This window comes from Geodermatophilus sp. TF02-6 (assembly GCF_003319115.1).
Taxonomy (GTDB): domain Bacteria; phylum Actinomycetota; class Actinomycetes; order Mycobacteriales; family Geodermatophilaceae; genus Geodermatophilus.
In genome coordinates this window covers 112,260-162,886 of the sequence record NZ_QOHF01000010.1, presented here as the reverse complement: position 1 = coordinate 162,886, position 50,627 = coordinate 112,260, and the positions used below count along the sequence as shown (strand labels likewise).

50 protein-coding genes, 3 pseudogenes and 1 riboswitch (1 of these 54 only partly in view) are annotated in these 50,627 nt (G+C 74.8%); of the genes and pseudogenes, 21 read left to right on the top strand and 32 right to left on the bottom strand.

The genetic code is table 11. The annotated features are described in order from the left end of the window. Positions 1 to 170 precede the first annotated feature (170 nt). Positions 171 to 1,313 (top strand): hypothetical protein, encoded by a 1,143-nt coding sequence (locus tag DQ238_RS22795; RefSeq protein ID WP_158550771.1) that lies wholly within the window; start codon positions 171 to 173, stop codon positions 1,311 to 1,313. Positions 1,314 to 1,320: 7 nt separating this feature from the next. Here DQ238_RS22795 and DQ238_RS11400 read toward each other — a convergent pair whose 3' ends face one another. From DQ238_RS11400 to DQ238_RS24390, 6 genes and pseudogenes are all read right to left on the bottom strand, one after another. Further along, positions 1,321 to 1,671: a hypothetical protein gene (locus DQ238_RS11400; protein ID WP_113781380.1), complete on the bottom strand. Its 351-nt coding sequence runs from the start codon at positions 1,669 to 1,671 to the stop codon at positions 1,321 to 1,323. Between the two features lie 196 nt (positions 1,672 to 1,867). After that, the gene (locus tag DQ238_RS23225; protein ID WP_233495889.1) at positions 1,868 to 2,062 is read right to left on the bottom strand and encodes a hypothetical protein; all 195 of its coding nucleotides are present in this window, start codon (positions 2,060 to 2,062) and stop codon (positions 1,868 to 1,870) included. 9 nt (positions 2,063 to 2,071) lie between these two features. After that, a pseudogene (locus tag DQ238_RS24400) lies at positions 2,072 to 2,149 on the bottom strand (hypothetical protein); the annotation flags it as partial. Positions 2,150 to 2,478: 329 nt separating this feature from the next. Continuing rightward, positions 2,479 to 4,038, bottom strand: a complete 1,560-nt coding sequence (locus tag DQ238_RS11390) for an HNH endonuclease signature motif containing protein (RefSeq protein WP_147263054.1) — start codon at positions 4,036 to 4,038, stop codon at positions 2,479 to 2,481. Between the two features lie 335 nt (positions 4,039 to 4,373). Then, entirely contained in the window at positions 4,374 to 4,793 is a 420-nt protein-coding gene (locus tag DQ238_RS24395) for a DNA/RNA helicase domain-containing protein (RefSeq protein WP_370447516.1), read from the bottom strand. Further along, positions 4,787 to 5,318: pseudogene (locus tag DQ238_RS24390) on the bottom strand (DNA/RNA helicase domain-containing protein); the annotation flags it as partial. The pseudogene DQ238_RS24390 and the gene DQ238_RS24395, both read right to left, overlap by 7 nt. Positions 5,319 to 5,463: 145 nt before the next feature. Between DQ238_RS24390 and DQ238_RS23210 the strand changes: the two are divergent. Beyond that, positions 5,464 to 5,631: a hypothetical protein gene (locus DQ238_RS23210; RefSeq protein ID WP_199506292.1), complete on the top strand. Its 168-nt coding sequence runs from the start codon at positions 5,464 to 5,466 to the stop codon at positions 5,629 to 5,631. A gap of 119 nt (positions 5,632 to 5,750) precedes the next feature. Here DQ238_RS23210 and DQ238_RS11380 read toward each other — a convergent pair whose 3' ends face one another. Both DQ238_RS11380 and DQ238_RS11375 read right to left on the bottom strand, forming a co-directional pair. Then, the gene (locus DQ238_RS11380; RefSeq protein ID WP_113781378.1) at positions 5,751 to 6,269 is read right to left on the bottom strand and encodes an HAD domain-containing protein; all 519 of its coding nucleotides are present in this window, start codon (positions 6,267 to 6,269) and stop codon (positions 5,751 to 5,753) included. A 46-nt stretch (positions 6,270 to 6,315) separates the two neighbouring features. Beyond that, entirely contained in the window at positions 6,316 to 7,356 is a 1,041-nt protein-coding gene (locus tag DQ238_RS11375; RefSeq protein ID WP_113781377.1) for an NAD(P)-dependent alcohol dehydrogenase, read from the bottom strand. 411 nt (positions 7,357 to 7,767) lie between these two features. On the opposite strand from DQ238_RS11375, the gene DQ238_RS11370 reads away from it, so the two are divergent. The 6 genes from DQ238_RS11370 to DQ238_RS11345 all read left to right on the top strand — a co-directional run bounded on the left by DQ238_RS11370 (position 7,768) and on the right by DQ238_RS11345 (position 17,703). Further along, positions 7,768 to 9,291 carry a DUF3375 domain-containing protein gene (locus tag DQ238_RS11370; RefSeq protein ID WP_113781376.1) on the top strand — a complete coding sequence of 508 codons (1,524 nt, stop codon included), beginning with the start codon at positions 7,768 to 7,770 and terminating at the stop codon, positions 9,289 to 9,291. Next, the gene (locus tag DQ238_RS11365; protein WP_233495888.1) at positions 9,288 to 9,962 is read left to right on the top strand and encodes a DUF4194 domain-containing protein; all 675 of its coding nucleotides are present in this window, start codon (positions 9,288 to 9,290) and stop codon (positions 9,960 to 9,962) included. Before DQ238_RS11370 ends, DQ238_RS11365 begins: the two co-directional genes overlap by 4 nt. Continuing rightward, on the top strand, positions 9,959 to 13,384 hold the full coding sequence (locus DQ238_RS11360; RefSeq protein ID WP_233495887.1) for an ATP-binding protein: 3,426 nt from the start codon (positions 9,959 to 9,961) through the stop codon (positions 13,382 to 13,384). The genes DQ238_RS11365 and DQ238_RS11360 overlap by 4 nt, the downstream gene beginning before the upstream one ends. Before the next feature lies 1 nt (position 13,385). After that, a complete protein-coding gene (locus DQ238_RS11355) occupies positions 13,386 to 14,615 on the top strand; it encodes a Wadjet anti-phage system protein JetD domain-containing protein (RefSeq protein WP_113781375.1) in 1,230 nt (409 codons plus the stop codon). A gap of 333 nt (positions 14,616 to 14,948) precedes the next feature. Further along, positions 14,949 to 16,634 carry a CocE/NonD family hydrolase gene (locus DQ238_RS11350; protein WP_113781374.1) on the top strand — a complete coding sequence of 562 codons (1,686 nt, stop codon included), beginning with the start codon at positions 14,949 to 14,951 and terminating at the stop codon, positions 16,632 to 16,634. Positions 16,635 to 17,112: 478 nt separating this feature from the next. Further along, positions 17,113 to 17,703, top strand: coding sequence for a DUF222 domain-containing protein (locus tag DQ238_RS11345; protein WP_370447515.1), 591 nt, complete (start codon positions 17,113 to 17,115; stop codon positions 17,701 to 17,703). Positions 17,704 to 18,009: 306 nt separating this feature from the next. Here DQ238_RS11345 and DQ238_RS11340 read toward each other — a convergent pair whose 3' ends face one another. The 3 genes from DQ238_RS11340 to DQ238_RS11330 form a co-directional block, all read right to left on the bottom strand. Further along, positions 18,010 to 18,327: a type II toxin-antitoxin system PemK/MazF family toxin gene (locus tag DQ238_RS11340; RefSeq protein ID WP_113781373.1), complete on the bottom strand. Its 318-nt coding sequence runs from the start codon at positions 18,325 to 18,327 to the stop codon at positions 18,010 to 18,012. Next, positions 18,327 to 18,566, bottom strand: a complete 240-nt coding sequence (locus DQ238_RS11335; protein WP_113781372.1) for a ribbon-helix-helix domain-containing protein — start codon at positions 18,564 to 18,566, stop codon at positions 18,327 to 18,329. The genes DQ238_RS11340 and DQ238_RS11335 overlap by 1 nt, the downstream gene beginning before the upstream one ends. Positions 18,567 to 18,676: 110 nt before the next feature. After that, positions 18,677 to 20,443, bottom strand: coding sequence for a DUF6398 domain-containing protein (locus DQ238_RS11330; RefSeq protein ID WP_113781371.1), 1,767 nt, complete (start codon positions 20,441 to 20,443; stop codon positions 18,677 to 18,679). Positions 20,444 to 20,517: 74 nt separating this feature from the next. On the opposite strand from DQ238_RS11330, the gene DQ238_RS11325 reads away from it, so the two are divergent. From DQ238_RS11325 to DQ238_RS11310, 5 genes are all read left to right on the top strand, one after another. After that, positions 20,518 to 20,850, top strand: a complete 333-nt coding sequence (locus DQ238_RS11325) for a ribbon-helix-helix protein, CopG family (protein ID WP_233495886.1) — start codon at positions 20,518 to 20,520, stop codon at positions 20,848 to 20,850. A 93-nt stretch (positions 20,851 to 20,943) separates the two neighbouring features. Then, positions 20,944 to 21,075 carry a hypothetical protein gene (locus tag DQ238_RS24075; protein ID WP_255418043.1) on the top strand — a complete coding sequence of 44 codons (132 nt, stop codon included), beginning with the start codon at positions 20,944 to 20,946 and terminating at the stop codon, positions 21,073 to 21,075. Positions 21,076 to 21,367: 292 nt separating this feature from the next. Then, positions 21,368 to 21,919, top strand: coding sequence for an antitoxin Xre/MbcA/ParS toxin-binding domain-containing protein (locus tag DQ238_RS11320; RefSeq protein ID WP_113781370.1), 552 nt, complete (start codon positions 21,368 to 21,370; stop codon positions 21,917 to 21,919). After that, positions 21,919 to 22,566 (top strand): RES domain-containing protein, encoded by a 648-nt coding sequence (locus DQ238_RS11315; RefSeq protein WP_113781369.1) that lies wholly within the window; start codon positions 21,919 to 21,921, stop codon positions 22,564 to 22,566. Before DQ238_RS11320 ends, DQ238_RS11315 begins: the two co-directional genes overlap by 1 nt. Positions 22,567 to 22,744: 178 nt before the next feature. Continuing rightward, a complete protein-coding gene (locus DQ238_RS11310) occupies positions 22,745 to 26,068 on the top strand; it encodes a TM0106 family RecB-like putative nuclease (RefSeq protein ID WP_113781368.1) in 3,324 nt (1,107 codons plus the stop codon). 23 nt (positions 26,069 to 26,091) lie between these two features. On the opposite strand, the pseudogene DQ238_RS24385 reads toward DQ238_RS11310, so the two are convergent. The 10 genes and pseudogenes from DQ238_RS24385 to DQ238_RS11265 form a co-directional block, all read right to left on the bottom strand. Further along, positions 26,092 to 26,301: pseudogene (locus tag DQ238_RS24385) on the bottom strand (nuclear transport factor 2 family protein); the annotation flags it as partial. Positions 26,302 to 26,323: 22 nt separating this feature from the next. Continuing rightward, on the bottom strand, positions 26,324 to 26,647 hold the full coding sequence (locus DQ238_RS11305; protein ID WP_199506283.1) for a metalloregulator ArsR/SmtB family transcription factor: 324 nt from the start codon (positions 26,645 to 26,647) through the stop codon (positions 26,324 to 26,326). Positions 26,648 to 26,880: 233 nt separating this feature from the next. Next, on the bottom strand, positions 26,881 to 27,198 hold the full coding sequence (locus DQ238_RS11300; protein WP_113781366.1) for a hypothetical protein: 318 nt from the start codon (positions 27,196 to 27,198) through the stop codon (positions 26,881 to 26,883). A 446-nt stretch (positions 27,199 to 27,644) separates the two neighbouring features. Then, the gene (locus DQ238_RS11295) at positions 27,645 to 28,325 is read right to left on the bottom strand and encodes a hypothetical protein (protein ID WP_233495885.1); all 681 of its coding nucleotides are present in this window, start codon (positions 28,323 to 28,325) and stop codon (positions 27,645 to 27,647) included. A gap of 158 nt (positions 28,326 to 28,483) precedes the next feature. Next, positions 28,484 to 29,608 (bottom strand): hypothetical protein, encoded by a 1,125-nt coding sequence (locus DQ238_RS11290; RefSeq protein ID WP_199506282.1) that lies wholly within the window; start codon positions 29,606 to 29,608, stop codon positions 28,484 to 28,486. Positions 29,609 to 29,663: 55 nt separating this feature from the next. Continuing rightward, complete coding sequence (locus tag DQ238_RS11285) at positions 29,664 to 29,888, bottom strand: hypothetical protein (RefSeq protein ID WP_113781365.1); 225 nt, start codon at positions 29,886 to 29,888, stop codon at positions 29,664 to 29,666. A 21-nt stretch (positions 29,889 to 29,909) separates the two neighbouring features. Next, the gene (locus DQ238_RS11280; RefSeq protein WP_113781364.1) at positions 29,910 to 30,194 is read right to left on the bottom strand and encodes a hypothetical protein; all 285 of its coding nucleotides are present in this window, start codon (positions 30,192 to 30,194) and stop codon (positions 29,910 to 29,912) included. 232 nt (positions 30,195 to 30,426) lie between these two features. Beyond that, positions 30,427 to 31,770, bottom strand: a complete 1,344-nt coding sequence (locus DQ238_RS11275) for an MFS transporter (protein ID WP_113781363.1) — start codon at positions 31,768 to 31,770, stop codon at positions 30,427 to 30,429. Positions 31,771 to 32,025: 255 nt separating this feature from the next. Next, complete coding sequence (locus DQ238_RS11270; RefSeq protein ID WP_113781362.1) at positions 32,026 to 32,403, bottom strand: type II toxin-antitoxin system death-on-curing family toxin; 378 nt, start codon at positions 32,401 to 32,403, stop codon at positions 32,026 to 32,028. Further along, entirely contained in the window at positions 32,400 to 32,597 is a 198-nt protein-coding gene (locus DQ238_RS11265; RefSeq protein WP_113781406.1) for a ribbon-helix-helix protein, CopG family, read from the bottom strand. The genes DQ238_RS11270 and DQ238_RS11265 overlap by 4 nt, the downstream gene beginning before the upstream one ends. Before the next feature lie 264 nt (positions 32,598 to 32,861). Between DQ238_RS11265 and DQ238_RS11260 the strand changes: the two genes are divergently transcribed. Continuing rightward, a complete protein-coding gene (locus DQ238_RS11260; RefSeq protein ID WP_158550770.1) occupies positions 32,862 to 33,536 on the top strand; it encodes a uracil-DNA glycosylase family protein in 675 nt (224 codons plus the stop codon). On the opposite strand, the gene DQ238_RS11255 is transcribed toward DQ238_RS11260, so the two are convergent. The 4 genes from DQ238_RS11255 to DQ238_RS11240 all read right to left on the bottom strand — a co-directional run bounded on the left by DQ238_RS11255 (position 33,528) and on the right by DQ238_RS11240 (position 38,408). Then, positions 33,528 to 34,448 (bottom strand): carbohydrate kinase family protein, encoded by a 921-nt coding sequence (locus tag DQ238_RS11255; RefSeq protein WP_113781360.1) that lies wholly within the window; start codon positions 34,446 to 34,448, stop codon positions 33,528 to 33,530. The two genes, DQ238_RS11260 and DQ238_RS11255, sit on opposite strands and share 9 nt — an antisense overlap. Continuing rightward, positions 34,445 to 36,781 (bottom strand): penicillin acylase family protein, encoded by a 2,337-nt coding sequence (locus tag DQ238_RS11250; protein WP_199506280.1) that lies wholly within the window; start codon positions 36,779 to 36,781, stop codon positions 34,445 to 34,447. Before DQ238_RS11250 ends, DQ238_RS11255 begins: the two co-directional genes overlap by 4 nt. 11 nt (positions 36,782 to 36,792) lie before the next feature. Further along, complete coding sequence (locus tag DQ238_RS11245; protein WP_113781359.1) at positions 36,793 to 37,701, bottom strand: polysaccharide deacetylase; 909 nt, start codon at positions 37,699 to 37,701, stop codon at positions 36,793 to 36,795. 218 nt (positions 37,702 to 37,919) lie between these two features. Then, positions 37,920 to 38,408, bottom strand: coding sequence for a C40 family peptidase (locus DQ238_RS11240; protein ID WP_113781358.1), 489 nt, complete (start codon positions 38,406 to 38,408; stop codon positions 37,920 to 37,922). 12 nt (positions 38,409 to 38,420) lie between these two features. After that, positions 38,421 to 38,559, bottom strand: a riboswitch (cyclic di-AMP (ydaO/yuaA leader). Between the two features lie 347 nt (positions 38,560 to 38,906). On the opposite strand from DQ238_RS11240, the gene DQ238_RS23205 reads away from it, so the two are divergent. Continuing rightward, on the top strand, positions 38,907 to 39,077 hold the full coding sequence (locus tag DQ238_RS23205; protein ID WP_199506279.1) for a hypothetical protein: 171 nt from the start codon (positions 38,907 to 38,909) through the stop codon (positions 39,075 to 39,077). Positions 39,078 to 39,185: 108 nt separating this feature from the next. Here DQ238_RS23205 and DQ238_RS11235 read toward each other — a convergent pair whose 3' ends face one another. After that, positions 39,186 to 39,728: an SMP-30/gluconolactonase/LRE family protein gene (locus DQ238_RS11235; protein ID WP_255418044.1), complete on the bottom strand. Its 543-nt coding sequence runs from the start codon at positions 39,726 to 39,728 to the stop codon at positions 39,186 to 39,188. Between the two features lie 41 nt (positions 39,729 to 39,769). Here DQ238_RS11235 and DQ238_RS11230 point away from each other — a divergent pair, with 41 nt between their 5' ends. Further along, positions 39,770 to 40,738: a TIGR03557 family F420-dependent LLM class oxidoreductase gene (locus DQ238_RS11230; protein WP_113781357.1), complete on the top strand. Its 969-nt coding sequence runs from the start codon at positions 39,770 to 39,772 to the stop codon at positions 40,736 to 40,738. Between the two features lie 29 nt (positions 40,739 to 40,767). On the opposite strand, the gene DQ238_RS11225 is transcribed toward DQ238_RS11230, so the two are convergent. Then, entirely contained in the window at positions 40,768 to 41,514 is a 747-nt protein-coding gene (locus tag DQ238_RS11225) for a DUF1345 domain-containing protein (protein ID WP_158550769.1), read from the bottom strand. A 49-nt stretch (positions 41,515 to 41,563) separates the two neighbouring features. After that, positions 41,564 to 42,406 carry an SDR family oxidoreductase gene (locus DQ238_RS11220; RefSeq protein WP_113781355.1) on the bottom strand — a complete coding sequence of 281 codons (843 nt, stop codon included), beginning with the start codon at positions 42,404 to 42,406 and terminating at the stop codon, positions 41,564 to 41,566. Positions 42,407 to 42,663: 257 nt separating this feature from the next. Here DQ238_RS11220 and DQ238_RS11215 point away from each other — a divergent pair, with 257 nt between their 5' ends. Then, complete coding sequence (locus DQ238_RS11215; RefSeq protein WP_113781354.1) at positions 42,664 to 43,779, top strand: FUSC family protein; 1,116 nt, start codon at positions 42,664 to 42,666, stop codon at positions 43,777 to 43,779. A 39-nt stretch (positions 43,780 to 43,818) separates the two neighbouring features. Here the strand turns inward: DQ238_RS11215 and DQ238_RS11210 are convergent, their stop codons facing one another. Continuing rightward, positions 43,819 to 44,202, bottom strand: a complete 384-nt coding sequence (locus DQ238_RS11210) for an STAS domain-containing protein (RefSeq protein ID WP_113781353.1) — start codon at positions 44,200 to 44,202, stop codon at positions 43,819 to 43,821. Between the two features lie 445 nt (positions 44,203 to 44,647). Here DQ238_RS11210 and DQ238_RS24070 point away from each other — a divergent pair, with 445 nt between their 5' ends. The 3 genes from DQ238_RS24070 to DQ238_RS11190 all read left to right on the top strand — a co-directional run bounded on the left by DQ238_RS24070 (position 44,648) and on the right by DQ238_RS11190 (position 46,468). Then, on the top strand, positions 44,648 to 44,773 hold the full coding sequence (locus DQ238_RS24070; RefSeq protein ID WP_255418042.1) for a hypothetical protein: 126 nt from the start codon (positions 44,648 to 44,650) through the stop codon (positions 44,771 to 44,773). Positions 44,774 to 44,955: 182 nt separating this feature from the next. Further along, a complete protein-coding gene (locus DQ238_RS11200; protein WP_305037566.1) occupies positions 44,956 to 45,852 on the top strand; it encodes an SDR family oxidoreductase in 897 nt (298 codons plus the stop codon). A 334-nt stretch (positions 45,853 to 46,186) separates the two neighbouring features. Continuing rightward, positions 46,187 to 46,468 carry an aquaporin gene (locus DQ238_RS11190; protein WP_113781352.1) on the top strand — a complete coding sequence of 94 codons (282 nt, stop codon included), beginning with the start codon at positions 46,187 to 46,189 and terminating at the stop codon, positions 46,466 to 46,468. A gap of 110 nt (positions 46,469 to 46,578) precedes the next feature. On the opposite strand, the gene DQ238_RS11185 is transcribed toward DQ238_RS11190, so the two are convergent. Then, positions 46,579 to 47,742: an RtcB family protein gene (locus tag DQ238_RS11185; protein WP_113781351.1), complete on the bottom strand. Its 1,164-nt coding sequence runs from the start codon at positions 47,740 to 47,742 to the stop codon at positions 46,579 to 46,581. 220 nt (positions 47,743 to 47,962) lie between these two features. Between DQ238_RS11185 and DQ238_RS11180 the strand changes: the two genes are divergently transcribed. After that, positions 47,963 to 48,268, top strand: a complete 306-nt coding sequence (locus tag DQ238_RS11180; RefSeq protein ID WP_199506278.1) for a muconolactone Delta-isomerase family protein — start codon at positions 47,963 to 47,965, stop codon at positions 48,266 to 48,268. Positions 48,269 to 48,344: 76 nt separating this feature from the next. Here DQ238_RS11180 and DQ238_RS24240 read toward each other — a convergent pair whose 3' ends face one another. Further along, positions 48,345 to 49,874, bottom strand: coding sequence for a serine/threonine-protein kinase (locus tag DQ238_RS24240; RefSeq protein ID WP_305037565.1), 1,530 nt, complete (start codon positions 49,872 to 49,874; stop codon positions 48,345 to 48,347). 166 nt (positions 49,875 to 50,040) lie between these two features. Further along, a protein-coding gene (locus DQ238_RS11170) for a hypothetical protein (RefSeq protein ID WP_147263053.1) crosses the window boundary here: on the bottom strand, positions 50,041 to 50,627 show its 3' portion. Its footprint extends 1,087 nt past the window's final position; 587 of the gene's 1,674 nt are visible here — the last part of the coding sequence; its start codon lies beyond the right edge, outside the window — the gene reads right to left on this strand; its stop codon occupies positions 50,041 to 50,043.

The following is a 50,627-nucleotide window of genomic DNA, read 5'->3' as shown; positions in this document are numbered from 1 at the left end:
CCGACCAATCCTGCAGGTCTGTGCACGACACAGCATCATTGTCTCGGCAGCACCGCATCCTGAACAGCAGCACGCCGGAGCACGATCACCGCGTTGCCACGCCAAGGCTGTAGCCCTGTAGTACTAGGGTGGACGCGACCGCGGATCCACGCTCGGCGGAGGCAGTGCGCATGGTGGCGGAGGACCTCGTCGAGCGGGCCGGCGAACTGAAACGGCAGTTGGTGGAGTTCTCGCAGCAGCCGCGCTACGACCAGGCGTTCCAGGCGTTCCTGGCCCAGACCGGCGGCGACGCCGAGGTGTGGGACGAGGACCGGTTCGTCCTGCTGTGGGACTCCTTCCTGCTGGAGCACCGTCTGCGGAACGGCCGCACCGTCGTCGAGCAGTTCGTCGACGCGCGCCCCGACCTGTCGCCGCAGGAGCGGCAGATGCTGCTCGGCTGGCGCGACGTGGTGTCGGGGGTCTTCGAGGTGCAGCGCCGCGACGGGCCCGCGCTGATCCTGGTCAACCTCGTCGACGACCTGACCTACCGGGCACGGTCCACGAGCGGACGGTCGGTCTTGCGCCGGATGCCCAAACGGTCGTTCCTGCTCACCCGCCTGGTGGCGGTCGGCGACGAGTGGGCGTTCAGCGGGCCGACGAGCGTGCTGCGGCCGGCCGAGCGGGACGTCGCCGCGCGGCTGGCGATCCAGATGTCGTTGCGCTCACCCGAGGCGGCGTTCCGCAACCCGGAGAAGCTGGCCCGGGCGTGGGAGCTGCAGCGGGCGGAGCGGCAGACGTTCATCCGCTTCTTCGGCACCGACCTCGTGGTCGTGCCGGGAGAGCAGGCGCAGCGGCGGCTCGACGAGTTCTACGCGTTCCGCCAGGAGGAGATCCTGCGGGAGAAGCCGGAGGCGGCGCGCCGGGCGAGCGGGACCCCCGCCCCGGTGATCGAGCTGCCGCCGGAGTTGGTCGAGTCCGAGACCGTGGCGTTCATCTACGACGAGGACGACGGGCTGGACTTCCTCGCCGAGTTCGGCCTGGTAGCTGAAGCCTATGCCGATCCCGAGCTGGTGCGGCGCCGCCGGTACCGGGAGCAGGTGCTGTCCTACCTGCACGACGACAGCGTCGCGCCGATGGTGCTGCGCCGCCTGGCCGACCGGGACCCGGACAAGGCCAGCGCGCTGTTCCGCCGGCTGCTGAAGCGACCGCGGTTCGACTGGGCCCGCGACGGGGAGGAGCTGCTGCGCTCGGTCAAGCCGGACCACTTCGCGCGGCCGCCCCTGCCCAGCGTCACCCCGGTCGGTGAGCGGCTGGCCGCCTACGCCCGCCGGTGACCAGCGATCAGGCCGGCCAGTTCCACTCCGGGCGTGGCCGGGCCGGGAACGGCGGCAGGCCGAGGTGGTGACGGTAGGCCGCGTGGATCCAGGCGGTCACGGTGTCCGGCGGGAACGCGAGGTCGGCGAGGCTCACCTCACCGGTCTCCCGCGGTCCTCGGCAGGTCGCGATCAGGCCCCGGGCGGGGTCGGTGTAGTCGAAGCCGGTGACCGTGACGGGGACGCCGAGCAGCGTCGCGGCGGCGGGCAGCTGGGTCTCCTCTTGCAGGACGGTGAGAAAGGCGACGTACTCCTCGTCGTCGCCGTAGGCGTCGACGACGACGGCCTCCACGACGCGGTCGAGGTCACTGGGCTCCACGTGGTCTCCTTCCCGGGGTGGGTGCAGGCTCGTGGGATGGCACGGCCTGGGCCGGTGGCCTACCAGCGTCCCAGTGCACGACCTCGTCGAAGGGGCGGCGGTCCGGCTCCTGCACCGGGCGCAGGGGCCGGTCGGCCGGATAGCCGAAGCCGATGAGACAGGCGCAGGAGTAGCCGTCGGGGGAGCCCAGCACCCGCTACGCCTGCTCCTGATCGGCGACCGCCGAGTGCCCGGAGCCGATGCCGAGATCAGCCGCGGGGACCATCATGAGCGCGGTCGCCTGATCGAAGTCGTAGGCGATCCGCTGGCGGGTCCGCTCGTCCGCCGGGTTCTCGGCCACCAGGGCGATCGTCGCCGCCGAGTGGGCGACGTGCGCGCCGCCCTGCCACACCTCGGCCAGCTCGACGAGCTGCGCGCGGTCGGGGACGGTGACGAAGTGCCACGGCCGCCAGTTCGACGACGACGGTGACCGCCGTCCCGCCTCGAGAACGCGTTAGAGGGCCCCGCGGGGGATCGGCGCGTCGGTGTACCGGCGCACGTTGCGGCGTGCCCGGACGGCGTCCCACGTCTCCATGCCGCAGTCCTGCTCCCTCAGCTCGGCGCACGGCGCACTCCCGCCGACGGGATCGACTCCGGGTGGCGGGGACGGCGTCGACCGGCGGACCTCACCGTCCACGGCCACGGTGGCGCCGTGCGAGGACAGGACAGCGAGTCGTCGACAGGTGGACACGGCACCCCCTCGACAGGCCGACGGGGTGCTCACTCCGGATAGTGCCCGTGGCACGCCGCAGGCGGCGGACGAACCTCTCACCTGCGCAGCGGGTCGGGTGGTGCGAGATCGTCGAGCCAGGGCGGGTCGGGTTCGGGGTCGTGGCACCAGCCAGGCGGTCGGGTGGACCGGCAGACCCCCGATGGCGTGCGGACGATGAACCGGCCGTCGGGGAGCAGCGTGAAGGACCAGCCGCGGGCGAACGTCTTGATCCGGTGGTGTCGCCGGCAGAGACAGCAGAGGTTCCAGCAGGCGGTGGGACCGCCAGCGGCAAATGCCTTCCCGTGGTCGATGTCGCAGCGGCCGGGAGGGCGGCGGCAACCGGGCATGTGGCAGTGCCGGTCACGGACCGTGACGAGGCGTCGCTGCCCGGCGGGCGGCCGGTAGCAGCGGGACGGCGGGGGAGGCCGCAGGCCGGGCCCGTCGCCCGTCCCGCCGGCTGTGCCCGTCCCGCCGGCCGCCCCAGCGTCCCGACCCGTGCTGTCGGTGGGGCGGCTGCTCCTCTGTCGGCCGTGGCGGCGGACGCGGCGACCCCGTCCGGCGGCGCGGCGGAGCTCGGCGCGGGTGGCCACGGCGATGGTCTCGCCGGTGGCCGGGTCGTCGACCGCGACGTGGATGGATCCGCCCGCCGGTGCCGACCCGAGGTTCAGCATGTCGAGCGAGGCGAGCAGTTCGCGGCACTGGGCTGCCGAGATGACCTGGCCGTCCATCTCCGCCGGTGCGGCGCCGACCGGCGCGTCGGGTCGCAGCGAGGGCAGTGCGACGTGGAGGAGCAGTTGCGCGGTCACGGGTGGGCGACTGGTGTCCCACGACCGCAGGATCAGATCCAGCGCCGCGGCCGAGCGCAGCAGGCCCATCGGCCGGTCGTCGCCGTCAGCGCGCATCCACCGCGCGTACTGGTCGACTGCGTCGCGAGCGGCGTACACGGCCGGCAGCGGCCCCTCGATCACCAGGCGACCGAGATCGTCGGCGGTGCGTTCCACGTGCACGTCGGCCTTGCGCTCGGCCTCCTTGCGGCGGCGCTCCTTGGCCTCGGCGTCCACCCGGTACAGGTGGTAGCGGGCCCGGTCGCGCAGCCGGGACGGCGGACAGTCCTCGGCGCCGTCCAGCACCCGCGCCTGAACTCCGGCGGCGACGGCGTCGTCGGCGTCGCCGAGCAGGTCGAGCAGGAGGCGCGCCTTGCGCACCGTCAGCCGCCCCGCGTACAGCGCCGACCAGGTGGCGGCCAGCTTGGTGGTGAGCAGCAGCGACTCGACCGCCAGCCGGGAGGCCTCGGCCTCGGAGCAGTGGCGGATTAGCGCGAGCTCGGTCACGAAGTCGTCGGACACGTCGGCGAGCGCGGCCGGGCGCATCGCCCACGAGTCCGGCCCCGGCCCACCCCGGGTGCCGAAGGCGGTGTCGCGCTCGGCGCGGCGCCGGCGGGCCAGCTCTGCGATGGTGGCGGCCTGCCGGGCGTGCTCGCGGGCCATGTGCGCGTCGGCCGACCAGATGTCGCAGACCAGCTCCAGCTCACCCAGCTGCGGCGAGACCACCTCCGAGGGCAGGACGGGGACCGGCTCGCCCTCCTCCGGTGACCGCGGCACCCCTCCGTCCTCCATGGCTGCACGGTAACCACGGGGTCTGACAGTTCCGGCAGGTCAGCGGGGTCTCCCTCGTCCGGCTCACCCACGGTCGCGAGGACGGGGTCGGCGAATGCGTCCACCACGGCGATCGCGTCGTCCGTGAACTCCTGCTGGAGGCCGCGCTCGGCCTGCCCGTGACGGATCAGGTCGGCGCCGCCCACCGCCAGCACCTCGTCGAGGTCGTCCGCAGACAGCTTGCGCAGCACGTCGTCCCGACCGGGGGGATGTCGTGAACGCGGACGTCCTGACTCGAAGCCGGTCGGCCGACGGGTCAGGGACGACCGCTGCGGGGCTCGCCTACATCCTCACTGTCAGCCGACGAGCCGTTCGAGGAACCGCTGGGTCTCCGGGTCGGTGGAGTGCAGGTAGATGCCGCTCACTCCGCGGGTCAGCAGCACCTTGTAGACGTTGCGCACCAGCAGGTCGAAGTCGGCGTCGCTGACCCGCGTGGTGCTGCAGAAGTCGGGGTCATGGTTCGCGCTGCGGACGGCGACCCACCGGTCGGTCCGCCACACCAGATCCGGGCCGAGCAGGACGCCGTTCCAGTCATACTCGAAGCCCTGGGCGGTGTAGACGCAGCCGACCTGGTCGAAGCCGCGCTCGTCGCTGGCCCACAGTGCGGCCAGTGGGGCGCCGCCGACGGACCGGTCGCCCTCGAGGTTCCACGGCCGCGCCCAGTCGCCGATGCGGACGTCGGGGACGAGCGAGCCGTCGGGCCGGGGTCGCTCCAGGTCCAGCAGTAGCCGGCGGCCATCCGCACGTTCTGGTGCGCGGCCAGCTTCTCGGCGAGCGCCGCCTCGACGGCCGAGGGCGACGGCGCCGTCCAGACCTCGGACCGCTCATTGCTGGTCCAGCGTTGCGGCCCGCCCGGGGCCAGCCCGAGGAGCCGCTCGACCCAGTCGACGTACTCGGCGCTGCCCCCGCTGCGGTACTGGGTGGCGAGGTCGACCTGGTGGACGTCGAGGCCGCGCTCGCGCGTGCTTCTCAGTGTCCTCGATCGTGCCCATCTCGCCGGGGCGGACGACCTGGTTCTGGTCGAGCAGGAAGACGGGCACCCGGTCGGCATCGATGAGCTCGTTGACCTGCCGCTTGCTGGTGCGCAGCTCGGTGCGGGTCCAGCGGTTCGCCGACCGACGGCGCGTACACGATGCTGTACGACGCTGCGCGCAAGAGCCTGGCCGCGCTCCTCCAGGCTCAGGGTCTGCGGGCGACGAGCCGCGGCGGCCATCTCGCCGTGCAGATCGCCATCGACGCATTGTTTCCCGACCCACCGCCGCGAGCCGCGTTCCAGCCCTTGGTCGGCTTCGCCGCACCCGCAACCGGGTCGAGTACGACGCGGTCTCTCCGGTCGACGCGGACGACGTACGGGTTGACCACGCCGTGGCGACTCGCTTGTAAGCCATGGCGGCATCGCTGGTGTCGGAACTGCCGGAGTTCCTCACCTGGCGCACCTGCGGCCGCGAGGACGCCGGTCGGTACGGATACGGCCCGTGGCTGTCGGCGGTCCTGACCGCCTGGGCGGCTGCTTCAGCCGACCGGACGGAGGCAGACCTCGTCGATCGGCTGTGACCGGCCTCGACGGGTCAGGTGACGACTCGTCATCGGTGTGACTGCTCGGCTGTCGTCGTCACTGCGGCAGAGCACCCCGGCGTCGCAGCTCCCGCACGCGGTGCCCGGTGGCATGAACCTCAGAGCCACGCCTCGATCGCGTTCAACTGCTCGTGCGTGAGGCCTACGAACAGGTCCGGGGCGACCACCAGCACGTGCGGGTTGGCGGCGAGCCAGTCCCCGGTCTCGGCGGCCTGCTCGGCCAGGTCGTCGTCGATCCAGACGATGCGCCGGTCCGGTTCGGCCTCGGCGACCGCACGGGCCAGAGCCAGCTTCCACCAGCCCGACAGGCCGCTGAACGACCCGGCGAACCCGGTCGGTGCCGAGTCCGCCCGCGCGTGCACCCTCAGCCCGCGCGGCAGCCCCATCGGCTCGGCCAGCAACCGGTCGGCGTCCCCCGCCCAGGTGGTGAGCCACTGGATCTCCACCCGCCCCGACTCCTGCAGCTCGCGCAGCCGGGCGGTGATCGTCGGGTCCCAGGAGAGCACGTAGCCCTTGAACACCCCCCGCCGCCAGCCCTCGGGCAGGTCGCCGCGGACCGCGTTGAGCACGCCGTCGACGTCCAGCAGCAGGATCGGGACGTCCCTTGTCGAGGCCATGCCCGATCCTCCAGCCGGCAGCGGTCGGGCGCTCGGTACCGGCGGATCAGTCCCCGGGGACGACGACGGCGCGGCCGCGGATCGTGCCCTCGTGCAGCTTGCGGTAGGCCGCCGGCGCCTCGTCGAGCGAGTACCGCTCGACCTCGACGTGCACCTGGCCGGCCCGCGCCAGGTCGAGCACCTCCATCAGCTCCGTGCGCGTCCCCCAGTACGGCGCCCGCACCGACGCGCCCATCGGCGTGGAGAAGAAGCCCGTGGGCATCAGCCCGCCGCTGATCCCGACGATCTGCACGACGCCGTCCATGGCCACCGTCTTCCGCGCGATGTCCAGGGTGGGCGGCGCACCGACGAAGTCGAAGACCGCCTGCGCGCCGTCCCCGTCGGTCAGCGACCGGATGGCCTCGACGGCCGACGAGTCGGAGGGCAGGACGGCGTGCGCTCCCACCTCCGAGGCCAGCTTGAGCTTCTCCTCGTTGACGTCGAGCGCGACGACGGTGGCGCCCGTGATCGCGCGCAGGATCTGGATGCCGACGTGCCCGAGGCCGCCCGCGCCGATCACCACGGCGGTGCTCCCCGCGGGCAGCGCGTCGAGGCTGGAGACGATCGCGTGGTACGGCGTCAGCCCGGCGTCGGTGAGGGAGACGTTGGCCACCGGGTCCAGGTCGCCGAGCGGGACCACGTGCCGGACGTCGTCCACGATCACGTACTCGGCCAGCGCGCCCGGGGCGCCGAGGCCGGGCGGGCGGATCCCCAGCTCCGCCGCCCGCGGGCAGTAGTTCTCCGCACCCCGCGCGCAGGCGTGGCACAGCCCGCAGCCCCACGGGCCGTAGACGGCCACGGAGTCGCCCACCGCGACGCCGGTGACGCCGTCCCCGAGCGCGTCGACGACCCCGGCGCCCTCGTGGCCGAGGGTCAGCGGCAGCCCGTAGACGTACTGCTCCTCGGTCAGGCTCATGACGAACGCGTCGGAGTGGCACAGCCCGGCGGCGGTCACGCGCAGCCGGATCTGCCCCGGACCGGGCTCCGGGGTCTCGACCTCCACCACCTCGGGCTCGCTCCCGATGGTCCGGTACTGCACTGCGCGCATGCGGGTCCCCTTCGTCCGGAGGCGTCGGCAGGTCGACGTCCCCCTGAACGTAGGTGGCCGCCCCGGTGCGCACGGCAGGCCATCAGGACCTGCGTCCAGGGTCCGAGGTCACCGCCGGCGTCTTCGAGGAGGGTGTGCGACCGGGCTCGACCTCCTACCCCGGACCCAAAGCGTCCGGCTCGCCGACAGGGCGCTCGGACGACGAGTCGGCAACGTCCGCAGCTCGCTGGGGTCCGTCGGTGAGGGCGGCGAGTCCGGGAGCGACTCCGCCGAGATCGACGCACGTCTCCGTGGCACGACTGTCCCGACGGTGCCACGCCGGCCGCACACCAGGCGCGGAGTTGTCCGACCCGGCTGCTTGACTCGTCTGACCAGTGCGGGAACGGCATGCGGGAGGACGGCGGCAGACCCATGGACCTGGTGCAGACCCACGACGAGATCGACGAGCTGCGCCGGCGGCACCCCGCCTGGCAGCTGCTGCGCGCCGGCACCGCGCCGCTGGCGCTGGCGTTCCTCGGCCAGGTCTTCGTCGAGGAGAACACCCGCTCGGTGTCCCGCACCGACCTGGTCACCCGGCTCGACGACCTGCTCTCCGCCCTGGACCGGCCGGCCGGGGTCGGGGACGACCCGGACCGCGAGGCCAGGTACGCCCGCTCGGCGGCGGCCTACCTGGACGAGTGGTCGGATCCGGCCACCGGGTGGCTGCGCAAGTACTACCCGCCCGGTGCCGACGAGCCTGCCTACGACGCCACCCCCGCGGTCGAGACGGCGCTGTCCTGGCTGCGCTCCCTGCAGCCGGCGCCCTTCGTGGGCACCGAGTCCCGGCTGAACACGGTCGTCGAGCTGCTGCGGCAGATGGCGTTCGGCGCCGAGGCCGATCCGCAGGTCCGCCTGGACGAGCTGCACCGCCGTCGGCGGGAGCTGCAGGAGGAGATCGACCGGGTGAGCGCCGGGCAGGTCGACGTCCTCGATCCGGTCGCCCAACGCGAGCGCTACCACCAGTTCGCCACCACCGCCCGCGAGCTCCTGGCCGACTTCCGCCAGGTCGAGGAGAACTTCCGGGCCCTGGACCGGGCGCTGCGGGAGAAGATCGCCACCTGGACCGGCGGCAAGGGGGAACTGCTCGAGGAGGTGCTGGGCGACCGGCGCGGCATCGCCGACTCCGACCAGGGCCGGTCCTTCCACGCGTTCTACGACTTCCTGCTGTCCACCCCGCGACAGGAGGAGTTCGCCGACCTGCTCGCGCGGGTGCAGGGTCTGCCCGCCCTCACCGCGGCCGCGGTCCCCGACCCGCGGTTGCGGCACGTCCACCACGACTGGCTGGACGCCGCCGAACGGACCCAGAGCACCGTCCGGCAGCTCTCCGACCAGCTCCGCCGCTTCCTCGACGACCAGGTCTGGCTGGAGAACCGCCGGGTGATGGAGATCCTGCGCGGCATCGAGGCCAGCGCCCTCGCCATCCGCGGCACCCAGGGCCGGGCTCCGGGCACGAGCATCCCCGCGGCCGAGATCGACGTCGTGCTGCCCACCGAACGGCCGCTGTACCGGCCCCGGCGCCGACTCACCCTGGACAGCGACGGCATCGGCGAGGCCACGGAGCGGGCCGATCCGTCCGCCCTCTACGAGCAGGTCTACCTCGACCCGGCCCGGCTGGCGGCCGCCGTCGCCGACGGCCTCGCCCGCCGCCCGGTGGCCGCGCTGCCGGACATCCTGCGCGACCACCCCCTGCAGCAGGGGCTGGCCGAGCTGGTCGGCTACCTCGCGCTGCGCGACGGCGTGGACACGGTCGTCGACGACGACCGGCGCGACGAGGTGGCCTGGATCGGCGACGACGACGTCGCCCGCGCCGCCACGCTCCCGCACGTCGTGTACACCCGCGCCGGCGTCCCGCCGCCGCAGCCCGCCGCACCGCCCATCGACGAGGAGGGGCCGTGACCAGCTCCATGACCACCCGCCCGCGACACTCCGAGCTGGACCTGCCGCTGGTGCTCACCTCGCTGCTGCGCGGGGTCGTCGAGCAGGACAGCTCCCCCCAGGTGTGGCGCCACCTGCTCGGGCTGACCAGCCAGGTGCGCGACCACGTCGCCGTGCTCGGCCTCGACCTCGTCCTGGACGAGGTCGAGGGATACGCCTTCCTGCGCGCGCTGCCCGACGACCAGCTCGCCGAACTGCGTACCGGGAAGCCCGCGCTGCCCCGGCTGGTCCGCCGGCACGCGCTCACCTACCCGGTCAGCCTGCTGCTGGCCCTGCTGCGCAAGCGGATGGCCGAGTTCGACGCCAGCAGCGGCGACGTCCGTCTCGTCCTCAGCCGGGAGCAGATCATCGAGATGGTCACCGTGTTCCTGGCCGCCACCAGCAACGAGGCGCGCACCGTCGACCAGGTGGACGTCGCCATCGCCAGGGCGGTCGAGCTCGGTTTCCTGCGCCGGGTGCCCGGTGAGGCCGGGCGGTTCGAGGTGCGCCGCATCCTCAAGGCGTTCGTCGACGGTCAGTGGCTCGCCGACTTCGACGCCCGGCTGCGGGCCTACGCCTACGGCCCCGAGGGTCCGCCCGACGACGCGAGTGGCACCGTCGTCGGTGAACCCGAGCAGGAGGACCACCGGTGAGCACCCTGTTCCCCGCCGTCGACCTCGCCGCGGCGTCGTCGCCCGCCGGTGCCGCGCGACCGCCCCGGGTGGGCAACCGCCTGCACCGCCTGGAGCTGCTCAACTGGGGCACCTTCGACCAGCGCGTCTGGGCCTTCGCCCCCGGCGGCGCGGACAGCCTGCTCACCGGCGACATCGGCTCCGGCAAGTCCACCGTGGTCGACGCGCTGACCACGCTGCTGATCGCTCCCCAGCGGATCGCCTTCAACCGTGCCGCCGGAGCGGAGACCCGCGAGCGCGACCTGCGTTCCTACGTGCTCGGCCACTACAAGTCCGAGCGCAGCGAGACCACCGGCGCCTCCGCCCCGGTCGGGTTGCGCCGCGGCCCGACGTTCAGCGTGCTGCTCGCGGTGTTCGGCAACGAGGGCTACGGCGGGGTGGTGAGCCTCGCCGTCGTGCTCTGGCTCGCCGCCGGCCAGGCCGGGCAGCCCGACCGCTTCTACGTCACCTCCGAGCGAGACCTCACCGTCGCCCAGGACCTCACCGCCTTCGGTGGCGACCCCGCAGCACTGCGCAAGCGGCTGGTCGCCGGCAGCGCCACGGTGCACGACGGATATCCGCAGTACAGCCAGCGCTTCCGCCGGCTGCTGGGCATCGAGTCCGCCCAGGCGCTGGAGCTGTTCCACCAGACCGTGTCGATGAAGGCGGTCGGCGACCTGACCGGGTTCGTCCGGCAGCACATGCTCGAACCCTTCGACGCCCAGCGCTGGGTGGACCAGCTCGTCGACCACTTCGAGTCGCTGACCCGCGCCCACGACGCCGTGGTCGCCGCCCGCACCCAGCTCGAGCAGCTGGACCCCCTGCTGACCCTGGCCACCTCGTACGAGGGGCTCGCCGAGCGCATCGCCGCCCTGGCGGCGCAGCGGGTGGCGCTGCCGGCCTTCGTCGCCCAGCGGACCGTCGCGCTGCTGGAGGAGACGGCCGCCGCCTGCGCCCAGCGGCTCGGCGTCCTGGTCGCGGAGCAGCGGGAGGCCGACGCGGAGATCGGGCGCCGCCAGGCCGAGCTCGACGCCCTCGGCCGGGAGATGGACGGCCACGGTGGGGCGCGGCTGCGGGAGATCGCGCAGCGCATCGAACTGCTCGAGCCCGAACGCGACCGGCGGCGCCAGCGCAGCGCCGACCACGCGGCCGCCCTCGAGCTGCTCGGCCTGCCCCCGGTGGACTCGCCGGCCGCGTTCGCCGCCCGGCAGGCCCAGGTGGCCGCGGCGGCCGAGGAGCTGGCCGGTGCCCGCAGCGGCACGCGCGACCGGCGCGACCGCCTCGCGGTCGACTCCGACGCGCTGCGCACCCGGGAGCAGGAGGTCAACGCCGAGCTGCGGGCACTGCGCTCAGGAGGCAGCAACATCCCGGTCGCCGCAGCAGGGCTGCGGGCACGGCTGGCCGACGGCGTCGGTCTCTCCGACGCCGATCTCCCCTTCGCCGGTGAGCTCGTCCAGGTGCGCCCCGAGCACGCCGACTGGGAGGGGGCCGCCGAGCGGGTGCTGCGCGGGTTCGGCCTGTCGCTGCTGGTACCCGAACGCCACTACTCCGCCGTCTCCGACTGGGTCGACCGGCAGCACCTGCGCGGCCGGCTCGTCTACTACCGGGTCCCGGCAATCGTGCCGCCGCCCCGCCTGCCCCGCTCCGAGAACCCGCTGTCCGACGTGCTCGAGGTGCAGGACGGGCCGTTCGCCGCGTGGCTGCGCGCCGAGGTCCAGGCGCGGGCCGACCTGGCACGGGTGGAGACCACCGCGGCCTTCCGCCGGGCCGAGCGGGCGGTCACCCGGGCCGGGCAGGTCAAGGGCGGCGGCGGACGGCACGAGAAGGACGACCGCTTCCGCATCGACGACCGCCGGAACTACGTGCTCGGTTGGTCGACCGAGGCCAAGATCGACGCCCTGCTGGAGGAGGCCGCCGAACTCGGTCGGCAGCGGCGGGCCCTCGCCGAGCGCGACACGGCCATCACCGCGGAGGAGGAGCGCGCGGCGGCCCGGGCCGCGGCCATCGAGCGGCTGTCCACCGTGAGCACGTTCGACGAGCTGGACTGGCCCGGGCTGGTGCGGCAGATCGACGAGCTGGCCCGCGAGGCCGAGCGCCTCGAGGCCGCCTCGGGCGAGCTGTCCCAGCTGCGCCGGCGCGCGGCCGAGGTGGTCGAGCAGCAGCGAGCCGCCCAGCAGCGCCGCGACGGGCTGGTGGAGCTGACCGGCACGCTCAAGGGCGAACGACGACGCGCGGAGCAGGAGGCCGCCGCCCGGCGCGAGCTGCTCACGGCCGGCCCCGAGCCGGAACCGGCCGCCGTCGCCGCCCTCGCCGACGCGGTCGCCGCGGCACCGCCCGCCGACGTCGCCGGCTGGGACCGCTGGCGCGAGCAGCACCGGCAGCGGCTGGACAGCGAGCACTCCGGCGCCGTCGGACGGCAGAGCCAGACCGTCACCCGCCTGACCAGCGCGATGCACGACTTCCGGCTGGCCTGGCCCCTGCTCACCGGCGAGCTGGACGACGCCGTCGAGTCCATCGGCGGCTACCGCGAGCTGCACGCCCGCCTGGTCACCGACGACCTGCCCCGCTTCGAGGCGGAATTCCAGGAGCTGCTGCGCACCAACGCCATCCGGGACATCGCCGGGTTCTACGCCGAGCTGCGCAAGCAGACCGAGCTGATCGACGAGCGGATCGACCGCATCAACGAATCGCTCGCCGGTATCGACTACAACCCCGGCCGCTACATCCGGCTGGAGACCGAACGGACGCCGAACATGGAGGTCCGCACCTTCATCGCCGACCTGCGCGCCTGCACCGACGACGCGCTGGCCGGCTCGGGCGACGAGGACGACACCTACTCGGAGCGCAAGTTCCACCAGGTGCGCGCCCTGGTCGAGCGGTTCCGTGGGCGCGACGGCTCCACCGAGGCCGACCGTGCCTGGACCGCACGGGTCACCGACGTGCGCAACTGGGTGGTGTTCACCGCGGTCGAACGCTGGCGCGACAGCGACGAGGCGTACGAGACCTACACCGACTCCGGCGGCAAGTCCGGCGGACAGAAGGAGAAGCTCGCCTACACCGTCCTGGCCGCATCCCTCGCCTACCAGTTCAAGCTCACCTGGGGCGCGGCCCGCTCCCGCTCCTTCCACGTCGCGGTGATCGACGAGGCCTTCGGCCGCGGATCGGACGAGTCCACCCGCTACGCCCTGTCGCTGTTCCGCCGGCTCGGGCTCCAGCTGCTCGTCGTCACGCCGCTGCAGAAGATCCACGTCATCGAGCACGCGGTCTCCGCGGTCGGCTTCGTCGACAACCCGACCGGGGCCGGGTCCCGCGTGCACACCCTGACCATCGAGCAGTACCGCGCCGGCCGCGCGGCTCACCTGGCCGCCGCGGACCGGGCCGCCGGCAGCACCGCGGCCCCCTGACGTGGCGGCCGTCCGCAGGGCGCAGCCGGGCTGGACGACCTGGCCGGACGTCCGCGCCGCGCTGCGCAGCCGCTGGGAGAAGGGTGACCTGCTGCGCGCGGTGGTCACCGGCCGCCCGGTGGCCCCGCTGGAGCTCCCGCTGCGCGGGCCCTCCGCGCGGGAGCTGGCCGACCAGTTCGGCGCGGTGCAGGACTGGGTCGCCGGCTGGCGGGCCGCCCGGCTGGGCCCCGCCCGCCTCGAGACGGCGGCGCTCGGCGGCCGGCTCATCGGCGCCAACCAGGTGCCGCGGCGGGTGGTGCTCGACTCGGCCGCCGACGTGTGGACCAGTCTCGGCGTGGCCGCCGACGTGGCCCGGTTCGACGACCTCGTGGCCGCGACGGGAGCCGAGCTGCCCGCCGGCCTCGGCTGGGTGGCCGCTCATCCGCACGAGGCGCTGGCGCTGGCGCCGGAGTGGGACCGGATCCTGTCGGTGGTCGGCTGGATCCTGCGGCGCGGCGGACCGGCGGTGTACCTGCGCCAGGTGGACGTGCCCGGCGTCGACACCAAGTTCATCGAGCACCACCGCACGGTGATGGGTGCCCTGCTGGACCGCGTCCTGCCGGCCGAACGGATCGATCCCACCGCGCCGGCTCGGGACCTGGTGCGCCGGTACGGGTTGCGCGCCAAGCCCGACCTCGTCCGGTTCCGGTCGTTCGCCCCGGAGGACGGGCCGTACAGCGAACTGGCGGTGCGGGTGGAGGATCTGGCCCGCTTCCCGTTCGCGGCGCGCTCGGTCGTCGTGGTCGAGAACGAGGTCACCTACCTGGCCTTCCCCCGGGTGCCTGGGGCGGTGGTGGTGCTCGGCGGCGGGTACGCGGTGTCCCGGCTCGCGGCGCTGCCGTGGCTGGCCGACCGCGACGTCGTCTACTGGGGCGACCTGGACACCCACGGTTTCCGCGCCCTCGACCGGCTGCGGCGGATCGTCCCCGCGGTTCGCAGCATCCTCATGGACACCGAGACCCTGCTCGCGCACCGGCCGCACTGGTCGCGAGAACCGGTGCCCACCACCGACCACCTGCCGTTGCTCACACCCGGCGAGCAGGCGGTCTACCGGTCCCTGCTGGCCGGCGAGCACGGGGAGCAGGTGCGGTTGGAGCAGGAGCGCATCCGCTTCTCCACGGTCGAACGCGCCGCGCTCACCGCCTTTCGGGCAGTACCCCGGAGATGCGGCGACGAGGGAGCGAGACCCTGACCTGACCCCGGCAGCCCTCGCTGGAGTGCTCCTATCGGCCTCACCCCGTCGACGACGAACCTGCCCCCCGCCCTGGTCGCCGGGGCGATGCAGCACCTGGGCTGGGATGCAGCACCTGGGCTGGGTCGACGACTGGATCGGTGAGCACAACCGGGAGGACCAGACGTTCCCGGTGTGAAGAGGCCGAGCACGCCGGGTGAGAGCGCGAGGTGTGGCGCGGTACTGACCGTCGCGCCGAGCGCGGGGGTCACATCCCCAGGTGCACCGGGTTCAGAGCGGCCGGACCGGACCCGTGGTTACGGTCGAGGTCACCGTCGTTCCCGAGGAGGGTGCGTGCCGGACCTCGAAGCCCCGGTAGGACAGCGGCTGTCCCGCACCGCTCGGCTCGCCGGGGCCGCGCTGGGCCGGCGGTGGCGGCTGCCGCCGGCGACCGGGCCGGTGCGGGTGCTGCGCGGCGTCGGCGTCCCGATGCGCGACGGCGCCGACCTGCGCGCCGACGTGTACCTGCCGGCGTCGGGCGGTCCGCACCCGACCGTGCTGCTGCGGACCCCGTACGGCCGCGGGCCGCTGTCCACGGTGTCCTTCGCGTTGCCCTACGCGGCGCGCGGCTACGCGGTGGTGCTGCAGAGCGTCCGCGGCACGTTCGGCTCCGGCGGCGAGTTCGCCCCCGTCGTCAACGAGGAGCACGACGGGCAGGACACCGTCGCCTGGCTGCGCGACCAGACGTGGTTCGACGGGCGGCTGGCCACGCTCGGCCCCAGCTACCTGGCCTACACGCAGTGGGCGCTGGCGCTCGACCCGCCGCCGGAGCTGGCGGGGATGGTCCTCTGGGTGGGCCCGCACGACCTCGCCGCGGCCGGCCTGGTCGACGGCGCCTACCAGCTGCTCAACCTGGCCGTCTGGACCGAGCTGGTCGCCCACCAGGAGCAGTTCGGCCCGGTGCGTGGAACGGTCCGGCTGATGACGGCGGAGCGGCGGCTGGCCCCGCACCTCTCCCGGCTGCCGCTGACTGGGCTGGCCGAGCGGTTCGGCGGGACGCCGGCCCCGTGGTTCGACGAGTGGCTGGCCCACCCCGACCTCGCCGACCCCTACTGGGACCGCTACCGCGCCACCCCGGCCGTGCACTCCTCGACCGTGCCCGCCTTGCTCGTCGGCGGCTGGCAGGACTGGTTCCTCGAGCAGACGCTGTACCAGTACGCCGTCCTGCGCGACCGCGGGGTGGACGTCGAGCTCGTCGTCGGCCCGTGGGCGCACCTGACCATCGACACCGCGGTCGCCACGTCGGCGAGCCTGGCCTGGCTGGCCACCCACCTGCCCCTGGACGGCGCGCCTGCGCCTGCTCGCCCCGACCGGGTGCGGGTGTACGTCACCGGCGCGGGCGAGCTGCGCGCGATGCCCGACTGGCCGCCGGCCGGCCGCACCGAGCGCACCTGGTTCCTGGCCTCCGCAGGACGGCTGGCCGACGACCCGCCCACCCAGGCCTGCGCCGAGACGACCTTCCGGTACGACCCGATGGACCCCACCCCGTCGGTCGGCGGGCGGGTCCTGGCCCGCGGCGCCGGCCGGCGGGACAACCGGCGGCTGGAGGCGCGCGACGACGTCCGCACCTTCACCACCGCGCCGCTGGAGACGCCGGTCGAGCTGCTCGGCGGGGCCACGGTCCGACTCTTCCTCACCTCGGACGACCCGTACGCCGACGTCTTCCTGCGGCTGTGCGACGTCGACGAGCGGGGGCGGTCGGTCAACGTCACCGACCGGCTGGTCCGGCTCGACCCGCGCGAGGGCGAGGCGCCGGTGGTGGGGGAGCGGACCGTCGAGGCGACCCTGCCCGACACCGCGCACCGGTTCCTGACCGGCCACCGCATCCGGCTGCAGGTCTCCGGCGGCGCGCACCCGCGCTACGCGCGCAACCTCGGCACCGGCGAGCCGCCCGGCCAGGCCACCCGCGGCGTGCCGGTGACCCACCGGATCAGGCGCTCCGCCGCCTCGCCGTCCTCGCTCACCCTGCCGACCGGCTGACCGGTCGATCGGCCACGAGCTCCGCGGCACGGAAGGCCGACGGTCCGCAACTGCGCCGGCCGCTCTGGCCGTCGCAGCCGACGTCCGTCCTCGACGGCGCACGTGCCGAACCGCGCGAGAGGCGCGCCGTGCCGGGCGGACAGCCTGGTCCCTGGTCCGCGGTGCACGGACTCCTCCTGCCTCGCACGTGCTGCTGTCCGTGCACGGCAGCTAGGCCTGTGCACTCCGGCGAGCCGGGGACACGCAGCGGCGCAGGAGCCCCCGCTCCCGGCCGCTCCCCACGTAGGCCCCGCCATCAGAGGTCGTTGTCAACACCTCACCCCGATGTGTGGGTGGCGCCACTGACCTGGGGATTCGTGTTGTCGACCCGTCGCCGTAGCGGTAGTCTTCGAACACGTGTTCGAACGAGTCGGGGAGGTGTCGTGGCCGGTGCGCCGGGGATGAGCGCAACCGGTCCCAGCAGCAGGGCGACGCGCTGGTGCAGCTGGGCGACCTGGCCCTGACCGCCGGCACCCTGCCCATCCTGCGCGGGCACAAGCCGCAGGTGATCGTCACGATCGGCATCGCGGACCTCATCGACCCGAACGTCGGCTCCGGCGCCGGCGAGATGGGGTTCGGTGCGCACCTCTCCGCCGCCCGCGCCCGCTGGCTGGCCTGCGACGGGCAGGTCACCCGCATCGTCATGGGTCCCGACGGGCGGCCGCTGGACCACGGCCGCAGCATGCGGCTGTTCCCGCCGCACCTGCGCCGGGCCGCGGAGGTGCGCGACGGTGGGTGTGTGTTCGCCGGCTGTGGAGCGCCGATCTGGTGGTGCGACGTGCACCATCTGCTGGCGTGGGCCCTGGGTGGGGAGACCGACCTGGACAACGTCGCGCTGCTGTGCGAGCGGCACTCGCACGTTGTGTCCACCACGGCTTCCGCGTCGAGCGACAACCCGACGGGCGATGGCGCACCTGGCGGCCGGACGGCACCGAGATCCGCACCGGCCCACGCCTCTGCAATTCACCCCTGCCCGCTGCTGCCTGACCCTCGATCCACCGGCGTGGACGATCGGGTTGAGCGGCCCTGACCCCGGCCCCGGCCGCAGGGCCGCGGTCTGGGCACCCCGAGACCAGGCCAGCCGGGTCGGGTCCCTCACGTGGGGCTCCGGTGTCCGCACGTGTGGAGCCATCGGCAGGACCGCGGCCCTCTGGACCGCACCAGTCCGGGGCGGCTCCGTGCTGCACACTGTCGGTCCGGCCTCCGCATGTCGCAGCCGGCCGATCCCGCCGAGACCCGGGGACCGTTCGTTTCCCGCCCCAGGCGGTCCGTCAGCGGCAGGTGCGGCTCGGACGACGAGCGACCGGCACGGCCTGGAGTGTCGACGAGCTGCGCCTCACCGAGGCGCGGGCAGGTCCTCGAGGTCGAAGGCGGCGTGCAGGGCCGTGGTGAGGGCCACCTCCTGCTCCGGGAGAAGTCGGCCGATCTGCCGACCGAGCACCGACGTCGGTACGGTGACGACGTTGTCGCAGCTGACGACGCTCGGATGGTCGAGACCGTTGCCCGGCCCGACGGGCACCTCCGTCGACAGCCCGCGGATGGTGCTGGTGATGGGGGCGATGGTGACGCGGGAGAGGTACGGGCGGACCAGTTCGCGGGTCAGCAGTAGAACGGGTCGGGTCTTGTCCAGGTGGGCGAGGTGGATCGGGCGCATCAGTCGAGGTCGTCGAGCGGCGTCCGGGCGGCGTGCTCGGCGAGTGCATCGAGGTCGTCGTCCTCCTCGGTCGCAGCGGCGAGTATGGCGGCGTCGCGAGCCGCCGACTCTCGGCGCCGCTCACGCTGGAGCGCCCGGCTGACGACAGCGGCGCGGGACGGAGCCCGACCGTCGGACACCAACCGATCGATGAACTCTATGAGCTCCTCGGGCAGCCGGACGGCGATCTGCGTGCTCATGCTGCCGACGGTACCGCTGCGGGATGCAGACCGATGTCAGTCGAGCGCCGTCCCACGCCGACGGCAGCTCGACCGGACCTGGCCCGACCTGGTCAGCGATCAGGACGGCGTCAGCGCAGGCGATCTCGGGCGGCGATGACCTCCGCCCGGGTGGCGGCGGTCAGGTGGTCCGGGGAGCCGAGCGGCGAGAGCCCGTAGGCGAAGTCGGAGGGGTCGACGCCCAGGGCCTGCAGGATCGGCTTGGCGCGCTGCGCGGGGGTGGTGGCCCCGACGCCGAACCAGCCGGCCAGGTCCTTGACGGCGAGCCCGCTGTCCGAGAAGACGCCGTTGGCCTTGGCCACGATCCAGCAGATCGCCGCGGCCACGCTCGCGGCCCGGGCGCGGCGCACCAGCGCGGGGTCGGCCGCGGACACCTCGGCCAGCACCCGTCGGGCCGCCGTCCGGAGTTCGACGTCGAGCACCTCGTCGGCGAAGCGGTCGACGAGGTCCAGCACCTCCGCCACCCGCTCCCCGGCCTCGGCCGGCACGCCGTCCCAGCGGAACGGCTCGTCCGGGAGGGGTTCGTCGTCGAGCCGGTCGAGCGCCGCGGCGCCCCCGACGACCCGGCTCAGCTCCTCCCGCATGGGGGCTGTGAAGTCCTGCGGTGACGGCCACGGGCCGCCCGGGTCGAGCGCGCTCATGGCGGCGAGCAGCGCCTCCGGCCCCTGGGGCCGCGGCGTCCGGATCGTCTCCTGGTAGGCAGGCTCCAGCGCGTCGACGGCGGCCAGCGTCTGCGCGGTGAGCTCGGGGCGGATCCCGCGCTCGGCATGGCAGAAGCGGACGAAGGCCCGCAGCAGCTCGGGCGCGCGGGACAGGTGCGCCACGTCGGCGACGATCTTGCGGGGGATCCAGTCGGCCAGCAGGATCTCGACGGCCACCGGGCTCCAGCGCATCGGGTCGCCGGGGCCGTAGTCGGTGCCGAACCACAGCAGCGAGTCCAGCAGTGCCCGCGCGTCGGGGTCGCCCAGGCCGGCGCCGTACGGGGAGGCGAGGAAGCGGTCGGCGAGCGCCTGCTGGTCGGCCTCGGTCCACTCCGGACGCCGGTAGCCGGTGCCGCCGGCCGGCAGCAGGCCCACCGCCCACTCGACGAAGGGACGGCAGGCGGGCCAGGTGTCCGACTCCAGCGGCGGGTACGTCATCGCGCCTAGTTCGACCGCCTCGGTGATCCGTGCCCGGGCGTCGGCGGGGTCGATGTCCTCGAACGTCGAGTCCGGGTCGTCCATCGCCGTCCGCATGGCCTCGACCAGCTCCGGCAGTGGGCGGGGGGCGACGAAGGCGTCCTTCACCAGGGTGCCCAGGTTGTGGTCGACGTAGACCACCACCGAGACGTCCGAACCGTCGGTGAGCCGCACGCCGAAGACCAGGTCGTCCCCGTCGCCGAGCACGTGCCGCACCTGCACCGCCCGGTCGGTGGCCGACGACCGGTCCAGCTGCGCCAGCCACCGGGGGAGGACGTCGCCGCGCGCGGCGGTCTCCCGCCGGACCCGCGACCGCAGCACCTCGTCGCCGGACAGGCCGGCGATCCCCGCCAGCAGCGCGGAGGTCTCCGGGAGGTCGGCCTCGAAGAAGCTGTCCAGCAGCTCCTCCAGCGACGGGAGCCCGGGCTCGCGAGGCTGCAGGGGTGTGGGCCGGCCCGCTAAGACCTCGAGGAAGGAGCTCACCAGCCCCAGGAACGGCAGCGGGTGGTCGGCGGCCAGGGCATCGGCGACCTCGTCGATCAGGTCCGGGCCGCCCCGCCGGGACGGCGCCACGCGGGAGGTCCGCCGCGGCGCCCGGCCCTTGCCCGGACGCCGCGCCTTCTTCTGGCCGCCGGTGGGGCGGCGGGAGCGCTTCGGCACCGTGCCGAGGCTAGCGGGGACACGATCGGTTCCACCTCGTTCGAGGAAGGCTCGATCCAGATGATGGAGTCGTGGTGACCCCGCAGTCGGTCCGGCTGTCCGACGACGTCCTGCGCCGGCTCACCGACCTGGCCGGACGGCGCGGATCCTCGGTCTCCTCCACCATCGAGCGGCTCCTCGACGACGCGTTGCGACGCGAAGCGCATCCCGGCATCACCTTCCGCGACGGTTCCACCGGTCGACGGGCCGGCCTGGTGGCCGGTCCCGACGTCGACGAGGTCCTCCGGACCGTCCGCGCGGTGCAGGAGGAGGGCTCCGCGGACGTGGTGGCGGAGGTCGCCGAGACGACCTCGCTGACCGAGTCGCAGGTGCGCGGCCGTCGCCCACCACGCCGGTCACCGCGCTGAGGTCGACGAGCGGATCGCGGCGAACGAGCGGGTGGCCGAGGAGCTGGAAGCGGCCTGGCGCCGCCAGGAGGAGGTCATCGCCGGCTCGAGCCGGTGAGGCTCCTGCTCGACGCGATGGACCCGCGGCGGCTCGCCGAACGGCTGTTCGCCGGCGGCCACGACGTCGTCGCCGTCGTCGAGATGCCCGACGTGATCGGCCGGGCGGACGTCGAGGTGGTGTGCTGAGCCCGCGAGAACGGTTGCATCGTCCTCACGGAGAACGTCGCGGACTCCTCCGACGGGCATCGTCGAGCACTCCGGTCTGCTGCTGGTCAGCGCCGGCGCTGACCGCGGACTCGAGCGGCCCACCTCGGCTGCGGACCGTCCTGGGCACCTGCCTGGCGACTCGGACCGACCGGGAGTCGAGGGCCGGTCTCGTCGAGTGGTCGTGAGGGGCCGGCCGGACAAGACAGGTGACGAGGTTGACCAACCGGGTACCGTCCGGGTTGACACGGTTGACAGAGCAGGGAGGTCTCCAGTGAGCGCAGCCGGGGTCGAGCACCTCGACGTGTCCGCCGCCGTCCCGGCCAGCCATGCGCGGCTCGCCGAGTCACTGCTCCAGGAGCTGCAGCTGCGGGATCCGGACGGCTCCCGGCTGGGTCAGGTCACCGACCTCGCCGTCCTCGCCGCTCGGGCTGCCGACAGTGCCCTCGACACCGCCGAGGCCTGGACCGAGCACCTGGGTGGGTTCTACGACGCCACCACGGTGGGCAGGCTGCTGTCCCGCGGTGGCCGACCGGTCAGCCGTCAAGCGGTGCACAAGCGCAAGGGATTGCTGGCGCTGACCACCGGCTCGGGGCGAGTGGTGTACCCCGCCTTCCAGTTCGTCGGCGGCGGGGTGCTGCCGGGCCTGGACGCCGTCCAGCGGGCGGTTCCCGAAGAGCTGGCCAGCCGCTGGACGTTGGCGTCGTGGCTGGTGACCCCCCAACCGCAGCTGGACGGTCAGAGCCCGGTGCAGCTGCTCCGCGAGGGCAGCGTGGCGCCGGTCTTGACGGCCGCCCGGGACTTGGCCTCCTCGCTCGCTGCCTGATGCCGGCCACCGAGCCGCCGGACGACCTCGCCGGCTTCCCGCGGACGGCGCTCGACCCCGGGGCCACCCTGTTCCGCCTCGTGCTCGCCCGTGACCCGGTCACCGGGACACCGCGGGCCCCGTGGTTCTTCTCCAGCCTGCCCAGTGACCACCCGGGACGGTTCGACCTGCCGGCGCCGGACGGCTCCTGCTGCTTCTCCGACCGGAGGTACGGCGCCTGGCTGGAGGTCTTCCGCAGCACAGGGCTCGTCGACCGGGTCGACGTGGAGAAGCGCCGGCTGCTGACGGCCACCCGCACGGCCCCACCGCTGCCGGTGGCCGACCTGCGAGCGCCGCAGGCCCGCAGTTTCGGAGTGACCGATGACCTCTTCGCGGGGGACGACCACACCCTGCCGCAGGCGTGGGCGTCCGGGCTCCACCGCGCGCAGTTCGCCGGCCTGGCCTCTACGGCCCGGCACGATCCGACCGCCGTGGCGCGCACCGTGACCCTCTTCGGCCGATCCGGGCCGCGGACCAGGGTGCGCGGCTGGCACACGGCGGCGTCCCGGCCGACCGGTGACACGGCGTTGCTGCAGGAGCTCGCCCCCTTCGGCACCGGCGTGCTCTCCCGGCCCTACGACGTGCCGGTGACCTCCCTGCCCGGCTGACCGCGGGCCCCGCCCCGGCGGCCGACGGACGGAAGCCGGACGACGGCAGCGGCCGGTCGGCGTGGGAACGCTCGGGTCGGCGCCGTCCGTGGCACGGTCCTCCCGGTTCCGCACGCCGCACCCCGGGGGATCGTTGCCGCACCCACTCGCCGCCGTCCGGCCGACCGGGCGCTGAGCCGTGTACCGCCTCGACGGCCGGCTGGTCCTCAGCCCCACCGACCTGACCCGGCACCAGGAGTGCACCCACCTCACCGCGCTCGACCTCGCCGTCGCCGACGGCCGGCTGCAGCCCCCGGCCGAGGGCGTCAGCGACCAGACGGTGCTCGTCGCCGACCTCGGCATCGCCCACGAGCTGCGCTACCTGGAGTCCCTCGAGGAGCAGGGGCTCACCGTGGCCCGGCTGCACGGCCGCAGCGAGGCCGCCACCGTCGAGGCGATGCGCGCCGGCGTCGACGTCGTCCACCAGGCCACGCTGTTCGACGGCACCTGGGGCGGGCAGGCCGACTTCCTGCTGCGCACGCCGGCGCCGTCCGACCTGGGGAGGTGGTCCTACGAGGTCGCCGACGCCAAGCTGGCCCGCCGCGTCACGGTGCCGGCGCTGCTGCAGATGGCCACCTACGCCGACCGGCTCGCCACGCTGCAGGGCCGCGCACCCGAGCGGGTCTGCGTGGTCACCGGGGACGGCGAGTCGCGTCCGTGGCGGCTGGTGGACGTCGCCGCCTACGCCCGCCGCGCCCGCACCCGGCTCGAGGGCTTCGTCGTCGACGTCCCGGCCACCGGGCCGGTGCCCGTCGCGCACTGCGACCGGTGCACCTGGCAGCCGCGCTGCGCCGCCGAGCTGCGCGCCGGCGACGACCTGAGCCTGGTCGCCGGCATGCGCCGCGACCAGCGCACCGCCCTGCTCGCCGCCGGCGTCGCCACCCTCGAGCAGCTCGCCGACGCGACCGACGACGTCCTCGGGGCCACCGGCATCGGCAGGGCCACCCGAGAGCGGCTGCGCGAGCAGGCCCGCGAGCAGCTGCGCGGCCGCGTCGCCGGTGCGCCGACCCGCACCCTGCTGTCGCCCCAGCCGGCCCAGGGGCTGCTGCGGCTGCCCGAGCCCAGCCCCGGCGACCTCTACCTCGACTTCGAGGGCGACCCGCTCTCCGGCGACGGCCGGGGGCTGGAGTACCTGGCCGGCCTCGGCGACCGCGCCGGGCGGTTCACCGCCCTGTGGGCGCACGACGCCGCCGAGGAACGCCGCATGGTCGCAGAGCTGGTCGACCGGGTCGTCGCGGGCTGGCGGGAAGACCCCGGCATGCACGTCTACCACTACGCCGCCTACGAGGTCAGCGCGCTCAAGCGGCTCACCGGTCGGTACGGCGTCCGCGAGGCCGAGCTCGACCAGCTGCTGCGCGCCGAGCGGTTCGTCGACCTGCTGCCCGTCGTGCGCCAGTCGATGCGGATCAGCACGCAGTCCTACTCGATCAAGAAGGTCGAGGCCTGCTACGGGCGGGCGCACACCGGTGACGTCGCCGACGCGATGTCCAGCGTCGTCGAGTACGAGAAGTGGCTGGTCGACCGCGACCCGGGCCGCCTGCAGGCCATCGAGGACTACAACCGCGACGACGTCGACTCCACCCGCGAGCTGCACGACTGGCTGGAGAACCAGCGGGCCGAGTTGGCGGCGTCGCACGGTCCGCTGCCCCGGCCGACGGTCGCCGAGCTCGCCGTGCCGGCGCCGCGGTCGGACGCCGAGGTCGCGGAGCAGGCCCTGGTCGAGCGTCTGCACGACGCCGGCCACCCGCTGCTCGGCGACCTGGTGCAGTGGCACCGCCGCGAGGCCCGGCCCGGCTGGTGGGAGTTCTTCTCCCGCGGCGAACTGGAGGACGAGCAGCTCGTCGAGGACCGCACCGCGCTCGGCGGGCTCTCCAGCGGCGTCGAGGTCGGCACCGAGAAGCGCAGCAAGCTCTACGCGTTCACCTTCCCGCCGCAGGACACCAAGCTGTCGGTCGGGTCCAAGGCCTTCGACGTCGACACCCGGGCGCGGATCGGCGAGGTGCGGGAGATCGACGCCGTCGCCGGCCGGCTCGTGGTCAAGAGCACTCGGCCGCCGGCGGCGTCCCGCGGGCTCGGGCCGGAGGGTCCGCTCGACGACAAGCCCCTGCGCGAGTCGATCGCCGCGACGGCGGACGACGTCCTCGCCGGCCGGCCGTGCCTCGGGCGCGCGCTGCTCGACCGCGTCGTCCCCGCGGACACCCGGCGGCTGCCGGGGGAGGAGGCCGGGGACGCCGTCGTCCGGCTCGGGCTGGCGCTGGACGGGCAGGTGCTCGCGGTGCAGGGGCCGCCGGGCAGCGGCAAGACGCGGGCGGCGTCCCGGCTGATCCGCGCGCTGCTCGACGCCGGGAAGAAGGTGGGCGTCACGGCGACGTCCCACGCGGTGATCGGCAACGTGCTCTCCGCGGTCGGCCGGCCGGCGCTGCAGAAGTGCGAGGAGCACCAGGCCTGCGGCGCGCCCGGGGTGGACTGGTCCAAGGACGCCGCCGAGGTGGCGGCGCGGCTGCTCGACGGGTCGGCGTCGCTGGTCGGCGGGACGGCGTGGTTCTGGTGCCGGCCGGACCTGGCCGAGGCGGTCGACGTCCTGGTGGTCGACGAGGCCGGGCAGTTCTCGCTGGCCAACGCCCTCGCCGTCGCCCGCTCGGCGAGGTCGCTGGTGCTGCTCGGCGACCCGCAGCAGCTGGCGCAGCCGACGCAGGCCGTGCACCCCGGCGACTCGGGGCTCTCCGCGCTCGAGCACCTGCTCGAGGGGCACCCGACCGTGCCGGAGGACCGCGGCGTCTTCCTCGACCGGACCTACCGGATGCACCCGCGGTTGACCGCGTTCGTGTCCGATCTGGCGTACGAGGGGCGGCTGGAGTCGGCGTCCGGGCGTGAGCGGATCGCGGTGGACGGCTGGGCCAGCGGGCTGGCCGTCCGGTTCGTCGAGCACACGCGGGCGTCGGCGGCGGCGTCGTCCGAGGAGGCGGCGGCCGTCGCCGAGCTGTGGCGGTCGCTGCAGGGGGTCGGCTGGGTCGACGCCGCGGGGGAGCGGTCCGGAATCGGGCCGGACGACGTGCTGGTGGTCGCGCCGTACAACGACCAGGTCGCGCGGATCCGCGGGCTGCTGCCCGACGGCGCCCGGGTCGGGACCGTGGACCGGTTCCAGGGCCAGGAGGCGCCGGTCGTCGTCTACTCGATGACGTCCTCCAGCGCCGACGACGCTCCCCGCGGCGTCGAGTTCCTCTACGACCTGCACCGGCTCAACGTGGCGGTGTCGCGGGCCAAGGCGCTGGCCGTCGTGGTGATGGGCGAGCAGCTGCTCGACGCCGCCGTCCGGACGCCGGAGCAGCTGCGCCAGGTCAACGCGCTGTGCCGGCTCGTCGAGATGGCGACCGTCGTCGATGGCGACCAGCAGGCCCTCGGCCGGGAGCGCGACCGGGGCTCGCGTCGGAGCGGACAGCCTGGCGTGCCGCCGACGTGGTAGAGGAACGAGCAGGAGCCGAGGTCGCCGTCGGCGCCGACCTGCACGTCGCGCACCGAGTAGTCGATCGGGCCCTCGTACCCGGCGAACCACGCCCGCAGGTGGTCGACGGTGGCCCGGCTGCCGCGCGTGGTCAGCGGCGGCAGCACGCCGAAGGTGACGACGTCGTCGGCCGGACGGGTGGCCAGGGTGGCGCTGTCGCGGCCGCGGACGGCGCGCACGCGCTCCTCGACCAGGTCGCGCGATCCTGCTCGGCGCTCACGCCGTCTCGTCCAGCACGGTGGCCAGGTCGAGCCGGCGCTCCCAGACGGTGCGCCGGTCGGTGAGCCACTGCTCGGTCGAGCGCATGCCGCGCTCGCTGAGGGTGCAGGTGCGCACCCGGCCGGTCTTGCGCGACTCGATCAGCCCGCCGGCCTCGAGCACCTGCACGTGCTGCACCACCGCGGCCAGCGACATCCGCAGCGGACGGGCCAGCTCGCTGACCGACGCCGGCCCCTCGGCGAGCTGCTCGAGCATCCGCCGGCGGCCGGGGTCGGAGAGCGCGTGGAAGGCGCGGTCGAGGACGTTGGAGCTGGCAGGCACCCGGCCGACCGTAGCGGTCGAACGGCCAACACTCAAGTAGTTACTTGAGTAACCGCGCTCCTGCTCACGCATGCGCCGACCTCGCTCGGCCGATGGGCGGGACGGCGCCGGGCGGGGTGATCACCCACGTCTCTCCGCGGTGACCACGATCGCCGTTCCTCGTGGGTGCGGGCGCCGAGGTCGGGGGCCGACGGCTGCCGACCGCGCGGACCCTGCCCACCGGACGGCCGCGCTCAGCCCCGGCTGCCCGCGGCCCGGGCGGCCTCGTTCGGGTCGACCGGTGCGCGGCGGCGGCCGGTCACCGCACCCTCGGCCGCCGCCGCGCCGCGCGCCTCGGGGAAGAGCAGGTGGGCGGCCGCGATCACAGCCGCCATGCCGGCCAGGACGAGGGCGACGTCGAGGACCAGCACGAGGAGCAGCACGGAGGGGTCCCCTTCGATCGAGTCGTCCGGGCGCGGTGCGCACGCCGGCCCGGCCGCCGCACCGGCGGCGGCCGGGCGCGCGTCGAGCTCCGGTGCACGCGGGAAGCGGGCCAGGAGCGCTTCGGCCACCAGGCGGTGGCGCGCACAACAACGGTGGGTGTCCGTATCCTCACGTGAAGTGCGCGTTGTGCCCGGCTGGCCACGCCGACTCCGGATCGGCACCTCCCCTGTGCCGGGAGCGGCGGGCGGCGTCACACCGTCCGGGACGACGCCCTACCGGACCGACTCTTCCGAGGAGTGCTCGGTCCGCTCGATGCGCTGTTCGCACTCCTCGATCGGTCGGTCTCCCCACCGAGCTGGCGGAGGGAGCGGTCCTGGGGTCCGGTGATCAGCGCGTGCGGCTCGTTCGCCCCGACGTCGTCCGTCTCAGCGATGGGACACGGGCGCCGCACCGGTCGAGCGCTCGACAGCTCCTGCCGCACCGTGCCTTCCGAGGACGGCCCGGACCGCCCGGGCGTCGGGGGACCGGGATCCCCGCCGTCGCGCGACTCCCGGCACGTCCGTGCCCGGTCGGGTCACCCGCCCGAGCACGGGACGAGGTCGAGGGTGGCCCGCCCGTCCGTCACGGGGGTGAGGAGTTCCTGCAGTCGGGCGGCCTCGTCGGCGGGGAACCCGTCGGCCTGCCAGGCCGGCAGCTGGTCGACGATCTGCCCTGCGTAGTTCTGCACCTCCGCGGGCGGCGTCCCCCGGCCGACCTGCAGGCACGACGGGGGCCCGGTCGGCGCTGAGGGCGCCGGCGCGAGGCCGGTCATCGTGCGGAACAGCGCGAGCCGGGTCGCGGTGGCGTACCGGGGGTCGAGCCCCTGACCGCTGATGACGATGGGCAGCACCTGCAGGGCCGACCGCTCGCGCACGCCCTCGTCGCCGGAGAGGAGGCCCTGCAGCCCGTCCCGCAGCAGGGAGCCGGCCGGTCCGGCGGCGTCCGGTCGCGCCGTCAGGTCCGCGATGAGGCCGGTGACCGTCTGCGGTGGCGCCGGTGCGGACTCTCCGGCGGGGGACGGCGCCGGCGCCGGCGTCGAGGTCGCACCGTCGGTCGCCGTCTCGGTGGCCGGGGTCGCGCCGGCCGGGTGGGCGTCGTCCCCCGTCGTCGCGGCCACCAGGGCGCTCAGCCCCACGACCGCAGCGGCGATGGCCGTGACCAGCTCCACCCGGCGTCGCCGGCGCCCCGGGGCCGGCGCGGGATCGGGATCTCCCACCCGCGCCAGGGTACTGGGGACGGAGGGGCTCCGGCCGGTGCGGACGACCCCTCGTCCGCAGCCGAGCAGCCGCCGACCGTGCTCACCGCTCGGGCCGGCGCACGATGGCCCTCAGCGGCGGGTCGGGACGACGGTTCGGGGACCGGGCGAGCGGTCGGTCAGCGGCGGACCACCGCGTTGCCCGGGGTCTTCGGCGGGAAGCCGAGGGTGTGCAGCACCGTCGTCACCCCGGCATTGGCGGCCCCGGCCACCACGACCACGACGTCGTCCGGCGACCGCAGCACCGTGACCGGCTCGTCGTCGGGGATCGACGCGAGCCCCCCCTCCGCCGGTGCCGCGGTCGTGCTGGCGAAGACCCCCGCCGACTCCTGCCGGCTGGGGTAGAGCTCGGTCGCCTCGGCCCGGCCGGCCGCGCGCAGCACCCCCGCCGTCCGGCTGCTGTGCTCGACCAGGTACTCCTTGAGGTCCTGCTTGGAGAACCCGGAACCGGCCAGCTGCTGCGCGTGCTCCGGACCGACGACGACCACGACCCGCCGGTACCGCCGGGTCATCGGCCCGATCCGCGCCACGGTGTCGGCGATGTCGTTGAGGACCGCCCGGGCGTCACCGGTGTTGCGGTTGTCGACGTGCTCGGTGCTGCGCGTGTGCACCGCCGACACCGTGCTGACGTCGGCCGCGTGCCCCAGCTCGACGTGCAGCGGCTCCCAGGGGCTGTCCTCCTCGTTCTCCGCGATGCACAGGCTGTACTTGCCGGGGAACCCCTGGGTGGACTGGTCCAGCTCGTGCGGCCGGATCCCGTACGCGTTCAGGACGACCAGCCGGACGGCCCGGCCCACCGTCGCGTTCGCCCGGAACCCGGGGCCGAAGACGTTGCCTTCGGCGTTGAAGCCCAGCTCGGCGCGCACCGGCCCGTTGACCACGAGCAGCGGGCCACCGCCGGTGGTGCTCTGCCACCCGCCGTGCCCGGGCCAGCCCTCGTCGACGACCGCCTCCAGCGCGGCCAGCACCACCGGGAGGTACTCGGGCCGGCAGCCGGCCATCGCGGCGTTGACCGCGGCGGCCTCGACGGTGCAGCCGCGTTTGACCTGGCTCATCCGCCACACGACCTCGGACGGCGAGCGGTCGGTGTGCTCGAGGAACCGGCGCACCAGGCTCGGGATCGGCGGCACCACGGGCAGCCCGTCGGTCCACCCCCGGTCGAAGCACTCCTCGATGGCGAGGAGCAGGTCCTCCGGGCTGTACGAGGTCGGGCTGTAGGAGGTCTTGTCCTCCTGCTCCGTCACGACGTCGGCTCCTCCCTCGTGACGCCGGCCGTCCCCCCGTGACGACGGCGGCCGGTCACGTGCCGCCCTGCAGGATCTCGAGCACCTGGGGAGCGGCCAGACGCGCGTGCTCCTGGACGCCCTCGGCGTCGAGACTGCTCACCGGGTGCGGGACGACGGCGAACCGGTATCCCGGGGCGCCCTGGATCCGCGCCATCGCGTCGGCGCTCGGCCGGAGCGCGTCGGTGCAGATGGCCGCGGAGGGGACGCCGCGCTGCTCCATCAGGATGACGTCGGCCACACTGGCCGCGCTGCAGGAGCCCTAATCGCCGACCGCTTCGATGACCAGGTCGCACTCGGCGGCGATCTCGTCGAGCAGCCCCTCGGCGGCCGGCAACGTCGTCGGCACGCTGCGCCAGAGCACCTCCGACGGCGCCAGCTCCGGCTCCAGGATGGTGCAGACCGCCTCCAACAGCTGCCGCGCGTTGTGCTTGCCGTTGTCCATCAGCACCAGCCGCCGGCCCCGCAGGTCCGCGGGACGGTCGGCCAGCCCCACCGCCGCGCCCTCCGGCTGCACCGTCGGGTCCACCATCTCGAACACCGCCATCACCGACCTCCTCGGTCCGCCGTCGTCGATCGATCGGCCTGCCGCCGGCTGCCGCGGCGCCCGGGATCCTGCGTCCCGTCCTCCGCCGGCAGGGGCTCGCGGGCCACGCTAGGAGCGGCGGCCCCGTGCGACCAGGCCGTCCTCCGGGGGACGGAAGACGAACCCGGGTCCGCCGTGCCCCCGGGGCGGTGACCGGACCGGTCCCAGGGGCGGCCGGCGCCGGTCGCCGTCCTCAGGTCACGGCCAGGATGCGCAGGTCGTCCACGGCGCGGCGGACGTTGGTGCGGGCGCCCAGGCCGACCGGCTGCAGGCGGGCGGTCGCCCAGGTGACCACGGCCGGGACCGCCGGACGACGCAACCCGGGCACCGTCGGGCGGCGCACCGAGACCGGGTCACCGCCGAGCGACCGGACCAGCAGCGCGGCGACCACCGCGAAGCCTGAGACCGTGGTGAGCGCGAACGGCAACCCGGTGGACTCGGCGAGGAACCCCAGCAGCGGCGGGCCGCCGAGCAGGCCGCTGTAGCCGACGGTCGAGGCCAGGGCCACGCCGGCGGCCCCACCGAGGGCGCCGGCCCGGGCGATGGCCAGCGGGAAGACGTTGGCCAGGCCGAGGCCGACGAGGACGAAGCCGACCAGCGCGAGGGTCACCGACCCCGACCAGGCGGCCGTCACCATGCCGGCCGCGGCCAGCAGGGCGCCGCCGACGAGGAGCCGCTCCTCCCCGAACCGCACGACCAGGGCGCTGCCGGCCAGGCGGCCGCAGGCCATGGCCAGGGAGAACCCCGCGTAGCCGGCGGAGGCCAGGAGCGGGGTGGCGCCGAGGTCCTCCCGCAGGTACAGCGCCCCCCAGTCGGTGAGCGCCCCCTCGCCGTAGGCGGTGCACCCGGCGATCGCGCCGAGCACCACGAGAACCGCCGTAGGACCGCGGCGATCGGGGCGCTCCTCCGTGGGACCGGCGGCGCTCCGCGGCGCCGCGGCGTCGGCGCGGGCCAGCGCCGGCCCGATCCAGGCGAGGACCGCCAGCCCGGCGACGACGACGCCGGCCAGGTGCGGCGCGACGCCCACCGCGCCCGAGAGCAGGCCGCCGACCAGGGCTCCGGCCAGGCCCCCGAAGCTGAACCCGGCGTGCAGCGAGGGCAGCAGGGGCCGGCCCCAGCGGGCCTCCACCTGCACGCCGAGGCTGTTGGCCGCCACGTTCACCGCGCCGGTCGCGGCGCCGAAGACGAGCAGCGCCGCACAGAGCTGCGGCACGGAGGTGGCCGTGCCGGGCAGCACCACTGCGAGGGCGAGGAGCACGGCGGCTGCCAGGGCGACCCGGCCGGCGCCCAGCCGGGCGGCCAGCGCGCCGGTCACCTGCATGCAGGCCAGCGCGCCCAGGGACAGGCACAGGACGGCGATCCCCAGCGCGCCGTGCGAGGCGCCGACCCGGGCGCTGACGTCGGGGATGCGGGCGGCCCAGGTGCCGAAGACGAACCCGTCCAGCGCGAACAGGACGGCGACGGCGACCCGCAGCCTCCGCAGCGGGCCGGGGAGGTCGAGGGAGGAACGGGCACGGTCGAGAACGGGCAGGGTCATGCCGGGGTACCTCTCGCACGGGGATGTGCGCGCATCCGGGCCCTCCATCGGGCGGGCGCGCTCGCCGTCTCGGGACGGCTCGACGGGACAGGGGAGGCGCGGTCCCGGTGTCCTCCTGTGGACGCCGGCACGTCGCCTCCGCCGGACCCCAACCGGCGACGGGGCGGCACGACTTCCTGCACCCGGCCGTGACGTCACCCACCCACCCCACCCGTGGAGGAGGTCCGTGGGCGTGACCCCCACGAATCTCCTCCGTCACGGCCAGGGGGTCGTGCTCGACCGCAGGCGTCCGGCGATCGACTCCGCGTCGTCGAGTTGCCCGGAGGCGACCGCCACGATGAGGTCGTAGGCCTCATCGTTCGTCAAGGTCAGCCGGTACCCGTTGACGCCGTAGAACGCGATCGTCGCGGCCAGCGAGAGCCTCTTGTTGCCGTCGGCCAGCCCGTGGTTGCGGGCGAGCGAGTGCAGCAGCGCCGCCGCCTTGTCGTGGATGGACCGGTAGGCGTCCTCCCCGAACGCCGTGGCTCGGGGTCTGGCGACCGCGGATTCCAAGAGACCGATGTCACGCACCTGGACCTCACCGAGCGTCCGCCTGGCGACGTGCAGGAGGTCGTCCAGGTCGAGGTGGATCACCGGCCAAGCCGCTCCAGGGCCTCGGCATAGCGCGGCAGTTCCTCGTCTAGCACGCGGTCCAGCAACTCACGTCTGCTGGTCCGCTCGACGTAGTCCCGGATCGCCTGCCGAGCGACCTCCTGCATCGACCGGCCTTCCAGCTCAGCCCTGCGGCGCAGCGCTTCGGTCTCCTGCTCGTCGAGGCGGAGGGTCATGGCCACGGTGCAATGGTATCGGCTGTGATACCGCTCGTTGCCCGGCCCGGGAACGCCGGCTTCAGCAGGCCGCTGCGGTCCCCGCAGATCTCGGGCTGCGGCAACCGCGCCGACGACCCAGATCGGACTGCCAGGCTGAGCGGGTGACCGGGGGAGACGGCGACCAGCCGATGCGACCGATCGGCGCGCCGGTCAGGGCGCCGCGCCACCCGCCCTGCCCCAACCGCGGTGGCGTCGAGCGGCTCCTCGGCCTCGGTCACTGACGTGCCGGGCCGCAACCCGCTCGCCCTCGCCGAGGGTGCGCTGCTCGACGAGTCGCTGGTCCCGGGGTCGGTGGCCGCCCGCCGGGCGCGCATCTCCGAGCCGCACGTCGCCGACCTCAACGCCCTGGCCGAGGAGGTCGCCCGCGTCGAGGGACGGCGGGTCCCGTGGTTCGACCCGGCCGGCGGGGGAGCGGCGGCCCCGGTGCTGCTGCTCCTGCAGGACCCGTCGCGCACCGCCGCGCACGGCTCCCGGCTGGTCAGCCGGCACAACAACGACGTCACCGCCCACCACCTGCACCGGCACTGCACGGACGCCGGGCTCGACGTGCGCGCCACCGTCGTCTGGAACGTCGTCCCCTGGTGGGTCGCCGACCCGGCGGTCCCCGCGGCGGAGCGGGTCGGCCTGGTCGCGGCCGCCCGCCGCGCCCGTCCGCACCTGCACCGGCTGCTCGACCTGCTGCCGGCGGCACGCGTCGTCGTCCTGCTGGGCCGGCACGCCCAGCGCGGGTGGGACGACGCCGGGATCGACGCCGGCGGCCGCGCCGTCCTGCGCGCTCCGCACCCGTCGCCGAACGCCTACATCAACACCGACCGGGCGACGGGGCGGCCCAACCGCGAGCTCCTCGCCGAGACGCTCGCCGACGCGGCCCGGCTGGGCCTCGCCTCGTCACGCTGAGCGCGGCGGCTGGGCCCCGACCACGCCGGCCACCACCGCGGCCGCCGCGTGGCCGGCGCGGACGGCGTCCAGGACCGGCGACCCGGCGCGCCAGCCGGCCAGCACGCCGGCGGCGACGGCGTCCCCGCAGCCGGTGGTGTCCCGCAGCCGCGGCACGGGCGCCACCGGCACCTCCTGAACGCCCGCCCGCGTCAGCACCCGGGTCGGCCGCGCACCGGCGTGCACCAGCACCAGCTGCGGCGCCCACCCGGGCAGGTCCCCGGCCAGCCCGAGCTCCCGCGCCTCGGCGGCGTTGCAGACCAGGACGTCCGGCCGCAGCCCGGCGAGCAACCCGACGTAGGCGTCCGCGCCGTGCGCCCGGATCCGGGTGGCCGCGGCCACGTCGACGGCGACCGGCGTTCCGGCGTCGTGCGCCAGGTCGGCCGCAGTTCGCAGCGCGTCCGGGAAGCGCAGCAGGTCGTAGCCGTCCAGGTGGACGACGGCCGCGTCGGCCAGCCACCCGGGGCGGACGTCGGCCGGCTCGAGCCCGCCCTCGCCGCGGTCGGTGAGCAGCGTGCGTTCGCCGTCGGGGTGGACCAGCACCGTCGACAGCGGCGTGCGGCCGCGGCGCACCACCGCCGTCTCCACCCCGCGCCCGGCCAGCTCGGCGAGCAGCCCGTCGGCGAGCGGGTCCGCTCCGGCCCAGCCGGCCAGCCGCGCCGGCACGCCCAGCCGAGCCAGGTTCGCCGTCACGTTGGCCGGCGCGCCGCCGACGGTCGTCGTCCGCACGACCCGCTGCTGCCCGCCGACCACCAGCGGTGCGGACAGCTCCAGCACCGAGTCGGCCACCAGTTTGCCCAGCGCCACCACCGGACCCCGCCCGGCGTCGCGGGGCCAGCGGGGCGTGTCGTCGGCCGCCGGCCGAGGTGTCACCCGGGTGGGCGCAGGCGGATGCGCCGCTCAGTCACCGCCTCGACGCGCTCGCGGCTGTAGCAGAGCGGGAACGCCTGCCCGCGGCTCCACATCTCGAACAGGTCGGCGTAGTGCGGGCTGTCGGGGTCGCCCGACTGGCCGGGGCTGTTCACCACCAGCGAGCCGTCCCAGTCGCCGACGTCCACGACGATCCGGAAGGTCGCCCCACCGGTCTGCACGAAGGTGTCGGGGAGGTACGCGGTGTTGCCGACGGTGTCGCCGCTGCCGCCGCGCGGCGCGGGTCCGACCGCGAGCCGAGCCCGGGTGTCCTCGGACAGCAGCGCGGACAGCGGGTGGGCGAGGCGGGAGACGTGCAGCCGCCCCCACGCCCACTGCGCGCGGTCCGGCCCGAGCAGCCGCTCCACCTCGGCGACGGCCGACGCCAGGGTCGAGCGCAGGATCTCGTCGACGACCGCCTCGCCGTCCTCGCCCAGCCACTCGACGGGGCGCTCGAGGACCGCCAGGTCTCCCCGCGGGTCGGCCAGCAGGCTCTCCTCGGGCGTCACCCGCGCGACGACGGCGTCCACCTCGTCGGCCGGCACCAGCCGGGCCACCGCCGCGCGGAGCAGGGCGGGCCGCAGGTGACGCCGGTACCACACCTCGAACAGCGCGCCCGGGGCCGACTCGGGGGCCAGGTCGCCGTCCCAGGCCGTCAGCAGCCGCAGCGCGTCACTCGTCGTGACGTCGTCGGTAGCGGCGTCGTCGGCGCTCACCCGGGCCAGCCGCCGCACGATCCGGCGGGCGGGGAGGCTGACGAAGTCCGACTGCAGCCGGAGGAGGTCCTCGGGCGAGAAGCGCCGGTCGCCGGCGAAGACCTCGGCGAGCCGCTCGGCCCTCGACGGGGGGTACCAGTCGAACGAGACCACCTTGTCGTGGGCCGGGTAGTCCTCGGGCAGGTTCATCTCGTTCGCGGTGGCCAGCCAGCCCCGCTCCGGGTCGGTGGCCACCGGCAGCTCGTCCATGTCGCGGAAGCCCGCCCACTCGTAGCGGCCGTCGCCGGGCACCGGCAGGGTGCCGTTCCAGGTGGGCCGGATCGGGGTGAGCCCGGCCGGTTTCCAGCCGATGTGCCCGGACGGGTCGGCGAACAGCTGGTTCTCCGGCGGCGCGCCCCAGCGGTTCATCGCGGCGAGGAACTGGTCCCAGTTGGTCGCCCGCATGTAGTCCATGCTGCCCAGGTAGGGAGCCATGCCCGGCTCCAGCCAGGCCGCCCGGACGGCGAACGCGGTGGAGCGCTCGGGGTCCTCGTGGACGACCGGGCCGTGGCGGGTGTAGCGCAGCTCGACCTCGACGTCCTCGCCACCCTTGACGCGGACGGTGTCGCGGACCACCCGCATCGGCTCCCAGCGGTCCTGGTACCGGTACTCCAGCGGGTCGTCCGGGTTGGTCCGGTAGACGTAGAGGTCCTCCTGGTCGATCGAGAAGATGGTCAGGCCGAACGCGATCCGCCCGTTGTGACCGATCGAGATGCCCGGCAGGGCCGGCTCCCCGGCGCCGATCACGTCCAGCCCGGGCGCGGACAGGTGCGCCAGGTAGCGCAGCGAGGGGACCGACAGCGCCCGGTGGGGGTCGTTGGCCAGCAGGGGCCGCCCGGTCGTCGTCCGCTGCGGGGCCAGCACCCAGTTGTTGCTGCCCTGCTGCGCCGTCTCGCGGACCCCGGAGAGGTCGGGTGGATCGATCGCCAGGCGGTAGACGCGCAGCACGTCGTCGGGGATCAGCGACAGGTCCAGGCCCTCGGGCACCACCAGGTCGACCGGCGGCTCGCGGCGGCGGCGCAGGTCCTCGACCCGCGGGTCGTGGTCGCGCAGGACCAGGGCGCGGGCGACCTCGGAGTCGAGGTTGTAGTAGAGCCCGTTGGAGCGGATGCGGGCGAAGTCCTCCGGCGCCCACAGCGCCGGTTCGTAGCCCAGCTCGCGGAACTCCAGCGGCAGCCGCTCGCGGTCGGCCAGGACCAGCCGGACCCAGGCGTTGACGCCGTCGACGAACGCGGTCGCCACCCGCTTGGTGTCCGAGCCGTAGGACAGCCACTCCGGGTGCATGTCCCCCCGGTAGGAGAACAGCCGGGACGCCCGGTCGCGCTCGACCATCGACGGGCCGAACACCTCGGCGAGCAGGCCGAGCCCGCGGCGGCGCCAGAAGTCCAGCTGCCACAACCGGTCGCGGGCGGCGTTGAAGCCCTGCACCCGGAAGACGTCGTAGAGGGTCGAGGCGTACAGGTGCGGGACGCCCCACCGGTCGATGAGGATCTCGGCCGGCCCGTCGAGGCCGGGCAGCACGTGTTCCTCGTCCGCGGTCACGCTCGTCCCTCTCAGGAGGCGCCGCGCGTCCCGGACTCGGCGTACTCCGGGTGCTCCGCCGTCCACCGGTCGAGCGGGTGGGCGGCCTTCCACCGGTCCACGTACTCGCTGATGGTCTCGAAGACGACGCCGTCGTGGCCGGAGACGTGCTGCAGCAGCCGCTCGAGCATGAGCATGCGGTGCCCCCGGCCGATCACCTGCGGGTGCATCGTCAGCGCGTACACCGCGCCCTCGGCGTGCCGGTAGGCGTAGTCGAAGTCGCCGCGCCAGATCTCCTCGATGTCGGAGGGGCTGGTCAGCCCGGAGTTGCTCCCCCACACGAACTCGAACGGGGGGAAGTCGTCCAGCCCCCAGGTCACCGGGACCTCGACCAGCTCGACCGGCCGGCCGAAGACGTAGGGCTCCGTCGGGGACGCCTGGTCGCCCTGGCGCAGGTAGTACGGGTGGACGTCGTTGCCCATGCAGCTGGAGTCCCAGTCGAAGCCGAACTCGAGCAGCAGGTCGATGGTGTTCTCGCTGAAGTCCCAGGCGGGCGAGCGGTAGCCGCGCGGGCGGACGCCGACGACCCGGTCGAACGCCTCGAAACCGCGCTCCAGGTTGCGCCGCTCCCCGTCCCGGTCGAACTTCTGCGGGTTCTCGTGCACCCAGCCGTGGTGGCCCAGCTCGTGGCCGCTGTCGCGGATGCGGCGGACCAGGTCGGGATAGGCGTAGACGCTGTGGCCGGGGACGCAGAAGGTCGCCCGCACCCCGTAGCGCTCGAGCAGGGCGAGGATCCGCGGGATGGCCGCGGCGCCGAACTCGCCCCGGGACATCATGCTGGGGCTGGTGGACCCCATCGACCCGATCCACAGCGAGATCGCGTCGAAGTCCAGGCCCAGGCAGACCGAGACGCGCGGTGGGGTGCTCGTGGGATCGGCCATGACTCCTCCGTCCTGCTGGCGGACCGTCGGCGTCGTGTACCGGCGTCCAGGTCGTGCACCGGCGTCCGGGCTGCTGCCGGCACGCGACCAGGATCGCGCCGTCGCGTCCCGCCGGGAACCCCTTCCCGGTCCGCGGACCGCGCGCCGCCGCTCCGACGCCTCGGCGCCCCGGTCGCCGGGCAGGCGACCGGGGCGTCGGGGTGCCCGCGTCCGCGGCGTCAGGCGACCCGGCGGGCGCCGGCGTAGCTCGGCATGGAGTCGAGCTTGATGACCTTCACGACCGAGCCGCTGGTCGGGGCGTGCACCATCTGGCCGTTGCCGATGTACATGCCCACGTGCGAGACCGGGCTGTAGAAGAACACCAGGTCCCCGGGCTTGAGGGCGGACTTGGCGACCGGCGTGCCGAACGTCGACTGCGCCTTGGAGGTGCGCGGCAGCGAGATGCCGGCGGCCTTGTAGGCGTACGAGGTCAGCCCCGAGCAGTCGAAGGCGTTGGGACCGCTCGCGCCGTACACGTACGGGTCGCCCACCTGGGCGAGCGCGGTGTCGACGGCGACCTGCGCGGCGCTGCTCGACGCGACGGCCGCGGTGGCCGTGCTGGCGGCCGAGGCCGGGAGGGGGGAGAGGGCGATGCCGGCGCCGGCGATGGCGGCGACGGCGATCCCGCGGAACGAGCGGCGGGCAGTGGACGTGCGTGCAGTCGTCATCGACGACGGGTCTCCTGTTCTCCACGACCGCCTACCGGGTTAGCTGACGGGTTCGGACGGGGGAGTCGCCCGGCGCGACCAGGTCGCGCTTCACCCCAGTGCTGCGGTGGGTCCCCGGCCCGTGCACCGGCCACTCCGGCGCACGGTTCGGCGGCGCCCGGCGGGTGTCACCAGGTCGGTGACGGCAGGCCCTCCGGACGGCGAGCGACGCTAGGGGCGTGCCGCGGCAGCCTCCAAACCCCGGACCGGCTCTCCGGACGGCGACGCGCGGAAACCGCGACTCGCCGTGCTGACCACGGCAGATGCTGACAGGAGCAGAAGGGCCGCCTTGGCGAACCCGCAGGTCAACGGGTTGCGGACAATCTCGTGCCGAGACGGAGTGTCCCCACACACAGTGATGGAGCATGGACGCACAGCGGTGGGATCCCGGTGGTTGGACCAGCGGCCCACCGGGCACGACCACGGACGAACAACGGGCGAGCAGCGAGGAGGAACACCGTGGCCGGCATGTTGAGGAAGGTCCTGGCGTCGGGTCTGGCGGCGAAGGTCATCCAGGAGGCCCGCAAGCCGCAGAACCAGGCCAAGATCCGGGAGTTCATCGCCAAGGTCGGCGAGCAGAACAAGAAGCGCGGCGGCGGCCGGGGCTACGGTCGCGGCCCGGTCCGCTGACCTCCTGACCCCGATCCGGCGCCCCCTGCTCCTTCCGCGGGCAGGGGGCGCCGGTCGGCGCAACGCGTCCTCGACCGCCGTGGCGCGGCCGGCCCAGCAGACCCGCGGCTACGGCCGGCCGGCGTGGGGGACGTCGACCTCGGTGGCCAGCAGCACCGCCTCGCGCACCGGCGCACGGGTGTGCTCGTAGAAGTCCGGCGCGCAGCACACCAGCAGCGTCCGGCCGTCGTCCCCGCCGAGCATGCAGGCGAACACGCCCAGCCCGTCGGGTGCGGCGACCTCGTCGACGATCGCGCCGCCCTCGGCGATCCGCGCCACCCGGCTGCCGATCGCGTCCGCGGCCCAGATGTGCCCCTCGGCGTCCAGCGCGCAGCCGTCGGGGGCCACCACGAGCTGGCCGAGCACCGCCTCGGTGGTCCGGCCGGTCACCTCCGGACCGAGCGACGCCCACACCCGCCGGTTCGCCAGCGACCCGTCGTCCCCGAGGTCGAAGGCGGTGTACCGGTTGCCCAGCGTCTCCCCGACGACGAGCGTGCCGCCGTCCGGCGTGATCACCGACCCGTCGGGGAAGTGCAGCCCCTCGGCGACGACGGTCACCGCGCCGTCCTCGCCGACCCGGCGCGCCGTTTCCCCCGTGCACCCCCCGGGCAGGGCCGCACCGTTCCCCCGCCCCGACAGTGAGGACGACGACCATGCAGGTCGGCTACAAGCTCGCCACCGAGGCCTTCGGTCCCGAGGAGGTCATCCGGCAGACGGTCCGCGCGGAGCGGGCCGGGTTCGACTTCGTCGAGATGAGCGACCACTTCCACCCGTGGCTGGACGACCAGGGGCACGGCGCGTTCACCTGGTCGCTGCTCGGCGCCATGGCCGCGAGGACCGAGCGGATCGGCCTGGCCACCGGCGTCACCTGCCCGATCATCCGCTACCACCCCGCGGTGATCGCCCAGGCCGCCGCGACGGTGCAGATCCTCTCCGGCAACCGGTTCACCCTCGGCATCGGCGCCGGCGAGCGGCTCAACGAGCACGTCGTCGGCGTCGGCTGGCCGGCGGTGCACGTCCGGCACAAGATGCTCCGCGAGGCGCTGGAGATCATCAAGCTGCTGTGGCAGGGCGGCTACCAGACCTACGACGGCCAGTACCTGCAGCTGGAGGACGCCCGCGTCTTCGACCTGCCCGACCAGCTGCCGGTGATCGCGGTGGCCAGCGGCGGGCACAACGCCTCGGTGCTGGCCGCCGAGTGCGGCGACGGGCTGTTCGCCACCGAGCCGCGCGGCGAGCTGGTCGAGGCCTACCGGGACGCCGGCGGCAAAGGCCCGCGCTACGCCGAGGTGTCGATGGCGTGGGCGGCCGACGAGGAGTCCGCCGTCCAGGAGGCCCTGGACAAGAGCCGGTGGGCGCTGTCGGGCTGGAAGGTGATGAGCGAGCTGCCCAACCCGGTCAACTTCGCCGCCGCCAGCGAGACGGTCAAGCCCGAGGACATCAAGCAGCAGTTCTCCGTCGGCCCCGACCCCGAGGTGCACCTGCAGAAGGTGCAGCCCTACGTGGACGCCGGGTTCGACCACGTCGTGCTGCAGAACGCCGGCCCGGACCCGGACGGCTTCCTGGAGGTCTGCGAGCGCGAGCTCATCGACCGGGTCCGCGGTCTGACGCCGTCGTCCTGACCGCGGCCGGCCGGCGTCCCCGACGGCGGTCAACCCACGAGGCTCGGGATGAGGCTGACCACCACGGCCAGGATCACCGTCCCGAAGACGAACGACAGCAGGCACTGCGCCAGGACGGCCTTGCGCATCGTGGTGTCGGTGAGCGTCGGGTCGGACGTGGCGAAGGAGGTCCCGACGGTGAAGGCGAGGTAGGCGAAGTCGCTGTACGCGGGCGGGGTGTCCTGCTTGAAGTCGATCCCGCCGGGGCGCCCGGTGTAGTACAGCCGCGCGTAGGTGAGGGCGAACAGCGTGTGGACCAGCGCCCAGGAGAGCACCGCGGTCGCGGTCCCCAGGCTGATCGCCGTCGCCCGGGCGCCGCTGTGCGCGTCGACCGACCCCAGCAGGGCCAGGGCGACCCCGCCCAGGCTGACCAGGGCGGCGCCCCAGAGGAGCAGGTCGACCGACCGGCGGGAGGGGTCCTCGCGGCTGGCCAGCCGCCGGGTCCGCGCGGCGTCGCAGGGCCAGCTGATCCGCCACACCCAGGTCAGGTAGACGGCGACGGTGACGTCCCAGACCGCCAGCGGCCACAGCCGGGTCTCGACGAGGGGCAGCAGCGGCAGGCTCGCGAGCACGCCGGCGAGCAGCGACACCGTGGCCTGCACCCACGAGTCGGCCCGGCGGTCACCTCGACCCCGCCCTCCGGCGACCTCCTCGGGGTCGGTGTCCGCTGCCCCGCCCGGCCGCGCCCGCGCCCGCCCGGGACCCCGGGGCGGGCGGGCGGTCGGGCGATCGGTCACCGGAGGGCTCCTCCCGGTCGGGTCGACGGCGGGACACGGGGAGCGCCGGTCAGCGACCCCGGTGCAGCGCCGCGGCCACCCCGGGGAGCCCGGCGGCGGCGAGCGCGGCGACCGCACCGTGGTAGCGGCTCACCCAGCTCTGCGGGTCCCGGCTCCACGAGCGGTCGCTGAAGCGCCCGCGGGCACCGAAGTCGCGCCCGTCCGGCCCGTCGGCAGGGGAGAAGAGGTCCACCGGCGCGTCCGGCGGGTCGTCCGCCTCGGTCAGCTGGCCGGAGTAGCCGTTCCTCGCCAGGTACCAGTCCAGGAACTGCGGGGTGTCCACCCCGGGCGCGTACACCTGGGTGATGCGCACGTTGCTGCCCTCGTGCCTCAGCTCGGTGAGCACCGACTCGGTGAAGCCCTTGATGGCGTGCTTGGCCCCGCAGTAGACGCTCTGCAGGGGGATGCCGCGCCGGCCCAGCGCCGAACCGGTCTGGACGACGACCCCGCGGTCGCGCGGCTTCACCCGCCGCAGCGCCGCCATGGTGCCGTGCACGAAGCCGAGGTAGGTCACCCCGGTGACGCGGCGGTACTCCTCGGTGGTCACCTGGTCGAACGGGGCGAACACGGTGGAGAAGGCGACGTCGCACCAGACGTCGACCGGGCCCAGCTCGCGCTCGACCCGGTCGGCGGCGGCCTCCACGGCCTCGGCGTCGGAGACGTCGACCGGCACGACCAGCGGCGTCCCACCGGCCGCCCGGACGTCCTCGGCCGCCCCGGCCAGCCCCTTCTCGCCGCGGGCCAGCAACGCGACCCGGTCGCCGCGCCGGGCTAAGGCGACGGCGGTGGCCTGCCCGATCCCCCCGCTGGCGCCGGTCACCACGACCACCCGGCCGCTGTCCGTGTCCGTCATCGACGACTCCCTCGGGCTCGGGGTCGACCGGCGGTGGCGCTCGTGGCTCGGCGACCTGCGAGAGCGGGCACCGTCGCCGTCCACGGGTGCGGACGGCGGTGCCCCCGCGGCCTCCTACCCGTCCCCGGGGCGGCGACACGGGGCCCGGCCGTGGACGCGGTGCGGGCGCAGGGGGACGGGTGCCGGCTCGACGGGGTGCGGGAGGCCGACTAGCGTCGCCGCCGGGGACCGACCACCCCGGTCGGGCAGGGGCGTCGATGGCCGAGAGCGCCGAGGAGCGGCCGCGGGGTCACGAGGTCCTGGCGGCCGCCGGCACCGTGCACGGCCGACAGTGGGCTCCCTGGGGAGCTCTGCGCTACGCCGTCGGTGTGGGCGTCGTGCTGGCCGTGGCCACCACGCTCGCCGATCCGCGCGTGGGCGTCGCCGCCGCCTCCGGTGCGGTCAACGCCGGCTCGGTCGGGCTGACCAGCGGCCTCGACCGACCCCGGGCGGTGATGGCCACCTCGGTGGTGGTGCTCGCCGGCGCGGCCTTCCTCGGGTCGGTCACCGCACCCACACCCGTGCTGGCCCTGGTCACCCTGGCCGGCCTGGGTGCCCTGGCCGGGCTGCTCACCGCGGGCGGGGCCGCCGCCGGCGTCGTCGGGGTGCAGGCGATGGTCGGGTTCGTCACCCTCGGCCACTTCCCGCTGCCGCCGGTCCGGACCGTCCTGCTCTGCCTGGTCGTCGTCGCCGGCGGCGCCGCGGAGATCCTGCTCGGCCTGGTGCTGCGCGTCGACGTCGCCCACCGGGCCCTGCGCCTGCTGCCCCCACTGCGCTCCCGCGTCGCCGCGCCCCTGGACCACCGGCGCCGACCGGCTGCACGCCTGGTCCGCGACACCACCCGGGCGCTCGTGCACCCCGACGCGCGGACGCGGTGGCACGCCCTGCGGCTGTCGTCGTGCCTCGTCGTCGCCCAGCTCGTCGCCCTGCAGCTGTCCGGCCTGCGCGGCTACTGGGTCACTCTGACCGTGCTCAACGTCCTCAAGGCCGACTGGGTCACCACCGCCAGCCGCGGCCTCGAGCGCTGGCTCGGCACCGTGCTCGGCGTCCTCACCATCGGCCTGTTCGCCGCGATCGTCCGGCCCTCGGGTGTGCTCCTGCTCGTCGCGGTGACCGTCGTGGTCTGGGCCGCCTTCACCGTCGAGCCGGTCCACTACGGGCTCTACTGCCTGTTCATCGCCGGCTACGTCGTCCTCTTCCTGCAGGTGGTCCAGGCGGCGCCGGCCGACTCGGCGGTCTACCGCGCCCTCGACACCACCATCGGGGCCGTCCTCGCCCTCACCGCGCTCACGTTCGTCCCCCCGCGTCCCGCCGGCTTGCGCCACCCGCACTGAGCTCGTCGTCCACCGCTGACCTGCGGGCACAGGGTGGGGTCACCCGCGTCTGGGCACCGGCGCGAGGGTCGGGCCGCTCCCGGGGTCCGCGACGAGGTGGTGCAGGTCCACCAGGATCAGCAGGTGGGCGAGTGTGGCGCCGGGGCCGACCAGCCGGACGGTGCACCCGCGGCTGCCGGCCAGGTCCCGTGCCCGGGTGAGGGCCCGCAGGCCCTCGGCGTCGCAGAAGGTCACCCGCGTGAGGTCGATGGTCCAGCTCCGGTGGGGGCTCCCGGCGAGCGCGGCGAGGGCGTCGCCCAGGTGGTGGGCGCAGGCCCGGTCGAGTTCACCGGACAGTCGGATCCGACCGGCGGACAGGTCGATCGACACGAGGAGCGGGCGCGAGTACTCCTCGGCCACCGCCGGGACAGCAGATGGGCACATGACGTCCCCCTCCCGGGGCGCCGCGGCCGGTGGACGGACCCAACCGGTTGACGGCGTCCCACGGACATCCACGTCAGGCCGGGTCTTCGACCTGTTTGCGACGTTAACAGCCGATCGGCCGACACGCCCGGGCCAAGCGGAAAAGCACCGGAGGATGGGTTCAGCACGTGCCCGCGTGGGCAGGACGTGGCCGTCGGCCCTGCCTCCGACGTCCCAGCGCCCGCTCGGCAGCCCGGTCCCCGGGTGGGCGGGAACCGCCGTCCACTCCCGATCGGCGCCCTCCCGACACACCACCGCGGTGCCGCTGACGGGGTGGCGCACGCCTCCCGCACCGATGGAGAGACCCCATGAGCCGGCCCGACCAGCAGCAGACCCCGCCCGGCTCCGAGACGCGCATGGACCCCAGGCCCGACCACGACGAGCAGAGCTACCGCTGCCCGGCGACGTGTCCGACCCCGCGAACTGCCGGGCGATCGTCGCCGAGGCCGTCGAGGCGTTCGGCCGCATCGACGTCCTGGTCAGCAACGCCTCGACCCGGCGCACCCACGAACGGCTGTCCGCCGTCCGCTGACCGCGGCCGGCTACGCCCCCCGGCTCATCGCCGGGCTCGGCGAGTAGGAGGACCCTCCTGCCCCCCACGATGAGAGGACCCGTCCTCCTCACCCCTCGCACACTCGAGGTGAGCCTCGGGACGGAGCCGGCGGCGGGGCCCTGCAGGAGGGCCGCCCCACCCAACAACAAGGAGGAGAACCAGTGCCCGACCAGTACACGATGCAGGACCCCACCACGCAGTACCCCGGCCCGACCGAGGAGATGGCCCAGACCCAGGAGGGCCCGGGCCTCGAGCAGGACATGCCCATCAAGCCCGACGCCGGGGAGGAGACCTACCGGGGCACCGGGCGGCTGACCGGGCGCAAGGCGATCGTCACCGGCGCCGACTCGGGCATCGGCCGGGCCACAGCCATCGCGTTCGCCCGCGAGGGCGCCGACGTCGTCCTGAACTACCTGCCCGAGGAGGAGGCCGACGCGCAGGAGGTCGTCACGCTCGTCGAGAAGGCCGGCCGCAAGGCCGTGACCGTTCCGGGCGACCTGAAGGACGAAGCCTTCTGCCAGCAGCTGGTGCAGACCGCCGTCGACGAGCTGGGCGGGGTGGACATCCTGGCCAACATCGCCGGCCGGCAGCAGTTCGTCGAGGACATCGCCGACCTGTCCACCGAGCAGTTCGTCGACACCTACACCACGAACGTGTTCGCGATGTTCTGGCTGTGCAAGGCCGCGATCGCGCACATGCCGCCGGGCTCGACGATCATCAACACCGCGTCGAAGGAGTCCTACCAGCCCTCGCCGATCCTGCTGGACTACGCCTCCACCAAGTGGGCGATCAACGGGTTCAGCAAGGCGCTGGCCCAGCAGGTGGCCGAGAAGGGCATCCGGGTCAACGTCGTGGCGCCCGGCCCGGTGTGGACGCCGCTGCAGGTCGCCGGCGGGCAGCCGGAGCAGAAGCTGACCCAGTTCGGCGGGTCGGCGCCGCTGGGCCGTCCGGGCCAGCCGGCGGAGATGGCCCCGGCCTACGTGTTCCTCGCCAGCCCCGAGTCCAGCTACGTCATCGGCGAGACCCTCAACGCCAACGGCGGCTCGCCCACCCCGTGAAGGACCCCCTCCTCCCCCCTCGTAGGAGGACCCTCACCCCGAGTCCCCCGCCAGCTCAGGGCACGCCAGGCGAGGACCGGGTGCCCTGGAGGGGGCCTGCGTCCCGGCGGGCCGCCGGCCACGGTGCGGCGGCCCGCCGGGCGCTGGACCGCCGTACCGTCCTCCGGCCAGCCCGGGCACGGCTACCGGGTGGCGCGGCTGGCCCGCGACCTGTTCGACGTCCTGGAGGCCCTCGACCTGCGCGACGCGACCGTGCTCGGCTGGTCCCTCGGGTGCCCGGTGGTCTGGAGCTACCTGGAGCTGTTCGGCGCGCACCGCCCGCTGGACCCCGGCCGTGGTCGCCCTCGCCGCGCTGGTGCCCGTGGGCGGGCCGCCCACCGGGGCCAGCATGAACCCCGCGCACCTTCGGGCCGACCTGGCACAGCGGGCAGTTCCCCCGCTGTGGATCCACCTGCTCGGGCCGTGCGTCGGTGCTCTGCTCGCCGCGGCCGCGTTCCCGGTGGTCAGCTCCGGCCGCCGGGTCCTGACCGCGGAGCTGTTCCACGACCGCCGCTACCGCAGCATCCACACCGACGCCCTCGGCACGGTGCAGCCGGAGCCGGGCCGCCCGGCCTGACCGGCGGGGGACAGGCGTCCTCGGCATGCTCGTGCTCTGCCCACCGTGATGGGCAGAGCACGAGCATCGGCAGAGCACGAGCACCGCGGCGAGGACATCGGCCGGCTGCGTCAGTCGCCCTTGACGTTGACCACCTGGCGCAGCGTGTGCCGCACCTCCACCAGGTCGGCGGCGTCGGCCATCACGACGTCCACCGGCTTGTAGGCGTCGGGGTGCTCGTCGAGGAACGCGTCCGAGCGGCCCCAGGCGATGCCCGCCATGCGCCGGTCGAGGTCGGCCCGGGTGAACAGCCGCCGCGCGGCGCCGCGGGAGTGGTTGCGCCCGGCGCCGTGCGGTGCGGAGGTCAGCGACTCGACGTCGCCCTTGCCGACGACGACGTAGGACGCCGTGCCCATCGAGCCCGGGATCAGCCCCCACTGGCCCGCCTGCGCGGAGATCGCGCCTTTCCGGGACAGCCACACCTCGGCGCCGTAGTGCTCCTCGCGCTCGGTGTAGTTGTGGTGGCACTGGACCACCTGCACGCGCCGGACCTCCTCGGCGAGGAAGCGCGACACCTGGTCGGCGACGCGGTCCATCATCTCCTCGCGGTTGAGCGCGGCGAACCGCTGCGCCCAGCGCAGCGCCTCGATGTAGGCGTCGAACGCGGGCTCGCCCTCCTCCAGGTAGGCGAGGTCGCGGTCGGGCAGGTCGACGCCCCGGGCCCTCGTCCGCTCCTGCGCCACCCGGATGTGCTTGGTCGCCAGCTTGTTGCCGACCCCGCGCGAGCCCGAGTGCAGGAACAGCCACACCTGGTCGGCCTCGTCGAGCGACACCTCGATGAAGTGGTTGCCCGACCCGAGGGAGCCCAGCTGCAGCGGCCAGTTGGGCGTGACGGCGTCGGCCTGCGCCGCCCCGGGCAGGTCGCGCAGCTCGGCGACCCGTGCCGCGGCCGTGTCGCGCAGCTTCTTGTTGTAGCGGCCGGCCGACAGCGGGACGGCCCGCGAGATCTGCGCGTGCAGGACCGCCAGGTCGCGCCCGCGCAGGTCGTCGCCGGTGAACTGGGTGCGCACGGCCATCATGCCGCAGCCGATGTCCACCCCCACCGCGGCCGGGATGATCGCGCGGTCGGTGGGGATCACCGAGCCGACTGTCGCGCCCAGGCCCAGGTGCGCGTCGGGCATGAGCGCGACGTGCGGGTGGATGAACGGCATCGACGCGGTGCGCTCGGCCTGCAGGCGGGTGGTCGGCTCGAGGATCGACGCCCAGTTGAGCAGCCGATCGTTGATCTTCTCCATGGTCCTTTCACTTCTCGCGGGGGGACAGGGTGCCGCGCGGCCGGTGCAGTGAACGCGAACACCACCCCGCGCCGCATCTCCATTACCCGGCCCGCGCCGGTCCGGCGCCGGACCGTCCGCCGGCGTCTTGTCGCCGCCACCCATCGCGAGGACGCTGTGGCGCCCATCCACCGGCCGCGGCGCTGCGATCGGGCGTCGCCCGTCAGCGAGGAGCCACCCCGTGCTGTTCCACGTCAGCTTCCGCGTCGAGCACACCCGCCTGGGCCGCGACGAGTTCTGGGAGGATTGGGAGAAGGAGACCGAGGCGGCGCTCGCGGCGATCGACGCCGGCGTCATCAAGAGCCTCTACAAGGTATCCGGGCAGCGCCGGGTCATCGGCATCGTCGACGTCGAGTCGCACGACCAGCTCGACCGGATCGTCATGGGCGACTTGCCGATGAGCCACCACCTCACGCTCGAGGAGGTCCTCCCCGTCCGCGAGTACAGCGAGTTCGCCGCGGACGTGCGCAAGCGCTGGCAGTCCTGAGGGAGCCGGCGTGCCGGCCGAGCGGCCGGCGGGATGACCGGCTCCGCCCGTCCAGCAGCCGCGGCCCGACCACCGTTCAGCCGTCCCCGCCGTCGCCGCGGTGGCGGCCCCACCCGCGGCCCCGCTTGCGGTCGGGCTCCCCGTCGCCGGCGTCGTTCCCGCCGGTCGTGGCCGGCTGCGCCGTCGGGGTCGGGGTGGCGGTCGGGGACGGCGCGGGTGGCGTGGTCGGGGGCGGGGGTGGGGCGACGGCGTGGGTGACGGTCACCGTCGTCCCCACCGGCACCTCGCCGACCGTGTCCAGCGCGAGCACCTGACCGGCGGGGACGTCGGAGGTCTCGACGCCGCGCAGGGTGACCAGCAGGTCCAGCCCCACCAGCCGGGCCTGCACCTCGGCCACCGGCCGGCCGACGTAGTCGGCGGCGGCCAGGCGGACGCGGAGGACCGGCGGGGACGGCGGCGGCGTGGGGGACGGCGCGGGGGACGTCGGGGTGGGGGACGCCGCCGACGGGCTCGCGGCGGGCGCGGGAGCGCCGCGGGTGCCGAGGAGCAGCAGCCCGCCGGCGACCGCGACCACCAGCAGCAGCGCCGCGGTCAGCGGCACGAGCAGCAGGCGGCGCGGGGGGACGTCGTCCTCCCCGCCGTCGTCGGCCACCGGGAGCGGGGTGGGCAGGGTGACGGTGGGCGGCGTGTGGGTGGGCGGCGTGTGGGTGGGCAGGGTGCCGGTGGGCGCGGGGACGACGGGCAGCACGCGGGTCTCGCTCCGCGCGGACCCGCGCCCGGCGGCGACGTCGTCTACCGCGGCCAGCAGCGCCGCCCCGTCGGGGATCCGCTCGGCCGGGTCCTCGGCGAGGGCCCGGCCGACCAGCCGCCGGACCGGCTCCGGGACGTCGGCCGGCAGCGGGTCGGGCGCCTGCCGGAGCCGCTGCACGGCCACCGCGACCGGGTCGGCGCCGTCGAAGGCGCGGCGACCGGCCAGGCACTCGTAGGCCACCGTGCCCCAGGAGTAGACGTCGCTGGCCGCGGTCGCCCTGTCCCCCCGGACCTGCTCGGGGGCGAGGTACTGCGCCGTCCCGACGACGTGACCGGTCGGGGTGACCGACGCGTTCGCCGCCGACCACGCGATGCCGAAGTCGGTGATCTTGAGCGTGCCGTCCGGGGTGACCAGCAGGTTGCCCGGTTTGACGTCCCGGTGCACCACCCCGGCCGCGTGCGCCGCGGCCAGCGCGGCGGCGGCCTGGCCGAGCAGGTGCAGCGTCTGCTCGGCGGTGAGCCGGCGCTCGCGGCCCAGCAGGTCGGACAGCGGCTCGCCCTCGACCAGCTCCATCACCAGGTACACCAGCCGGTCGCCGCCGGCCGCGGCGGGCTCGACCTCCCCGTAGTCGTGCAGGACGGCGACGTGGGGGTGGATGATCCCCGCCGACAGCCGGGCCTCGCTGCGGAAGCGGGCCAGGAACACCGGGTCGCCGGTGTACTCGCGGCGCAGCACCTTGACCGCGACGGGACGGCCCAGCACCAGGTCCTCCGCCCGCCAGACCTGGCCCATGCCCCCGGTCGCGAGCAGGGACCGGAGCCGGTAGCGGTCGGCGACGACGTCGTCGGGCTGCACGCGCGCTCAGCCCCGGGCAGGCCGGTGCCGGCGGACCCCGTCCGTCGCGTCCATGCCGGATCCCCTCCTCCCGGGCAGCCGTCACCGACAGTACGTGATCGACTCGACAGCGCGACCGCCCGGCGCCCCGTCGGTCAGCGTCGTCCGGTCCCAGCCGCCCCAGGGGTCACCCGCGCCACCGGCGGCGGCGCGGGCCGTCCCCGCCCTCGGAGCCGCGGGCGAGCGACTCGGCCAGCTCCCGCGGCCAGCCGTCGTCGACCAGCAGCAGCTCCAGCTGCCGGCCCAGGACGCCGCCGGCGTCGGCCGCGGGCAGCTGCGCGCCGAAGAGCACCTCGCGCAGCGCCCAGCCCAGCCCGGCGCCCACCCCGGTCGCCACCGCGACGGCGAGCTGCTCCACCCCGGCGGCGTCCAACCGCAGCGCCGCCCACCGCAGCACCGGCGGCAGGCACGACGTCGGGACGGCGCCGTCCAGCCGGGCCAGCCAGCCGGCGTCGGCGACGAGCAGGTTGCCCAGCAGCGCCCGCCGCTCGTCGTCCCACTGCTCGGCGCCGGCCCGCCGCCACTGGTCGGCCAGCGCGTCGCCGACCACCCGGCGCCGGGTGGCCAGCAGCGCCAGCTGCCAGTGGTCGCCGGTCAGCCGCAGCAGCGGCAGGTCGACGCCCAGGCTCAGCGCCTGCTCGACCAGCAGGCCGGTCGCGCGGTCCAGCCGGGCCACCCGCCGGCCGCGGGACACCTGGTCGGCGACGGCCCGGC

Excerpts from the sequence above, each read along its gene's own strand:
- DQ238_RS22795 (WP_158550771.1), top strand. The coding sequence starts at position 171 with ATGGTGGCGGAGGACCTCGTCGAGCGGGCCGGCGAACTGAAACGGCAG.
- DQ238_RS11390 (WP_147263054.1), bottom strand. The coding sequence starts at position 4,038 with ATGGAGGACGGAGGGGTGCCGCGGTCACCGGAGGAGGGCGAGCCGGTC.
- DQ238_RS23210 (WP_199506292.1), top strand. The coding sequence starts at position 5,464 with ATGGCGGCATCGCTGGTGTCGGAACTGCCGGAGTTCCTCACCTGGCGC.
- DQ238_RS11380 (WP_113781378.1), bottom strand. The coding sequence starts at position 6,269 with ATGGCCTCGACAAGGGACGTCCCGATCCTGCTGCTGGACGTCGACGGC.
- DQ238_RS11375 (WP_113781377.1), bottom strand. The coding sequence starts at position 7,356 with ATGCGCGCAGTGCAGTACCGGACCATCGGGAGCGAGCCCGAGGTGGTG.
- DQ238_RS11370 (WP_113781376.1), top strand. The coding sequence starts at position 7,768 with ATGGACCTGGTGCAGACCCACGACGAGATCGACGAGCTGCGCCGGCGG.
- DQ238_RS11340 (WP_113781373.1), bottom strand. The coding sequence starts at position 18,327 with ATGCGCCCGATCCACCTCGCCCACCTGGACAAGACCCGACCCGTTCTA.
- DQ238_RS11335 (WP_113781372.1), bottom strand. The coding sequence starts at position 18,566 with ATGAGCACGCAGATCGCCGTCCGGCTGCCCGAGGAGCTCATAGAGTTC.
- DQ238_RS11315 (WP_113781369.1), top strand. The coding sequence starts at position 21,919 with ATGCCGGCCACCGAGCCGCCGGACGACCTCGCCGGCTTCCCGCGGACG.
- DQ238_RS11280 (WP_113781364.1), bottom strand. The coding sequence starts at position 30,194 with ATGGCGGTGTTCGAGATGGTGGACCCGACGGTGCAGCCGGAGGGCGCG.
- DQ238_RS11275 (WP_113781363.1), bottom strand. The coding sequence starts at position 31,770 with ATGACCCTGCCCGTTCTCGACCGTGCCCGTTCCTCCCTCGACCTCCCC.
- DQ238_RS11265 (WP_113781406.1), bottom strand. The coding sequence starts at position 32,597 with ATGACCCTCCGCCTCGACGAGCAGGAGACCGAAGCGCTGCGCCGCAGG.
- DQ238_RS11245 (WP_113781359.1), bottom strand. The coding sequence starts at position 37,701 with ATGGCCGATCCCACGAGCACCCCACCGCGCGTCTCGGTCTGCCTGGGC.
- DQ238_RS11240 (WP_113781358.1), bottom strand. The coding sequence starts at position 38,408 with ATGACGACTGCACGCACGTCCACTGCCCGCCGCTCGTTCCGCGGGATC.
- DQ238_RS11230 (WP_113781357.1), top strand. The coding sequence starts at position 39,770 with ATGCAGGTCGGCTACAAGCTCGCCACCGAGGCCTTCGGTCCCGAGGAG.
- DQ238_RS11220 (WP_113781355.1), bottom strand. The coding sequence starts at position 42,406 with ATGACGGACACGGACAGCGGCCGGGTGGTCGTGGTGACCGGCGCCAGC.
- DQ238_RS11215 (WP_113781354.1), top strand. The coding sequence starts at position 42,664 with ATGGCCGAGAGCGCCGAGGAGCGGCCGCGGGGTCACGAGGTCCTGGCG.
- DQ238_RS11210 (WP_113781353.1), bottom strand. The coding sequence starts at position 44,202 with ATGTGCCCATCTGCTGTCCCGGCGGTGGCCGAGGAGTACTCGCGCCCG.
- DQ238_RS11185 (WP_113781351.1), bottom strand. The coding sequence starts at position 47,742 with ATGGAGAAGATCAACGATCGGCTGCTCAACTGGGCGTCGATCCTCGAG.